At 42.4% G+C, this 43292-nt stretch carries 42 protein-coding genes; 35 read left to right on the forward strand and 7 right to left on the reverse strand.

Annotation, left to right across the window (positions count from 1 at the left end; genetic code table 11):
- Positions 1–497: 497 nt before the first annotated feature.
- From DW019_RS13070 to DW019_RS13095, 6 genes are all read left to right on the forward strand, one after another.
- The gene (locus DW019_RS13070) at positions 498–878 is read left to right on the forward strand and encodes a hypothetical protein (RefSeq protein ID WP_118443839.1); all 381 of its coding nucleotides are present in this window, start codon (positions 498–500) and stop codon (positions 876–878) included.
- 32 nt (positions 879–910) lie between these two features.
- The gene (locus tag DW019_RS13075; RefSeq protein WP_182431144.1) at positions 911–1594 is read left to right on the forward strand and encodes a tyrosine-protein phosphatase; all 684 of its coding nucleotides are present in this window, start codon (positions 911–913) and stop codon (positions 1592–1594) included.
- Positions 1595–1670: 76 nt separating this feature from the next.
- Positions 1671–2588, forward strand: coding sequence for an NYN domain-containing protein (locus DW019_RS13080; RefSeq protein ID WP_118443843.1), 918 nt, complete (start codon positions 1671–1673; stop codon positions 2586–2588).
- Between the two features lie 103 nt (positions 2589–2691).
- Positions 2692–4431 carry an indolepyruvate ferredoxin oxidoreductase subunit alpha gene (iorA, locus tag DW019_RS13085; protein ID WP_118443881.1) on the forward strand — a complete coding sequence of 580 codons (1740 nt, stop codon included), beginning with the start codon at positions 2692–2694 and terminating at the stop codon, positions 4429–4431.
- A gap of 21 nt (positions 4432–4452) precedes the next feature.
- Positions 4453–5022, forward strand: coding sequence for an indolepyruvate oxidoreductase subunit beta (locus DW019_RS13090; protein ID WP_022376140.1), 570 nt, complete (start codon positions 4453–4455; stop codon positions 5020–5022).
- Positions 5019–5846, forward strand: a complete 828-nt coding sequence (locus DW019_RS13095; RefSeq protein WP_022376139.1) for an amidohydrolase family protein — start codon at positions 5019–5021, stop codon at positions 5844–5846. The genes DW019_RS13090 and DW019_RS13095 overlap by 4 nt, the downstream gene beginning before the upstream one ends.
- 73 nt (positions 5847–5919) lie before the next feature.
- On the opposite strand, the gene DW019_RS13100 is transcribed toward DW019_RS13095, so the two are convergent.
- Both DW019_RS13100 and DW019_RS13105 read right to left on the reverse strand, forming a co-directional pair.
- Positions 5920–7275: an NCS2 family permease gene (locus tag DW019_RS13100; protein ID WP_118443845.1), complete on the reverse strand. Its 1356-nt coding sequence runs from the start codon at positions 7273–7275 to the stop codon at positions 5920–5922.
- A gap of 82 nt (positions 7276–7357) precedes the next feature.
- Positions 7358–7882: an adenine phosphoribosyltransferase gene (locus tag DW019_RS13105; protein WP_022376137.1), complete on the reverse strand. Its 525-nt coding sequence runs from the start codon at positions 7880–7882 to the stop codon at positions 7358–7360.
- A 676-nt stretch (positions 7883–8558) separates the two neighbouring features.
- Here DW019_RS13105 and DW019_RS13115 point away from each other — a divergent pair.
- The 23 genes from DW019_RS13115 (at position 8559) to DW019_RS13225 (ending at position 31815) form a co-directional block, all read left to right on the forward strand.
- Positions 8559–9968 carry an amidophosphoribosyltransferase gene (locus DW019_RS13115; RefSeq protein WP_118443847.1) on the forward strand — a complete coding sequence of 470 codons (1410 nt, stop codon included), beginning with the start codon at positions 8559–8561 and terminating at the stop codon, positions 9966–9968.
- Between the two features lie 24 nt (positions 9969–9992).
- Positions 9993–11696 carry a glycosyl hydrolase family 18 protein gene (locus DW019_RS13120; RefSeq protein WP_118443849.1) on the forward strand — a complete coding sequence of 568 codons (1704 nt, stop codon included), beginning with the start codon at positions 9993–9995 and terminating at the stop codon, positions 11694–11696.
- Between the two features lie 57 nt (positions 11697–11753).
- On the forward strand, positions 11754–12473 hold the full coding sequence (locus tag DW019_RS13125) for an N-acetylmuramoyl-L-alanine amidase (protein ID WP_182431145.1): 720 nt from the start codon (positions 11754–11756) through the stop codon (positions 12471–12473).
- A gap of 63 nt (positions 12474–12536) precedes the next feature.
- Positions 12537–13589 (forward strand): L-threonylcarbamoyladenylate synthase, encoded by a 1053-nt coding sequence (locus DW019_RS13130; protein ID WP_118443853.1) that lies wholly within the window; start codon positions 12537–12539, stop codon positions 13587–13589.
- 17 nt (positions 13590–13606) lie between these two features.
- Complete coding sequence (locus DW019_RS13135) at positions 13607–14071, forward strand: hypothetical protein (RefSeq protein ID WP_117478959.1); 465 nt, start codon at positions 13607–13609, stop codon at positions 14069–14071.
- Between the two features lie 22 nt (positions 14072–14093).
- The gene (gene rpiB, locus DW019_RS13140) at positions 14094–14522 is read left to right on the forward strand and encodes a ribose 5-phosphate isomerase B (RefSeq protein WP_117478960.1); all 429 of its coding nucleotides are present in this window, start codon (positions 14094–14096) and stop codon (positions 14520–14522) included.
- Positions 14523–14535: 13 nt separating this feature from the next.
- Positions 14536–15327, forward strand: coding sequence for a pyrroline-5-carboxylate reductase (gene proC / locus DW019_RS13145; RefSeq protein ID WP_279217664.1), 792 nt, complete (start codon positions 14536–14538; stop codon positions 15325–15327).
- A complete protein-coding gene (locus DW019_RS13150; RefSeq protein ID WP_117478961.1) occupies positions 15300–15605 on the forward strand; it encodes an AtpZ/AtpI family protein in 306 nt (101 codons plus the stop codon). The genes proC and DW019_RS13150 overlap by 28 nt, the downstream gene beginning before the upstream one ends.
- Positions 15586–15981, forward strand: coding sequence for a hypothetical protein (locus DW019_RS13155; protein WP_118443855.1), 396 nt, complete (start codon positions 15586–15588; stop codon positions 15979–15981). The genes DW019_RS13150 and DW019_RS13155 overlap by 20 nt, the downstream gene beginning before the upstream one ends.
- A gap of 17 nt (positions 15982–15998) precedes the next feature.
- Positions 15999–16703, forward strand: coding sequence for a F0F1 ATP synthase subunit A (atpB, locus tag DW019_RS13160; protein WP_243024165.1), 705 nt, complete (start codon positions 15999–16001; stop codon positions 16701–16703).
- A 37-nt stretch (positions 16704–16740) separates the two neighbouring features.
- Positions 16741–16998 (forward strand): ATP synthase F0 subunit C, encoded by a 258-nt coding sequence (gene atpE / locus DW019_RS13165; RefSeq protein WP_022376125.1) that lies wholly within the window; start codon positions 16741–16743, stop codon positions 16996–16998.
- 40 nt (positions 16999–17038) lie between these two features.
- Positions 17039–17557 (forward strand): F0F1 ATP synthase subunit B, encoded by a 519-nt coding sequence (atpF, locus tag DW019_RS13170; protein ID WP_117478964.1) that lies wholly within the window; start codon positions 17039–17041, stop codon positions 17555–17557.
- On the forward strand, positions 17545–18096 hold the full coding sequence (gene atpH / locus DW019_RS13175) for an ATP synthase F1 subunit delta (protein WP_022376123.1): 552 nt from the start codon (positions 17545–17547) through the stop codon (positions 18094–18096). Before atpF ends, atpH begins: the two co-directional genes overlap by 13 nt.
- Positions 18097–18131: 35 nt before the next feature.
- On the forward strand, positions 18132–19646 hold the full coding sequence (atpA, locus tag DW019_RS13180; RefSeq protein ID WP_022376122.1) for a F0F1 ATP synthase subunit alpha: 1515 nt from the start codon (positions 18132–18134) through the stop codon (positions 19644–19646).
- 17 nt (positions 19647–19663) lie between these two features.
- Positions 19664–20551 (forward strand): ATP synthase F1 subunit gamma, encoded by an 888-nt coding sequence (gene atpG / locus DW019_RS13185; RefSeq protein WP_022376121.1) that lies wholly within the window; start codon positions 19664–19666, stop codon positions 20549–20551.
- 10 nt (positions 20552–20561) lie between these two features.
- Positions 20562–21974: a F0F1 ATP synthase subunit beta gene (atpD, locus tag DW019_RS13190; protein ID WP_022376120.1), complete on the forward strand. Its 1413-nt coding sequence runs from the start codon at positions 20562–20564 to the stop codon at positions 21972–21974.
- A gap of 33 nt (positions 21975–22007) precedes the next feature.
- Positions 22008–22418, forward strand: coding sequence for an ATP synthase F1 subunit epsilon (gene atpC, locus DW019_RS13195; protein WP_117478967.1), 411 nt, complete (start codon positions 22008–22010; stop codon positions 22416–22418).
- 430 nt (positions 22419–22848) lie between these two features.
- The gene (locus tag DW019_RS13200) at positions 22849–24366 is read left to right on the forward strand and encodes a sodium/solute symporter (RefSeq protein WP_117478968.1); all 1518 of its coding nucleotides are present in this window, start codon (positions 22849–22851) and stop codon (positions 24364–24366) included.
- 32 nt (positions 24367–24398) lie between these two features.
- Positions 24399–25673 (forward strand): diguanylate cyclase, encoded by a 1275-nt coding sequence (locus DW019_RS13205; protein WP_117478969.1) that lies wholly within the window; start codon positions 24399–24401, stop codon positions 25671–25673.
- On the forward strand, positions 25673–26650 hold the full coding sequence (locus DW019_RS13210; RefSeq protein WP_117478970.1) for a WYL domain-containing protein: 978 nt from the start codon (positions 25673–25675) through the stop codon (positions 26648–26650). Before DW019_RS13205 ends, DW019_RS13210 begins: the two co-directional genes overlap by 1 nt.
- Positions 26651–26703: 53 nt before the next feature.
- The gene (locus DW019_RS13215; protein ID WP_118443859.1) at positions 26704–28203 is read left to right on the forward strand and encodes a 4Fe-4S dicluster domain-containing protein; all 1500 of its coding nucleotides are present in this window, start codon (positions 26704–26706) and stop codon (positions 28201–28203) included.
- A gap of 105 nt (positions 28204–28308) precedes the next feature.
- Positions 28309–29499: a glycosyltransferase gene (locus DW019_RS13220; protein ID WP_118443861.1), complete on the forward strand. Its 1191-nt coding sequence runs from the start codon at positions 28309–28311 to the stop codon at positions 29497–29499.
- Positions 29500–29565: 66 nt separating this feature from the next.
- Positions 29566–31815 carry a PBP1A family penicillin-binding protein gene (locus tag DW019_RS13225; RefSeq protein ID WP_182431146.1) on the forward strand — a complete coding sequence of 750 codons (2250 nt, stop codon included), beginning with the start codon at positions 29566–29568 and terminating at the stop codon, positions 31813–31815.
- 80 nt (positions 31816–31895) lie between these two features.
- Here the strand turns inward: DW019_RS13225 and DW019_RS13230 are convergent, their stop codons facing one another.
- The 4 genes from DW019_RS13230 to murC form a co-directional block, all read right to left on the reverse strand.
- A complete protein-coding gene (locus tag DW019_RS13230) occupies positions 31896–33065 on the reverse strand; it encodes a ribose-phosphate pyrophosphokinase (protein ID WP_118443865.1) in 1170 nt (389 codons plus the stop codon).
- Positions 33066–33131: 66 nt separating this feature from the next.
- The gene (locus DW019_RS13235) at positions 33132–34124 is read right to left on the reverse strand and encodes an ATP-binding protein (protein ID WP_118443867.1); all 993 of its coding nucleotides are present in this window, start codon (positions 34122–34124) and stop codon (positions 33132–33134) included.
- A gap of 24 nt (positions 34125–34148) precedes the next feature.
- A complete protein-coding gene (locus tag DW019_RS13240; protein WP_118443869.1) occupies positions 34149–35243 on the reverse strand; it encodes a DnaD domain protein in 1095 nt (364 codons plus the stop codon).
- A 309-nt stretch (positions 35244–35552) separates the two neighbouring features.
- On the reverse strand, positions 35553–36935 hold the full coding sequence (murC, locus tag DW019_RS13245) for a UDP-N-acetylmuramate--L-alanine ligase (protein WP_118443871.1): 1383 nt from the start codon (positions 36933–36935) through the stop codon (positions 35553–35555).
- Between the two features lie 236 nt (positions 36936–37171).
- Here murC and DW019_RS13250 point away from each other — a divergent pair, with 236 nt between their 5' ends.
- The 6 genes from DW019_RS13250 to DW019_RS13275 all read left to right on the forward strand — a co-directional run bounded on the left by DW019_RS13250 (position 37172) and on the right by DW019_RS13275 (position 42220).
- Complete coding sequence (locus DW019_RS13250; protein ID WP_118443873.1) at positions 37172–38446, forward strand: glucose-1-phosphate adenylyltransferase; 1275 nt, start codon at positions 37172–37174, stop codon at positions 38444–38446.
- Positions 38446–39567 carry a glucose-1-phosphate adenylyltransferase subunit GlgD gene (gene glgD, locus DW019_RS13255; RefSeq protein ID WP_118443875.1) on the forward strand — a complete coding sequence of 374 codons (1122 nt, stop codon included), beginning with the start codon at positions 38446–38448 and terminating at the stop codon, positions 39565–39567. Before DW019_RS13250 ends, glgD begins: the two co-directional genes overlap by 1 nt.
- A gap of 23 nt (positions 39568–39590) precedes the next feature.
- Positions 39591–39851: a septation regulator SpoVG gene (spoVG, locus tag DW019_RS13260; RefSeq protein WP_118443876.1), complete on the forward strand. Its 261-nt coding sequence runs from the start codon at positions 39591–39593 to the stop codon at positions 39849–39851.
- Between the two features lie 98 nt (positions 39852–39949).
- Positions 39950–41170 (forward strand): hypothetical protein, encoded by a 1221-nt coding sequence (locus tag DW019_RS13265; RefSeq protein ID WP_022376105.1) that lies wholly within the window; start codon positions 39950–39952, stop codon positions 41168–41170.
- Between the two features lie 10 nt (positions 41171–41180).
- A complete protein-coding gene (locus DW019_RS13270; protein WP_118443878.1) occupies positions 41181–41726 on the forward strand; it encodes a hypothetical protein in 546 nt (181 codons plus the stop codon).
- Positions 41727–41782: 56 nt separating this feature from the next.
- The gene (locus DW019_RS13275; protein WP_117478981.1) at positions 41783–42220 is read left to right on the forward strand and encodes a hypothetical protein; all 438 of its coding nucleotides are present in this window, start codon (positions 41783–41785) and stop codon (positions 42218–42220) included.
- A gap of 151 nt (positions 42221–42371) precedes the next feature.
- Here DW019_RS13275 and DW019_RS13280 read toward each other — a convergent pair.
- Positions 42372–43292, reverse strand: a 921-nt coding sequence (locus DW019_RS13280; protein ID WP_207663937.1) for a hypothetical protein, incomplete at its 5' end; no start/stop codon positions are given.

Consider the following 43292-nt stretch of genomic DNA (forward strand, 5'->3'; position numbering starts at 1 on the left):
ATTCTTCTGCTATTATCGACTGGCGAAAGGCATCCGTGGCATACTCTCATATGCAAAAGAAGGCGTCAGACTATGGTTCCGACCCAAACGTCCGAGATACCGTTAACTCTGCCTTAAACTGGTTGTCTGAATAGATAAAAAAATAATTCTTCCAAAGTCCGGTTTCGGCGGGGCTTATTAAAGTGCCTCTAATCCTGATACTGTCGCTTTTGAGTTCTCAAAATCCAGCAGATTAGTGTTTTAATTAAAGTCATCCACTTTTTTTATGCGCTTTGCGGAAACTCAAGGAATGATATCTATTGCATAATCGAAGGAAATGTGGCATAATATAATACAGAATTGCGGCGGACGTCTGCGGACTATGCCTAAGGGAGTCGGATGCGTTTGGCTTCCTCTTAAATTTGGTAACATCGATATTAGCAAAATGCTTGATCCACGCTTGTTAGGGAAAATTTATTTCCAACAGGCGTGTTTTTATTTTGAGGAAGGAGAAAAAAATGAGTTATAAGTATATGCGAATACAAGGTAGAGAAGATTCTTATATTACCAGGTATCCTAAAGGGATTTTTAGCCTTTGTTGGAATCTTGTAAATGCAGGGGTCATGGATGAAAGTGAAAAAGAGATGTTTGTGTGTATTGATGAGTGGTTTAAGAGTCACTTACCAGAGCCTGAACCATGTGTAAAAAGGGAAAAAGTTATTACTTTTTTTAAATGTGATACTACAAGGCAAATGTACGAAAAATTGAGGCCGGCAATACATTTGTTAGATAAATATAATAGGGCATACGATGTTGTCTATACAAATTTTGTAGGTGAAATTGTGTATGAAGATAAATGGCAGATTGCGGTCAAAGTGGAAGAGAGCAGGATGATTTAAAGTAATTTAACGCTGCAGAAATGGAGAAGAATATGGAGTATAAAAGTTTACTGGAAACAACTCAAAATACAAGAGATTTGGGAGGCTATGAAACCTGTTATGGAAGAAAAACAAAGAGTTTTTCGGTTCTTAGGAGTGACAGGCAGGGATATGCAAGCGATAGAGATAAAAAATTTCTTGTCAACCATGATATTACAACAGTGATAGATATGCGAACGGAAGAAGATGTAAAGAAAAAGCCAAGTAGTTTAACAAATGTTAAAGGAATGACATATTATAACTTCCCCGTTTATGAAGGAAGTAAGGTGCCAAATTCAGTAGAAGAGGTACCCTTTAGTTTTTTGAAAATTGCAGAAGAACCAAATATGAAAGCCATTTTTGAATGTATTGCGAATGCGCCGCAAGGAGTTATTTTTAATTGCTCTGCCGGAAAAGATAGAAGTGGTGTCGTTTCTGCTATTTTGCTCTTATTTGCCGGGGCGAAAGATGAGGATATTATTGAGAATTATGTAGTTACAAAATATTATATTAAACAAAGACTTGAGTATATTAAGCAGAATTCAGATATTGATATGGCGATTGTAACGCCAAACAAATATTTTATGGAAATGTTTTTGAAGATGTTTCGAGAAAAATATGGAGATGTATCCAATTATTTTCAGATTATTGGAATGGATAGAGAATGTATGGATAGGTTAAAAGAGAAATTTGTCTAATGTTGCATGGGGTATGGTGCTGTGATAGAATAAAAAAGAACATTTTCCTATAAATCAGTAGAAAGGAAAGAGGGATATGAGCGACAAACGATTTGCACTGCTGATTGATTCAGACAACATATCAGCAAAATATATTGACAGTATTCTGGACGAAATGACAAGGCATGGGGTGGCAACGTATCGGCGTATTTACGGCGATTTTACTGACTACCACATGAATAAATGGAAAAGTGAGCTGGCGGAGCGGTCGATTACGCCGATTCAGCAGTTTCGCAATACGACAGGGAAAAATGCGACGGATTCGGCACTGATTATTGATGCGATGGACATTTTGTATGCAGGAAATGTAGAAGGATTCTGCATTGTGTCATCGGACGGTGACTTTACAAGATTAGCGAGCCGCCTGCGGGAATCCGGCATGGAAGTGATTGGCATGGGCGAAAGTAAGACGCCGAAATCATTCCGTGGGGCATGCTCGGTATTTACGAATATTGAGCTTTTACTTGAGAGCGACAAAGAGGAAAATAAGAAAGAAAAGAAAAATGCCGTTTCCAAAAAGAAAATTTCGGATGCTGTTTTGGAAGTTATTACGACAAACGAAAACAATGGAAAAGATACGGGACTTGGTGAAATTGGAAGTGCTCTTGTGAAAAAATATTCCGATTTTGACGTGAGAAATTATGGTTATAGTTCGCTGTCGAGATTTATTGAGGATTTGGATAATTTTGAATTGAAGAGAAATCATACCAGTATTCAGGTAATTCTGAAAAATGATGCCAAAGAAGTGGAACAATTTATGGTTGATACGGTGAAAAAGGCGGGCGTCACAGGAATTGATATTGGACAGTTGGCGCAGAAGGTGTATGACCATTTCCCGAATTTTAAGGTAAAGAAATTGGGATATGCAACGTTTCAGAAGCTGGTGCACTCCATCCGCGCACTTCAGGTTGAAAACGTGGGTAATAATCAGAAGAACGTTTATCTGAAAAGATAATGAAATAATTTCCCATTTATGAGCAAATGTGATAGAATAGTATCATTAGGGTTTGGCAGAGTAGCTAAACCAAGGACAAACAACTAGGAGGATGAAAACAGACATGGCGAAACAGAAGATTATGTTAGGAAATGAAGCGATTGCCCGTGGTGCTTATGAAGCCGGGGTAAAAGTATCGGCTGCTTATCCGGGAACACCGAGTACGGAGATTAGCGAGAATCTGGTACAGTATGACGATATTTACTGCGAATGGTCGCCGAACGAGAAAGTTGCTACTGAGGTGGCAATTGGCGCATCCATCAGCGGTGTCCGCGCAATGGCATCGATGAAGCATGTAGGGTTAAATGTGGCGAGTGACCCATTGTATACCGCTTCTTATATTGGAGCAAATGGCGGTCTTATGGTGGTTGTAGCAGATGATCCGGGACTTTACAGTTCCCAGAACGAGCAGGATACCCGTTGTGTAGCACGTGCTGCACTGGTACCGGTATTGGAGCCGTCCGACAGCCAGGAAGCAAAAGATTTTGTCAAAGAAGCTTACCGAATCAGTGAGGAATATGACACACCGGTAATTCTTCGCACGACGACAAGACTGGCACATTCACAGGGTCCTGTTGTATTGGAAGACCGTGTGGAGCCGGAAGATAAACCATATGAGAGAAATCCGGGCAAAAATGTTATGATGCCGGGTAATGCGATTAAGCGTCATCTTCATGTGGAAGACCGCATGAACCGTTTAGAGAAAGATGGTTCTGACTTTGCAATTAACAAAGCAGAATACAACGATACATCCATTGGTTTCATTACCAGTGGTATTCCTTATCAGTATGTGAAGGAAGTATTTCCACAGGCATCTGTGTTAAAACTTGGTATGGTATATCCGCTTCCGAAAAAATTGATTGAAGAGTTTGCAAAAAAAGTAGACAAACTTTACATATTTGAAGAATTGGAGCCGGTAATTGAAGAGCAGGTAAAAGCATGGGGGATTGAGTGTATTGGCAAGGAAATCTTTACCCGTCAGGGTGAGTACAGTGCAAACCTCTTGCGTGAGAAAGTATTGGGACAGAATGTTGAGACAAAACCATATCCGAACCTTCCGGCGCGTCCGCCGATTTTGTGTCCGGGATGCCCGCACAGAAGTACATTCACCGTACTGAACAAATTGAAAATTCATGCAGCCGGTGACATCGGATGTTACACACTTGGTGCGGTAGCTCCATTAAATGTTATCGATACAACGGTCTGCATGGGTGCCAGCATTTCAACCCTTCATGGTATGGAAATGGCACACGGCAAAGATTACATTAAAAACTGGGTAGCTGTAATTGGTGATTCGACCTTTATGCACACCGGCGTTAATTCGCTGATTAACATGGTTTACAATCAGGGAACCGGAACGGTTATTATCATGGATAACTCCACAACCGGTATGACCGGACATCAGGACCATGCGGCAACCGGAAAAACACTGCAGGGCGATGTAGTACCGGCAATCAGCATTTACAACTTGTGTAAATCCATTGGCGTAAAAAATGTAACAGAAGTCAATGCGTTTGATTTGACAGCAATGGAGAAGACAATTAAAGAAGAAGTGGCAAAAGATGAAGTTTCCGTAATTATTGCCTGCGCACCATGCGCACTTCTTAAGGGCGTGAAGTTCCCGAATAAGTGTGTGCCGCTTTCGGATAAATGTAAGAAATGCGGTATGTGTTTGAAACCGGGATGTCCGGCACTTACGAAAAACGAAGATGGAACGATTGCAATTGATGAGACGATGTGTAATGGCTGTGGGCTTTGCAAACAGTTGTGTAAGTTTGACGCTATTGATTGTGTGGCACGCTAAGCAAAACGGAGGAATTGATTCATGGAAACAAAAAATATAATGATTGTAGGTGTAGGTGGTCAGGGAACACTCCTTACCAGCCGCATTTTAGGTGGAATTATTAAAGCGGGAGGCTTTGATGTAAAACTGAGCGAGGTTCATGGTATGGCACAGCGAGGCGGAAGCGTTGTTACGTTTGTCCGCTACGGTGACAAAGTATATGAGCCGATTGTAGAAGAAGGACAGGCAGATGTGCTCATTGCTTTTGAAAAATTAGAGGCAATGCGCTATGCACACTTTTTGAAAAAAGATGGTGTTATGATTGTCAATGACCAGCGCATGGACCCGATGACGGTTGTGACCGGCGTTGCTGAATATCCGGAGAATATTTTGGATACACTGAAAAAAGACCACAAAGTGGTTTCGATTGATGCGATGGATGAGGCGAAAAAACTTGGCAATTCCCGCGTATTTAACACCATTATTATTGGTGTAGCAGCGAAAAATATGGACTTTGACAAACAGCAGTGGTTAGATGTTATTGCAAACACTGTTCCGCCAAAAACCGTTGAAATCAACCAAAAAGCATTTGAGGTAGGTTTTGAAAAATGATAATTGATGCACATACGCACACGTATCCGGAGACGATTGCAAAACGGGCGATTGAAAAGCTTGAGAAAAATTCGGGTACGAAGGCTCACACCAATGGTGTGCAGTCCGGCTTAATGGCGTCGATGAAAGAGGCAGGGATTTCTTATTCCCTGCTTCTTCCTGTCGCTACGTCAAAAAAACAGGTAGATACGATTAATGAAGTGGCAGCAGAAACAAATGCAAAGGCTTTAGAGACCGGGCTTCTTTCGTTTGGCGGAATTCATCCGGAGACCGAGAATGTTTCGGAAGTATTAAATCGTATCAAAGCACTTGGGCTTAAAGGAATCAAAATTCATCCGGATTATCAGGGGACCTTTTTTAATGATATACGGTACAAGCGGATTGTAGAAAAAGCAACAGAATTAGGACTGTATATTACCGTCCATGCCGGCGTAGATATTGGAATGCCGGACCCCGTTCACTGTACGCCTAATCATGTGCTTGAGGTGTTAAAGGACACAGAGTCGGACCACTTGATTCTTGCCCATATGGGCGGATGGCGTTTGTGGAATGAAGTGAAAGAAAAACTGATGGAAAAGCCGCTTTACTTTGACACTTCTTTTTCGGGTGATTATCTGCAAAAAGAGGGTGTTTCGGGAATGCTTACAAAAGAAGCATTTGTCGATTTGATTCATGCGATGGGAAGTGACCGTGTCCTGTTCGGAACGGACAGTCCGTGGAGTGGGCAAAAAGATGCGGTGCAGTGGTTTATGGAAACCGATTTAACAGAGACAGAAAAAAAGAAGATTTTATCTGACAATTTCATTCGAATAATTGGAATTTAAGAGTGACAAAAGACCCACCAATTGTCGGGAGCAGACAAGTTTTGGTGGGTCTTTTTATATGCAGAAAATTTTCTTATAAGAAAATGTATTTCAAAACAAACAATACTGCTAAGATATACATCAAAGGTTTAATTTTCTTAGCTTTTCCACAGCATAAGTTAATTACAACATAAGAAATTACGCCGAGTGCGATACCTTCGGAGATGCTGTACATCAAAGGCATTGCAAGCATAGCAAGGTATGCAGGAACGGCTTCTGTAATATCTTCAAAGTCAATCGAGATGATAGAAGAAATCATCAAAAATCCAACGAAGATTAATGCCGGTGCAGTAGCAAAGGATGGAATTGCTGTGAAAATTGGCGCAAATACGATAGCCAATAAGAACAGCAGACCGGTTACCATTGCAGATAAACCGGTACGTCCACCGGCTGCAACACCAGCGGAGGACTCAACGTAAGTAGTAGTAGTTGATGTTCCGAAAATAGCACCAACCGAAGTTGCGATGGCATCTGCCAAAAGAGCCGGACGGATGCGAGGAAGTTTTCCTTCTTCATCAAGCATATTCGCTTTGGTGGAAACACCAATCAAAGTTCCGAGCGTATCGAAAATGTCAACAAACAAAAAGGCAAATAAAACAGCGATGAAGTTCAGGATATCAACACCTGAGAAATCAACGTTGAAGCACTGGCCAAATGTTGTTCCAAATGCACCAAAGTCAATCATGCGGAAAGTTGGATAAAGGGAGTAGAACTCTTTACCATCCGGTACATAAAGACCAATTGCTTCGCAAATCATACCAAGAATCCATGTGGCAAGAATACCAATCAAAATGGAACCTTTGATATTTTTGTGATGCAGAACAACGATGATGAACAAACCAATTAAAGCAAGCAGGGCACCAATACCGATGGTATGGAAATCGCCTACAAATTTTACATAAGTCAAAAGAGTAGAATCATCGTTGACAACAAGGTTTGCACCCTGAAGGCCGATGAAAGCGATAAACAAGCCGATGCCGGCGCTTACGCCTTTTTTCAGAGCCATTGGAATGGCATTAAAGATGGCTTCACGTACATTTGTCAAAGATAATACGATGAAAATCAAACCTTCAACAAATACGGCAAGCAAAGCAATCTGCCAGGAATATCCCATATTGCCGCAAACGGTGAATGCCATGTATGCATTCAGTCCCATACCCGGTGCAAGGGCAAATGGATAGTTGGCTAACAGAGCCATAGCCATACAGCCGACGAAAGATGCCAGTGCGGTTGCCAAAAGAATGGCATCGGAATTCATTCCGGTAGCACTTAAAATATTTGGATTGACAGCGAGGATGTAAGCCATAGCCATAAATGTTGTCAGACCGGCAACAACCTCAGTACGGAAAGAGGTATTATTCTCTTTCAGTTTGAACATTTTTTCTAACATGAAATGCTCCTCCTTGTAAGTGATAGATATATTGCGCTCACGTGCTCCCTTCGCGAGGCGGTAAAAGGCAGCAAATAGCCGCCTATTTCCCTTCGTAAATAATTAAAGAAGACACGTCGTACTGCGACAATTGTTCTCTTCCCTTTAAGCCGGCAAGTTCCATCAGAAATACAATTTTAGCAACTTCTCCGCCTAATTCCTCAACTAAGGAGGCACATGCTTTTACTGTACCGCCGGTTGCGATAAGGTCGTCCACGATAACAACTTTCTGACCTTTTTTAATGGAATCCTTGTGAAGCTCAATTGCTGCACTGCCATATTCCAAATCATATTCTGCAGTTACTGTTTCACAAGGCAGTTTTCCCTTCTTACGGCATGGCACAAATGGTTTGCCCATTGCATAGGCAATCGGTACACCAAAAATAAATCCACGGGATTCCGTTCCGACAATTACATCAAAATCCACATCTTTGAGTGTTTCAATCATGGAATCAATCGCAAGCTTCAATCCTTCTGCGTCCTGCAAAATCGTTGTAATGTCGCGAAAAATAATTCCCTTTTCCGGAAAGTCAGGAATACTCCGGATATATTCTTCTAATTTTTTCACAATGAGTACCTCGTTTCTTTTTGAATGTTTGGTGAAAAACTACGTTCTTTACCTTTCTATTATAATAAGAGATAAAAATATAATCAAGGTAAAATATTGGTTTTGCGGAAGTCCAGGTGTCTTGGAAAAGGGGCTCCGCTGAATGGCGCTCCCGCTCGACAAACACACAGGGGTATCGGCGTGCAAAATACGCACAGCCTGATACCCGTGCGTTTGTAACCATTCATCGAAACCCCTTCCCCAAGACACCAAAGACACCATCGCTCCTGCAAAAATAATATTTTGTGTAGAGAGTGAGAAAAATATGGAGTATAATCCGATAAATGCTTTAAAAATGAAAAGTTTTTCGGGTTATACTCCGAAAAAACCTTATCGTTGGGCTGTGACAAATGTTTGCTGCCAGTTCCTTTGTATTCCAGTAATTCCGGAGAAAAGCTTTGTGACTTGTGGGTACAAACACGTGGGTATGAGGCTTGCGTATTTTGCATGCCCATACCCTTACGTGTTTGTTAAACGGGAGTGCCCACGAGACGCAAAGCTTTTCTCCGGAATTACGGAAAACAAAAAACTTGACACAAACTGAAGGAGTATTAGGGTTGAGAACTGTCGAAAAACGTGGTATTCTATTAGAGGATTTAATCCATTACAACAATGAATAGAGAACGAGGAGGACATCATGGGCGGTTTTTTTGGAGTGGCATCGAAGGATGACTGCGTATTTGATTTGTTTTTTGGAACCGATTATCATTCCCATCTGGGAACAAGACGTGCCGGAATGGCGGTGTATGGAGAGGACGGGTTTGACCGTGCAATTCACAATATAGAAAATGCACCATTTCGGACGAAATTTGATAAAGACATGCAGAAAATGAAGGGATATTACGGGATTGGCTGCATTTCCGATTTTGAACCACAGCCATTGATTGTGCGTTCCCATCATGGCACATTTGCCATTACAACCGTGGGAAAAATTAACAATGCACAGGAAATTGTGGATGAAATTTTCAATGACAATAACACTCATTTTCTGGAAATGAGTGGTGGAGACATTAATCCGACAGAACTTGTGGCAGCGATTATTAACCAGAAAGAGAATTTGATTGAGGGCATCCATTATGCCTTAGAGCGGATTGATGGTTCTTTAACGTTAATGATTCTTACACCAAAGGGCATTTATGCAGCGCGTGATAAATATGGAAGAACACCGCTTGTGATTGGACATAAAGAAGATGCTTATTGTATGGCAATGGAATCTTTCTCGTTCCAAAATTTAGGATACCGTCCACTAAAGGAATTAGGACCGGGTGAGATTGTAATTGTAAATCAAGAGGGAATTAAAACGCTGATGGCACCGGGAAGCAAGATGCGGATTTGCACATTCTTGTGGGTGTACTATGGTTATCCATCCAGTTCCTACGAGGGAATCAGTGTTGAGCAGATGCGTTATAACTGCGGGAAAAATATGGCAAAACGTGACCATGTAAAACCGGATATTGTTGCCGGGGTTCCGGATTCCGGTACGGCACATGCGGTTGGTTATGCAAATGAGTCCGGTGTTCCATTTTCAAGACCATTTATCAAATATACACCGACGTGGCCGCGCTCCTTTATGCCGACAGTTCAGAGTAAGCGTGACATGATTGCAAAAATGAAAATGCTTGCTGTGCATGATTTGATTCAGGATAGAAGTATTCTTTTGATTGACGATTCCATTGTCCGCGGAACACAGCTTCGTGAAACGACGGAATTTCTGTATGACAGCGGGGCAAAGGAAGTACATATTCGTCCGGCGTGTCCACCGCTTGTATATGGATGTAAGTTTTTGAATTTCTCGCGTTCCTCATCGGAGATGGATTTGATTACCCGCCGTGTGATTGCACGACTGGAAGGAACGGAGGATGTATCAGAGGAAGTATTAGAGCAGTATACCGATCCGGAATCGGAAAAATATGATCAGATGGTTGAAGAAATCCGCAAGGAGTTAAACTTCACATCCCTTCGTTTTAACCGCTTAGATGATATGTTGGAGGCAGTTGGAATTCCGAAAGAAAAACTCTGCACGTATTGTTGGAATGGTAAAGACTGATAGCTTAAGGAAGGAGGAACTTCCATGACGAAAAAGAAAAAAAGACTGTTGGTTGTTGTGGTTTTAGCCGTTGTGCTTGTGGCACTGCTTGCAAGACCGGTTGTGAACTTGGTGATAGAATGGCTGGATCCGGGACAGGCACCGCTGAATGATTTATTTAAATTAAAGAAAAATGAAGTAGCACTTGTGATTAATGATGAACAAAGCAAAGAGAAGGGATATGAAGCAGAGGGCGAAATTTATGTACCGGCATCGGTTGCGTCTACTTATATGGACCAGAGAATTTATGTCGATACAGTGGAAAGCAGCCTTTCCTATGTGACAAGTGGCGGCGTGATTTTGGCGCAGGCAGGAGAAGTTTCTTATCAGGTTGGCAAGGAGACGCAGAACGCGAAGAAGCCAATTCTGCAGAAAAAAGATGATGCGTTTTATGTATCCCTTTCCTTTATCAAAGAACACACGAGCTGCTATTATAAAACATATCAAAATCCAAAACGCCTTGTGATTATGTCAGACCGGAGTGCGTCCTATACGATGGCGTCACTGACAGAGGATACCCGTGTGCGCAAGGGTCCGAATAAAAAATACAAATATTTTGTGGAGCTGGCAAAAGGCACCCGCGTATTTGTGGAAACGGATAAGAAAAAAGAAAATGATTATACGGCAGTTACCACACAGGATGGAATTGCCGGCTATGTACCGAGCGACCGCCTGCAGGGGCAGAAAGAGACGGCTTGGAAATTTGACAAAGAGCCGGAATCTTTTACCCAGTTAAAGACAAAAGGCCAGGTATGTTTGGGATGGCATCAGGTAACGAATGAGACGAGCAGCGGACAGCTTCCATCGCTCATTCAGAGTGCAAAGGCGATGAATGTCATCAGCCCGACGTGGTATGCGCTCAGCGATAATACAGGCAAGTTTGGTTCGCTGGCAAATTCTTCTTATGTTGCTCAGGCACACGCACAGGGAAAACAGGTGTGGGGACTGATTAATGATTTTGGTAAAGGAATTAAATTAAGTAAAGTGCTCGGCGTGACATCAAACCGGAATCGTTTGGTAAATGGTCTGGTGGCAACGGCGATTCAGCATGAATTGGATGGAATTAACATTGACTTTGAGCATGTAACAAAAGATACTGCACCGGCATATCTGGAATTTTTACGTGAACTTACTCTTAAGTGCCACGCAAATGATTTGATTGTTTCGGTGGACAACTATTCGCCGGCAAGTTACAATGCGTATTATGATCTGGAAGAGCAGGGACGCATTGTGGACTATGTGATTTTGATGGCGTATGATGAGCATTACAACGGCAGTGAAGAAAGCGGTTCGGTTTCGTCGCTTCCATTTGTAAAAGAAGGTGTCAAAAATGTGCTGGCAAAGGTACCGGCAGAACGTACGGTAGCTGCACTTCCGTTCTACACGAGATTGTGGAAAGAAGTAAAAGGCAAAAAGCCACATCCGGAAGCTTATGGCATGAGCGGTGCCGAGAGTGTTGTCCGGGCAAATGATGCATCACCAAAGTGGGATGAAGCAACCGGTCAGTATTATGCGGAATTTAAGTCCAGTGGTGCAACTTATAAAATCTGGCTGGAAGAAGAAACTTCGTTAAAGAAAAAACTGGAAGTTGTGAAGAAAAGTAAGACGGCAGGTGTGGCGTTCTGGAAACTTGGTTTTGAGCGTGCCGTTACCTGGACGACGATAGCGGATGCCGTTCGCGGATGGTAAGACTATTTGAAAGAAAAAAGACATACAATAGTACCAAAAAGGATGCGGGAGTCCGTTATGTCGAAGGAAAAAATAGAACAAACAAAGAAAGCAGCCATGGTATTCTTTTTTGCCGTGGCTGCTTTTTTGAGTGCGTGGTACAAGTTTGCGTCACCGTTAGAAAAACCATTTCACAAGACACTTAACCAGACTGCGAAAGGAACGAAGGCAACGATTGTAATTGACCCCGGACACGGTGGTTTTGACCCCGGAAAAGTGGGAGCAAATCAGACATTGGAAAAGGATGTAAACCTTGCCATCAGTGAGAAATTAAATCAAAAACTGGCGGCAAGCGGTTATACGGTTTATATGACAAGAGTGAGTGATGAGGCACTCTGCCGTGGCGATGAATCATCAAAAAAGCGAGCAGATATGCAGAATCGTGTGACGCTGATTGAAGAAAAGAAACCGGATTTGGTTGTGAGCATTCATCAGAACAGTTTTTCTGCATCCACAAAAGGGGCACAGGTTTTTTATCATAAAAGTTCCGAAAAAGGCAAGCGTCTTGCCGGTATTTTACAGCAGTCCATCAAAGAAAAAGCGGACAAAGAAAACCACCGTGTGGAAAAAGCGAATGCCAGTTATTATATGCTTCGGAAGGTGAGCTGTCCGATTGTTATCGTAGAGTGCGGATTTTTGTCAAATCCTGACGAAGAGAGGCTGTTAAATGACGAAAAATATCAAAAAAAGATGGTCGAAGGGATTGCAGAGGGCATTGAAAATTTCTTGTATAAATAGGCAGAATATGGTATGATAAATCATATGAGTATTTGAGAAAAAGCGAGATAGAAGGAATCGTATATGGATACAGAATGGATTTGCTTCGATGCGGTAACAGGGTATGACAAAGGAGAATTGAATCATGCCGCACAGATTTTACGGCAGGGCGGGCTGGTTGCCTTCCCGACGGAGACTGTGTATGGACTTGGCGGGGATGGATTTAACCCGCAGGCGGCTAAAAAAATATATGAGGCAAAAGGGCGTCCGAGTGATAATCCACTGATTCTTCATATCAGTAAGAGAGAAGAACTTGACGCAATTGCTGCACGGATACCGGAAACGGCAGAAAAACTTATGGATGCATTCTGGCCGGGACCGATGACACTTATTTTTGAAAAGACAAAAGCTGTGCCTTATGAGACAACCGGTGGACTTGATACGGTAGCTGTCCGGATGCCTTCACATGAGGGAGCCAGACAGTTGATTGAAAGTGCCGGCGTGCCGGTGGCGGCACCGAGTGCAAATACGTCAGGCAGACCAAGCCCGACGACGGCAGAACATGTAAAAGAAGATTTGTGGGGACGCATTGATATGATTATCGATGGCGGTCTGGTTGGAATCGGTGTGGAATCGACGATTATTGACGTCACAGAAGAGACGCCGACGATTCTGCGTCCGGGACATATTACAAAAGATATGATTGCTAAGGTGATTGGCACAGTACAGATGGATGCCGGTTTATCCGGATTAGACCCATCGGTAAAGCCGAAAGCACCAGGCATGAAGTACAGACATTATGCACCGAAGGCGTCGATGACGGTGATTCAGGGAGAAAAGGAAGCTGTTATCCGCCGGATTAAAGAACTTGCGGCAGAATATCCAAAAGAAAAAGTGGGGATTCTTGCTGCGGATGAAACGTTGTCCTGTTATACACATGGACAAGTTGTGTCAGCGGGATCGCGGAATGAACATACCATTGAGCAGGGGTTATACCGTGCATTACGCGAATTTGACCATATGGGGGTTTCGGTTATTTTTTCTGAGAGTTTTGCGGATGATGACCGGAGCGAGGCAATTATGAACCGTTTATTGAAGGCAGCAGGGCAAAAGATTGAGTATCTTTCGGATAAGTGATTGGAGGAGGCATACGGATGGATTACACAAAAATTATTTTTGTATCGAAGGAAAATGTCCTTCTTGGTCCAATGGCAGAGTGGATTATGAAAAGTATTTTGATGGATAAATCAAAGCAGATTATGTCACGTGGACTGGTTGTACTTTTTGCGGAACCGAGAGACCAGCGGGTGACGGAACTGCTTATGAATCATGGGGTTCCCTGCGAGGAGCAGGTATCGGAAGAATTTCATGCAGAGCAGGTTGATGAGACAACGCTTGTGCTCACGATGAATTTTACCGAAAAAGTCAAAGTTCTCGAAGATTATGGTGTGACGGAACATGTTTATACGCTTCGCGAATTTGTGCAGGAAGAAGATGGAAAAGAATTTGACCCGGATGTGCCGGACCCATATGGAAGCGGGGATGAGGCATATGAGGAATGTTACTTAGAACTCAAAGATTTATTGTACCGGGTGAAGAAAAAATTACAGTGGAACTAAAATATGAGGAGGGTGTTACAATATGATAGCATTAGGCAGCGACCAGGCAGGATATGAATTGAAACAGGTGGTGATGCGTCACTTGGAGGAGCGCGGACTTTCCTACAAAGATTACGGAAGTTACAGTCCTGACCCTGTGGATTATCCGGTGTATGGAAAAAAGGTAGCACATGCCATTGTTGATGGGGAATGTGACAAAGGAATTTTAATTTGCGGAACCGGCATTGGTATCTCAATTGCAGCGAATAAAGTACCGGGAATTCGTGCAGCCGTTTGCAGTGACTGCTTCAGCGCAGAAGCGACCAGACTGCATAACGATGCCAACATTTTAGCTTTCGGTGCGAGAGTTGTGGGACCGGGGCTTGCAGAAAAAATTGTAGATATCTTTTTAGACACAGAATTTTCCGGTGTGGAGAGACATAAACGCCGGGTTGATATGATTGAAGAATAAGGAGTGAAATAACGTGTTAGGTTTTGTCGGATGTGGAAATATGGCACAGGCGATGCTGAAAGGAATTTTGGCAAAAGGCTTGTACAAAGCAGATGAGATTATTGTATCGAGACGTACCAAAGAGGCGTTAGATGCATTGCATGAAGAACTTGGCGTGCAGACAACAACAGATAACAAAGAAGTGGCAGAAAAAGCAGATGTGCTGGTACTTGCGATAAAACCGTATCAGTTTGCAGATGTGATTCCGGAGATTGCACCGGTTTGTAAAGAAAATGCGTTAGTCATTTCGATTGCGGCAGGCCAGACGATAGCGAATATCGAGAAGTTATTTGGAAAGACTATGAAAATAGTACGCACGATGCCGAATACACCGGCACTTGTGTTAGCGGGAGCAACCGGGATGTGTTTTCATCCATCGGTTTCAAAAGAAGAAAGAAAAACGGCAATTACTATATTTGAAAGTTTTGGTGTGGTTGCAGAAGTTTCTGAAAATATGATTGATACCGTGATTGGTGTCAGTGGCAGTTCGCCGGCTTACGTATTTATGTTTATTGAGGCAATGGCGGATGCGGCTGTGGCGGATGGTATGCCGCGTGCCATGGCTTATGAACTGGCGGCACAGACGGTGTACGGAAGTGCTAAGATGGTGCTTGAGACCGGAAAACATCCGGGTGAATTAAAAGATATGGTCTGCTCACCAGCGGGAACGACGATTGAGGCAGTTCGTGTCTTAGAGGAAAAGGGACTGCGCAGTGCTGTCATAGAAGGACAGATGGCATGCGTGAAGAAGGCGAGAGAATTATGAGAAAACGTGACGAAGCGAAAAACCGGAGAGAAATCATACATGCCTTATCGATGATTATGCAGATTGGATTATCGATGATGGTCTGCATGAGTGTCAGCCTGTTGATTGGCTATGGCTTAGACAAGCTTTTTGGTACCAAATGCTTTATGGTAATCATGATGTTTATCGGGATTTTGGCATCGCTTCGCAGTATGCTTGTATTGACCGGACAGTATCACCCGGGCAGTACAAAAAAGGAAACACAGGAAGGAAAACAGGATGGAGACGGCGAAGATTAGTTTATGGGAAGTCATAATCGGCATATGGATTCTTGCCATTGTGGTAATTCTTGGCGGCATCTTTTTTGTGCCGGAGCCGTTACCGTATGCTTTGGGAGAAATCGCTGGCAGTGTTACAGCGAGTGGACTTATGGTTCATTTGTACCGGAGCATTGACATTGAGTTAGACCTTCCGGAAAAAAAGGCAGTAAGTCACTCCAGAGCGATGGGGCTTGTACGGAGCGCCATTGAAATCGGAGTGCTTGTAGGAAGTTTTTTTCTTTCAAAATGGGTTATGCCATATACCGTTTTGGCGGGACTGCTTGCAAGAAAGGCAGCAGCACTTATGGTTCCATGGATGGAAAAAATAAGACTTCGTAAAAAGAAATTATTATAGGAAAGGAGAGTGAGAGCGTGGATGGAGTAGATTTTTATGTATATGGGCATCTGCCGATTCATATTGGCGGCGTGACGGTGTACATCACGACGACCCATATATGTCTGGCTATCGTTATGGCGGCTCTGATTATTTTCGCGATTGTTGCAAATCATAAAATCAAAAAAGCAGACCCGACGAAGGCACCGACCGGATTTTTAAATGTCATCGAGCTTTTAGTGGAAACCCTTGACAATCTGGTTAAGAGCAACATGGGAAAGACGCTGGCACCAAAGTTCAAAAACTATATTGGTGTGATTTTCATGTTCCTTGTGACATGTAATTTGTCCGGGCTTTTTGGACTCAGACCACCGACTGCGGATTATGGTACGACACTTCCACTGGCGTTAATCACTTTTGTTATGATTCAGTATCAGGGAATCAAATGGCAGAAGTGGGGAAAACTCAAAGGTTTGTTTGAACCGATTTTCTTATTTTTCCCGATTAATGTAATTAGTGAATTTGCCACACCGGTATCTCTGTCACTTCGTCTGTTTGCCAATATTTTATCGGGAACCATGATGATGGCGTTGATCTACGGACTTCTTCCTAAGTTCCTTTTGTGGGTCTGGCCGGCTGCACTACACGCTTATTTGGATGTATTTGCCGGCGCATTGCAAGCGTATGTATTCGCTATGCTGACAATGGTATTCATTGCGAATGCCGCAGATTTGGATGATTAATTTTATCGCGCATAAGCGCAGAAAGTGAGGAAAAGATATGAATATTTCAGGAGCAGATTTAGTACATGCAGCATCAGCAATTGGTGCAGGATTAGCAGTTATCGCAGGTATCGGACCTGGTGTTGGACAGGGTATTGCAGCCGGATATGGTGCAAGTGCCGTAGGACGTAACCCGGGTGCCCGTGGTGAGATTATGTCAACCATGCTTCTTGGACAGGCAGTAGCCGAGACAACCGGTTTGTATGGTCTGGTTGTAGCCATGATTCTGCTGTTTGTAAATCCATTTGGAGTATAATGCAATCCATCCGAAAATTGTAAGAAAGGAGGGACTGTAATTGGATCCAAGAATATTTGGACTTGACCCGCAGACGTTATTTGATACATGCATTACGTTAGTTGCCATGCTGGCATTGTTTATCCTTTTATCGTATCTTTTGTTTAATCCGGCGCGCAAGCTGATTCAAAAGAGAAAGGATTATATTGAGAGCCAGCTTTCGGAGGCGGCATCCGCTAAAGATGAGGCACTTGCCATGAAGAAAGAGTATGATGACAAACTGGCAAAGGTGGATGATGAATCCACAGAATTGATTTCACAGGCTCGCCAAAAAGCAAAAGAGCGTGCGAGTGAAATTGTAAATGAGGCCGGCGATGAAGCACATCGTATTCTGGCACGTGCAGAGAAAGAAGTGGCACTTGAAAAGGATAAAGTCCGTGATGAAATGAAACAGGAAATGGTTCAGGTGGCTTCTATGATGGCTGGCAAACTGGTGTCAGAATCCATCAGTGAAGAGGCACAGGCCAAGTTGATTGAAGAGACATGCAATGAAATGGGGGATTCGACATGGCAAAGTTAGTTTCAAAAGTGTACGGCGATGCTTTGTTTTCTCTTGCGGTAGAAGAAAATCGTGTGGATGAACTCTGGGACGAAACGCGTGCGATGAAGCAGGTGCTTTCGGAAAATCCGGATTTCATGGCGATTTTGGAACATCCTGAAATGACGATGGAAAAAAAGATGGATGTGCTGCAGGAGGTTTTTCAAAAGGAACTGTCCCAGGACATGATGGGACTTTTGCATGTTCTTGTAAAAAAAGGAAGAATCGGAGAACTAATCCCTGTGTTAGCATATTTTAATGAATGTGCCATGGCATACAAAAAGATAGGAAAAGTTCAGATTCAGACGCCGATGCCACTATCGGAGAAACAAAAAAAGAAAATTGAACAAAAACTTCTTGAGGTGAGCGAGTACGAAACTTTGTCGGTGGACTACGAAATTGATAAAAGTCTGCTTGGCGGCATTGTGATTCGTATTGGCAACCAAGTTCTTGACAACAGTATCCGTGCAAAACTGGATGCGATGACAAGAGATTTGAGTAAAGTAAGGCTGTCAAATTAGACGGGCGGCTTTCAGAAAGAAGGTGTGTTGGAAACATGAATTTAAGACCGGAAGAAATTAGTTCAGTCATTAAAGAAGAAATAAAAAAATATAGTACGGAGTTTGAAGTTGCCAATGTAGGAACGGTAATTCAGGTTGCCGATGGAATTGCCCGTATTCATGGACTGGAGAAGGCAATGCAGGGTGAGCTGTTAGAGTTCCCGCATGAAGTGTACGGAATGGTCATGAACTTAGAGGAAGATAATGTTGGTGCGGTTTTACTTGGTGATTCGGCAAACATTAACGAAGGTGACATGGTTAAGACGACAGGACGTGTGGCAACGGTGCCGGTTGGCGACGCAATGTTAGGCCGCGTTGTGAATGCGCTCGGACAGCCAATTGATGGTAAAGGTCCGGTAAATACGGATAAGATTCGTCCGATTGAGCGTGTGGCATCAGGTGTTATTTCCCGTAAATCGGTAGATACACCGCTGCAGACAGGTATTAAGGCGATTGACTCCATGGTTCCAATCGGAAGAGGTCAGCGTGAGTTGATTATCGGTGACCGCCAGACCGGTAAAACGGCAATTGCGATTGATACCATCATTAACCAGAAAGACCAGGATGTACTTTGTATTTATGTAGCAATCGGACAGAAAGCATCAACGGTTGCCAATATTGTAAAGACACTCGAAGAGAGTGGTGCGATGGATTATACAACGGTTGTAGCAGCGACCGCAAGTGAGTTAGCACCACTTCAGTATATTGCGCCATATGCAGGATGTGCGATTGGTGAAGAGTGGATGGAGAGCGGCAAGGATGTTCTTATCGTTTATGATGATTTGACCAAACATGCGGCTGCTTATCGTACCCTTTCATTGCTTCTTCGCAGACCACCGGGACGTGAGGCGTTCCCTGGCGATGTCTTTTATCTGCATTCCCGTCTTTTGGAGCGTGCAGCAAAATTGTCAGATAAGTTAGGCGGCGGTTCTTTGACGGCACTGCCGATTATTGAGACACAGGCAGGTGACGTATCGGCATACATTCCGACTAATGTAATTTCGATTACAGATGGTCAGATTTATCTAGAGACCGAGATGTTTAACTCCGGTTTCCGTCCGGCGGTAAATCCGGGTCTGTCCGTATCCCGAGTTGGTGGTTCGGCACAGATTAAAGCGATGAAAAAGATTGCGGGACCGATTCGTATCGAGCTTGCACAGTACCGCGAGCTGGCCGCATTTTCCCAGTTTGGCTCCGATTTGGATGCCGACACAAAACGCCAGTTAGACCAGGGTGAAAGAATCCGTGAGATTTTAAAGCAGGATCAGTATGCGCCGCTGCCGGTATGGTATCAGGTTATTATCATTTATGCAGCGACAAAACAGTATCTTTTGGATATTGCGGTAGAAGATGTCCTTGCGTTTGAAAAAGGTTTGTTCCGTTTTGTGGATGAAAAGTATCCGGAAGTACCGGCTGCCATCCGCGATGAGAAACAAATCAGTGAAGAGACAGAGAAGAAATTGATTCAGGCGATTGAGGAATATAAACGCAATTTTATTCATGAGAAATAAAAGAGAGGTGTGATGCTATGGCCTCAATGAGGGACATCAAAAGAAGAAAAGAAAGTATACAAAGCACTTCTCAGATTACAAAGGCAATGAAACTGGTTTCGACTGTAAAACTTCAAAAAGCGAAGGGAAGAGCAGAAGAAACACAGCCTTATTTTAACAAAATGTATGAGACGGTTTCGGGTATGCTTGCCAAATCCGGCACCGTGAGATATCCCGGAAAACGAGAGAAAAATCCGGATGAACCATGCAAAAAAGGTGTGATTGTAATTTCGTCAAACCGTGGACTGGCGGGTGGTTACAATTCCAATCTTGTCAAGTTAGTTACCAAAGGTGATTTTGACCGAGAAAATACGATTATTTTTCCGGTTGGAAGAAAAGGCTTGGAAAGCCTTGTGAGACAGGGGTATACCTGTCAGGGGGATTTTTCCGAGGTGATTAACAATCCGTTGTTTGGAGATGCGGTAAGCATTGGAAAGACCGTGATTGGTGCGTTGGAAAATGGTGACATTGATGAAGTGTATTTAGCGTATACGGTATTTAAAAATACCGTGACACAAATCCCTACTTTGATTAAAATTCTTCCATTTGCAGAGGATGATATCAAGGAGAATGCACAGGAAGAGGATGAGAAGGATAAGGGTGCTGTGGCACAGATGAATTATGAGCCGGAGGAGGAAGAAACTCTGGGTTATATCATTCCTTTGTATGTAAACAGCCTAATCTTTGGTGCGCTCGTGGAAGCGGTGGCCAGTGAAAATGGTGCGCGTATGCAGGCGATGGATTCTGCAACAAGTAACGCAGAGGAGATGATTGATACCTTGGGATTGCAGTATAACCGTGCAAGACAGGCTGCAATTACTCAGGAATTGACAGAGATTGTTGCTGGTGCGTCAGCGATAAGTTAGGAGGTAGAAAATGGCAGAGAATAGTAAGACAAGTCTCGGCGTAATTACCCAGATTGTTGGAGCCGTACTGGATATTCGTTTTCAGGACGGAAACCTGCCTGAGATTAATGAAGCAATCCACATCAAACGACAGGATGGGGATAAGCTTGTAGTTGAGGTGGCACAGCATTTGGGTGATGATACCGTTCGCTGTATTGCCATGGGACCAACGGATGGTTTGGTCCGCGGCATGGAAGCAGTGGCAACGGGAGCTCCGATTTGTGTGCCGGTAGGTGAAGAAACATTAGGACGTATGTTTAATGTTCTAGGCGAGCCAATTGATGAAAAAGAGCCGCCAAAAGTAAAAGAGTATGATCCGATTCACAGAAAAGCACCTTCTTTTGAAGAGCAGTCTACCGAATCGGAGATTTTGGAAACCGGTATTAAAGTAATTGACCTTTTGTGCCCATATCAGAAGGGTGGTAAAATTGGTTTGTTTGGTGGTGCCGGTGTAGGTAAAACGGTACTCATTCAGGAGTTGATTACAAACATTGCTACAGAGCACGGTGGATATTCGGTATTTACCGGTGTTGGTGAGCGTACCCGTGAGGGAAATGATTTGTACTATGAAATGATTGAGTCCGGCGTAATTGATAAAACAACCATGGTGTTTGGACAGATGAATGAGCCGCCCGGAGCGAGAATGCGAGTAGGTCTTGCCGGACTTACGATGGCAGAATATTTCCGTGACAAAGGTGGAAAGGATGTGCTTTTGTTTATTGACAACATCTTCCGTTTTACACAGGCAGGTTCTGAGGTTTCAGCGCTTTTAGGACGTATGCCGAGTGCGGTAGGTTACCAGCCGACACTGCAGACAGAGATGGGTGCTTTGCAGGAGCGAATCACTTCGACAAAGAGCGGTTCGATTACATCCGTTCAGGCGGTTTATGTACCGGCCGATGATTTGACAGACCCGGCTCCGGCGACGACTTTTGCCCACTTGGATGCGACAACCGTATTGGAGCGTTCGATTGCAGAACTTGGTATTTACCCGGCAGTAGACCCGCTGGCTTCAACATCCCGTATGCTGGACCCTCGTGTGCTGGGTGAAGAACATTATCAGGTTGCCCGTGGTGTTCAGGAGATTTTGCAGCGTTACAAAGAGTTACAGGATATTATTGCCATTCTTGGTATGGACGAGTTGTCGGAAGACGAGAAAATGCTTGTCAACCGTGCGCGTAAAGTGCAGCGATTCCTGTCGCAGCCATTTAACGTCGCAGAACAGTTTACCGGTCTTCCCGGTAAATATGTTCAGTTGTCTGATACGATTCAGGGATTCAAAGAAATTCTGGATGGTAAACATGATGAGATTCCGGAAGGTTATTTCTTAAATGCCGGAAGTATTGATGATGTTGTAGCACGATACAAAGAGAGCCGCCAGTAATTTCAGGCGGATAGGAAAGGAAGTGGTTACAACATGGCAGAACGTAAAACATTTCGTCTTGAAGTGATTTCGCCGGAGCGCATTTTCTATACCGGAGATGCTGAGATGGTGGAACTTACGACGACGGAAGGTGACATCGGAATCTATGCGGATCACATTCCGCTTACGACGATTGTTGCACCTGGTGTAATGACGATTACCGAGCCGGGTGGCGTGCTCAAAGAGGCAGCAGTGCTGGAAGGCTTTATGGAAATTACACCGGATAAAGTTACAATTCTTGCTCAGTCCTGCGAGTGGCCGGAAGAAATTGACATTAATCGTGCGGCAGAGGCGAAGGCGAGAGCCGAGCGCCGCTTAAAAAGTGCAGATGAAAATATAAACATGGCACGAGCAGATTTGGCTTTGCGAAAATCGTTGATTCGGTTGCAGTTAGCTGAAAAATAAAAAGAATCCCCTAAAAAGCAGGATATTTGCGTTGCAAATATAGCTTTTCGGGGGATTTCTTTTTATTTTTTGCTTTTTGGGGAAGAGGAGGCTGGTGAGAAGGAGGGGGACAACTGTTTTTTGTCGATTTATTTGGATTCCAGTAATTGTGTAGGAAAGTTTTGTGACTCGTGGGTTTGAGTGCGTCAGCAGGAGGTGCTGGTAGTTTCAGCACCCCTGCTGCTACGCAACTCAATTAGTGAGAACGGCGCAAGAGGTTCGGGGAACCTCTGACCTGCGCGGACCGGAGTGGAACGTAGACCCACGAGTCACAAAACTTTTCTACACAATTACGGAACCAAAAAAAATCACTATGGAAACCCCTCCGAAATTATGGTAAAATAGTGAGTAATAGGGTAGTTGCAATAACATACGAAGGAGAGAGTTTATTATGGTTATTAAGGTGATTTTGTTACTGGTATTTTTTGCCGTGATGCTTGGGATTGGATTTTATTCCAGAAAGCATGCGACAGATGTGAATGGTTTTGTGTTGGGAGGACGTTCGGTTGGTCCGTGGCTGACCGCATTTGCATATGGAACGTCTTATTTTTCAGCGGTTGTATTTGTCGGATATGCAGGACAGTTCGGTTACAAATACGGACTTGCTTCCACTTGGATTGGAATTGGCAATGCAGTGCTTGGTTCTCTGCTTGCATGGGTTGTATTGGGACGACGTACAAGAATTATGACAAAGCATTTGAAATCCATGACCATGCCGGATTTCTTTGGAAAACGTTATGGCAGTAAATCGCTTCGCGTTGCAGCGTCGATGATTGCCTTTATTTTCCTCATTCCGTATACCGCATCGGTGTATAATGGTCTTTCCTATTTGTTTGGTATGGCATTTGATATTGACTTCCGCATCTGTGTAGTCGTGATGGCGGTGCTGACCGGTGTATATGTTATTGTGGGCGGTTATATGGCGACTGCACTGAATGACTTGATTCAGGGAATTATTATGTTATTTGGTATTGTGGCAGTCATTGCGGCAGTGCTTTCCGGTCATGGCGGATTTTTGGCTGCAGTGAAGGAACTTGCGCATGTGCCAAGTGACGTAATGCCGGGAGCTTATGCATCTTTCTTTGGACCAGACCCATTGAATCTGCTTGGGGTTGTGATTTTAACTTCATTGGGTACGTGGGGCCTTCCACAGATGATTCAGAAATTTTATGCCATTAAAGATGAAAAAGCAGTACATACAGGAACTATTATTTCGACGTTGTTTGCCGTAGTTGTTTCCGGCGGCTGCTATTTCCTTGGTGGATTCAGCCAGATTTCCGGTGTGACAAAAGCAGCCGATGGCAGTGTGGCATATGATACTATTATACCGACGATGCTTTCAAGCCTGCCTGACATTCTGATTGGAATTGTCATTGTGCTTGTTTTGTCTGCATCCATGTCGACTTTGTCGAGCCTTGTGCTGACGTCAAGTTCCACACTCACACTTGATTTTATCAAACCATTGTTTGTAAAAGATATGAGTGAGAAAAAGCAGTTAATCTGGATGAGAATACTGCTTGCGTTCTTTATCATCATTTCCGTTGTGATTGCACTTGATCCGCCGGCATTTATTGCACAGCTTATGGGAATCAGCTGGGGTGCTCTGGCAGGAGCGTTTTTAGCACCATTTTTGTATGGACTGTACTGGAAGCGCGTGACAAAAGCGGCTGTCTGGGCAAGTTTTATTGCCGGAGTTGGAATTACGGTTTCTAACATGTTTATCAATTATATTGCATCACCGATTAACGCCGGAGCATTAGCAATGCTTGCTGGTTTGATTGTTGTCCCGGTTGTTAGTGTAATAACGAAGAAACCGGACGAAGCAATTGTAGATGGAATTTTTAACTGCTTGGATGAAAAAGTTATGGTAGAGCAGAAAATGGCTTTGCCGGAAGAGGACGAAGAGTAAACGTATACAATGGAAATGAGGGGGTGTCGGATATGGCGCGAAAAAAAAGGAAAAGTCTAATTTTTACCATCATGCGAATGTCAGTAATTCCGATTGCAATTTTAGGAGTTGTCATGACATTTTACAGTCAGAATTCGGTTCATGAAGGTATGGTATTTGAGATTGAAAAGAGTTTGTCCGGTATCGCTCATAATCTGATTAGTATTTATAATGTGTTGGATGCGGGAGATTTTTCACAGAAAGACGATAGGGTTTATAAGGGGGAAACAGAAATTACATCGGATTACCGCGTTTTAGACGATATTAAAAATGATACCGGTGCGGATGTTACTGTATTTGTTGGTGATGAGAGATGTCTTACAACACTGGTTGATAAAAAAGGAAATCGTTTGGTTGGCTCTCACTTAGATAAAGAAGTTGCTTCACAAGTGATTGAAGACGGGGAAGAATATTTTTCCCAGAATGTTGACGTTATGGGAGTCAGATACTTTGGCTACTATGTGCCAATTCGCAATGATGAGAATGAAGTTGTAGGTGTTAGTTTTGCCGGAGAGTCGGCGGAGTCTGTGAATACTTCCATGAGATTTATGACGCATGGGAATGTGATTATCTGCCTGTTTATCATAATTCTTGCCGGATTTATCTGTAATCTGTCGGCACAGAAAATGGTGGAGGCGATTCAGGCAATTAAGAGATTTCTTGGCAGAGTGGCGCATGGAGAATTTCATCATGAAATGCCGGAAAATGTTTTAAAGAGAGGCGACGAACTGGCGCAAATGGGCGAATATGCAGTGGCGGTCAGTGATTCATTGGAAGAAATGGTGTCACGTGACCCATTGACAAAACTTCTGAACCGGCGTGCGGCGCAGATTCAGATGGATTACCGTAGAGAAAACGATTGTTTTTCACTTGCGATTGCAGATATCGATTTTTTTAAGAGCGTCAATGACAGTTATGGTCATGAAAAAGGTGATGAAGTTCTAAAATATGTTGCCGGAGCACTACAGAAAGCAGTTGGTGAAGATGGTTTTTCTGCACGCTGGGGCGGCGAAGAATTTTTGATTGGTTTTGATGGAACAGTAAATGAGACGGGAAAAGTTTTGCAGGGATTTTTGGACGATGTGAAATCGAAAAAGTTTTCACATAACGGTATGGAATTCTCAATTTCTCTGACGATTGGTATTGCAACTTACTGTGAAGAAGAGAAAATGGAAGAAGCGATTAACCGTGCGGACGAACTTCTTTATTATGGAAAAGAGCATGGGCGAGACCAGATCGTAATGGAATCAAGGGAGGAGGAATCCTGATGCCGAAAGCACCAAACCAGAAATACAAATTATTTTATATTTTGGAACTGCTGCGAAGTGAGAGTGACGAAAAACATCCGGTAACGATGCCGCAAATCATCTCGTATTTAAAGCAGAATGGTATTCATGCGGAAAGAAAAAGTGTTTATTCGGACATGGAAGCTTTGCAGATACTCGGGTACGATGTTGTATGTCAGAAAAACCCGGCGGGTTACTATCTGGGAAGCCGTGAGTTTGAATTGGCGGAGTTAAAACTTTTAGTTGATGCTGTGCAGGCGTCCAAATTTATTACGCAAAAACAAAGCAGAAATTTGATTGAGAAGTTGGAACATTTCACGAGCCGCCATGAGGCAAATCGGTTACAGCGTCAAGTTTGTGTCAATGACCGTGTGAAAACAGAAAATTTGTCTTCCCTTTATCTGATTGATGACATTCATCAGGCAATGCACGAAAATCAACCGGTTACTTTTGTTTACTGCGAATGGAATCAGAACAAGGAACTTGTGCCGCGGCACGGTGGCGAACGCTATCTTGTTTCTCCATGGATGCTTATGTGGGAAGACGAAAATTATTATCTGCTGGCGTATGACCACAAAGCAGAGATGATTAAATATTTCCGTGTAGATAAACTTCGACAGTTAAAGAGAGAAGAGGGAAAAAGAGAAGGGGAAACAGCATATCAAAAATTGGATGTCACGGATTTTTCAAAAAAAACGTTTGGAATGTTTGCCGGGGAGAAAAAAAGGCTTCAGCTTGTTTTTGATAATTCGCTGATTGGCGTTGCAATTGACCGTTTTGGAAAGGAAATTCCCGTTTTAAAAGAGTCCGAGACACAGTTTCGGACATTCGTAGAAATCAGTGTCAGCAAGCAGTTTTATGGTTGGCTTGCGGGGATTGGAAAGGGTGTTTCGATCGTGGAACCAAAAGAAGAACAAGAGAAGTATCGGAAGTATCTTGAAAATATTTGGAAACTATGATATTCTACCATTGATTATGAGAATTTGTATCAATTACGCCAAGGAGGACAAGAATGAGAGGAATAGAAACCCCGATTAAGACACTGAGACAGAAAGTGTTTACAGAAGTTGCAAAAGTCGCTTTTGATTCACAGAACATAAATGATGATATCGAGGCAATCCCATATAAAATTACGCCGGGAGATGCGCCTTTATACCGTGAGAGTATTTACCGTGAGCGTGCTATCTGCTCGGAGCGTGTGCGTCTTGCGATGGGACTTTCATTAAGACCGGATGACGAACCGGTTCACGTTACAAGTGGATTGGATGAGAGTAATGTGGCAGAAAAATATTATGAGCCGCCTTTGATGCAGGTAATTCCGTCGGCTTGTGATATGTGTGAGGATAACGTATATGAAGTATCCAATCAGTGCCGTGGCTGTGTGGCACATCCTTGTGTAGAGGTTTGCCCGAAAGGTGCTATCAGCATTGTAGACGGAAAATCTCATATTGATAAAGATAAATGTATTAAATGTGGAAAATGTAAGGCAATCTGTCCTTATGATGCAATTGCGAAGAAGGTTCGTCCATGTGCAGCTGCATGTGGTGTGAAAGCCATTTCCAGTGATGAGCGCGGACGTGCCCAGATTGATGATGAAAAATGCGTAAAATGCGGACAATGCATGGCTGCATGTCCATTTGGAGCGATTGCAGATAAATCCCAGATTTTCCAGTTGATTCAGGCAATGAAGCAGGGACCGGTTATTGCCGAATTGGCTCCGGCGGTTATCGGACAGTTTGGTGACGATGTCCGTCTTTGGAAAATCAAAGCAGCGTTGAAAGAGATTGGTTTTGCGGAAGTGTTCGAAGTTGCACTTGGTGCAGATATCGGAGCGATTACGGAAGCAAGACATTATGTAAATGAAGTAAAAACAGGAAAACTTCCATTTTTGCTGACTTCCTGTTGTCCGGCTTGGTCGATGTTGGCAAAGAAAACACTGCCGGATATGGTAGAGACTGTTTCAAGTGCTCTGACACCGATGGTGGCTACTGCACGTACAATTAAACAGCGTCATCCGGAAGCTAAGATTGTATTTGTCGGACCGTGTGCGGCAAAGAAACTGGAAGCTTCCCGCCGTTCGGTACGAAGTGATGTGGATTTTGTAATTACCTTTGAAGAATTGGATGCGATTTTCACTGCCAAAGGAATTGATATGGAAACCTATGATGCAGAGGAGCCAATTCATGATGCAACAGGAACCGGACGTGGTTACGCCGTTGCCGGTGGTGTTGCAAATGCCATTGAAAACTGCATTAACGAATATTATCCGGGAACGGAAGTTTATATTGAGCATGCGGAAGGATTATCCGACTGTCAGAAAATGCTTCTTATGGCGAAGGCCGGTAAAAAGGATGGCTGTCTGATTGAAGGTATGGGCTGTCCGGGTGGCTGTGTTGCCGGTGTTGGTACGAATATTGCGATACCGAAAGCGGCGCAGGCTGTGCGCAAGTTTGTTAAGGATTCAACAACTGCACTGCCACCGAAAGAATATTCAGAAATTCATTTGCCGTAAGGTAAAATAAACAAGATAAGAAAGAGGGTATTTTGATTGTAAAATCGGAATACCCTCTTTGTGACAGAAGGCATTTGATCATATTTAATCAATAGCGGAGGCAGTATGAAAATCGAACGAATTATTTTATTTACCAAGGGAATTGAAACATTAAGTTTTTTTAGTGAGCAGCTTGGGAAGACTTTTAGTAAATTGGGATATGAAGTGTTTTACTTTGACCAGTGTAAATCGTATGATAGTCTTGCCGAATTGCTTTTGTTTGCCAAACCGGAGGCAACAGCGGCAGTGACGTTTAATTTTGACGGCTGCTGTGGTGAGGGATATTTTATTGACTGCAAGGGAATTCATTTGTTTGATGACAGAAAAATACCGGTTATCAATATTGTGGTTGACCATCCGTTTTACTATCATAAATTTCTGCCATTTTTGCCAAAAGACTACTGCCAGATTTCGATTGACAGAGAGCATGAAGCTTATTTGCAGTATTATTTTCCGGAAATTAAGCGGGGTCCGTTTTTACCGCTGGCGGGAACGTCTTTGTGGGAAGAAGATACGCTGCCTAAGTGGGAAGAACGCCCATATGACGTTGTATTTACCGGAAATTACACGCCGCTTTCTAAATTTGAACCGACGATTGAGAGACATGGCAAAGAGTATGCCGATTTTTATTACGGAATTATTGAGGATTTTAAGAAACATCCGCATCTGGGGATGGATATCGGAATTCGTGAGCATCTGCTTTCCGAGGTTGAGGATATTACCGAAGACGGTGTAAAAGAAATGATGCCAAATATGATTATGATCGATTTGTATGTGCGCAATTATTTTCGTGGAAAAGTGGTGCAGACGCTTGTGGATGCCGGTGTTTCCGTGCATTGTTTTGGAGCTGGATGGGAATTTCTTCCCTGTGAACATCCGGAAAATCTGATAAAAGAGGGTGGCGTTGATTCACTGGCGTGTCTGCAGGCGTTAAGCAAGGCGAAAGTTTCTTTGAATGTAATGCCGTGGTTTAAGGATGGCGCACATGACCGCGTATTTAATTCGATGTTAAACGGCGCTGTATGTTTTACCGACTGGAGCCGGTATTTGACAGAAAATTTACGGGATGGAGAGGATATTTTCTTTTATGAACTGGATGCACTTGAATGCCTGCCGGATATGGTGCAGGGAATTTTAGAAAATCGAAAGAAATGGGAGCACATGCAGAAAGCGGCGTATGAGACGGCTGAGAAGTCGCATACATGGGAACACCGTGCAGGGGCTGTGCATAAAGAAATTCTTTCCAAGATACGCTAAATGTGGTATGATGATACATAAGTCAAAGCGTCCACGTAGTATAAAGCGGGAGAAATGGAGGTAAAGATGGCTAGAAAAAACAAAAAACAGCGGAAACATCCTAAGTTTTGGTTTGGGTTTAAAATTGTATTACTTTTGTTTCTGCTCACAATATTAGTCGGCGGAATTATCTTTTATTTCAAATATGGAAAAGATATCTTCGCAATGCAGGATGACGCGGTTGCGCTTGTGAAAGAGTCGTCCATAGATACATTCCGTTCATCCGAGACATCAATTGTGTATAACAATAAGGGCAAAGAGATAGCGAAATTAAAGGGAGAAAAAGACTCCTATTACCTTACCTTGGACAAAATACCAAAGGCGGTAAAGGATGCAGCAATTGTTACCGAAGACAAAAAGTTTTACTCACATAACGGAATTGATGCCAAAGGTATTATGCGTGCGGTTTTTGCATTGATTAAGAACAACGGTGAGAAAACACAGGGAGCATCGACAATTACCCAGCAGTTAGCGCGCGGTGTTTTCCTCTCGACGGAGAAGACGTATGAGCGAAAAATAAAGGAAATTTTTATTGCGCTTGAGCTGGAAAAGAAGTATACCAAAAGCCAGATTCTGGAATTTTACTTAAATACCATTTATTATGCAAATGGTTACTATGGAATTGAGGCGGCGGCACGCGGATATTTCGGAAAGGGTTGTCAGGAATTGTCACTTGGACAGTTATGCTTTTTGTGTTCTATTCCAAATAATCCAACCCTTTATAATCCATTGAAAAATTTCGATAACACGGTCAAACGTAAAAATCGTATTTTAGATCAGATGTTAGATGATGGCGTGATTACGAAGGTGGATTACGATGAGGCGTATCAGGAAGAAATTAAACTGAACATTCAGGAAGTGCAGAAACGAGATTACATCCAGACGTTTGTTTCTTACTGTGCGATTCGCGAGTTGATGAAAAAGAATGGATTTGAGTTTAAAAATTCATTTGCGGATAAGGAAGAAAGAGAGACCTATGAGACGGAGTATGATGATGCGTACTCGACGGCTCAGCAGATGCTTTTGAATAAAGGATATAAGATTTATACATCCTTTGATTTGAAGAAACAGAAAAAACTGCAAAAAGCAGTCAATCATAATTTGTCCGGATTTAAGGATAAAGAGACAAACGGAACCTACAAAATGCAGGGTTCAGCAGTATGTATCGATAATAAGACCGGACGTGTTGTTGCGCTGGTGGGCGGACGAAGCCAGGAGACAGAAGGACTTTCCTTAAACCGTGCGTACCAGTCTTACCGTCAGCCGGGTAGTTCAATTAAGCCGTTGATTGTTTATACACCGACTTTGGAGCGTGGTTCAACGGCAAGCACGACCGTACATGATTATAAGTTTAAGGGCGGTCCGTCAAACAGCAGTGGACGTTACTACGGTTATATTTCGCTTCGTTTTGCGGTGGAGCAGTCCTTGAATACGGTTGCATGGCAGCTGTTCCAGAAGTTAAAACCGGAAGTTGGCTTGCAGTATTTATTGGATATGAATTATTCCAAAATCGTGAAGTCGGATTACTACTTGTCGGCATCCCTTGGCGGATTGACATACGGTACCAGTACGTTAGAGATGGCATCCGGTTATGCAACACTGGAAAATGACGGAAAGTACCGGGAACCAACGTGTATTGTGAAAATTTTGGATTCCGATGGAAATGAAATTGTTTCCGATAAAGTCGAGCAAAAGAGTGTTTACAAGAAGGATTCAGCACGTGCGATGGTTGATATCCTGACCGGTGTAATCAAACGTGGTACGGCACGTGGTCTTGGCCTTGATAATGGACAGCCAAGTGCCGGCAAGACCGGAACAACCAATGATAAAAAAGACGGTTGGTTCTGTGGTTTTACACCATATTATACAACGGCAGTCTGGGTTGGCTATGATTCCCCGAAAACGGTTGCCGACTTGTATGGTTCCACCTATCCGGGACGAATCTGGCATGAGTACATGAATGAGATTCATAAAGACTTAGATGTAAAAGAATTTGATTTGGGTGAGTTATCATCGGGAAGTTCCGGTGGTGGCAGCAGTAGTGGTTATACGACTCCACAGGAAGATACCGGAAGTGGTGGAAGTGTAGATACGGACCCGGCAGATTCGAATGATAATGACGTTGATGTGGATCCGGATGATGGAACGGATACACAGGTTACGGAACCGCCGGCCACGCAGGTACCGGCGACACAAGTTCCGGCAACAGCGGAACCGGCTGCGACAGAGCCTCCGGCAGACCCGGCAGCAGACCCGGAAGCAGAGGGTGTAGAATAAAAAATAAGGGCTAAAAAAAGCCTGTCAGGCAAATGCTTGACAGGCTTTTTAATAGGTGCGCCTTGCGACACACGTTTCTATTAGTGTTCCTGATGATATTTCTTCAGGATGCGCTCGATACGCTCGGTTGGATTTAAGTATTCCGCAATTGAGGAATCATGATTTAAAGTATCGATAAGGAGAGCAATGTACTTGCTCATATCAACATTGATGTAATACTCACGCTGTAACAGTTCTTCCGGCTGATATACTAAGTTTGTCGTCATGACACGGTAAATCAAGCCGCTCTTATAAGCTTCATCAAACTTCTCCAGACCGTTTGTGAACAGACCAAAAGTAGAAGCAACGAAAATACGGTTTGCATTGCGGCGCTTCAATTCAGTTGCAACGTCAATCATACTTTCACCGGAGGAAATCATATCGTCAATCACAACAACGTCCTTGCCGGAAACATCAGCACCGAGGAATTCATGTGCAATAATCGGGTTACGTCCTTCAACAATTTTTGTGTAATCGCGGCGTTTGTAGAAGGTTCCTACATCAACACCGGCTACGTTACCAAAGTAAATCGCACGTCCCATAGCACCTTCATCCGGGCTGATAATCATCATGTTTTCCGGTTTCATATGAATGTCCGGTACATTTTTCAAAAGGGCTTTAATAAACTGATATGTTGGCTGTACAGTTTCAAAACTCTTCAATGGAATTGCATTCTGTACGCGAGGGTCATGTGCGTCAAAAGTGATAATATTGTCAACGCCTATAGCGGTCAGTTCCTGAAGTGCCAAAGCGCAGTCTAACGATTCGCGGGAACTGCGTTTATGTTGTCTGCTTTCATACAGGAAAGGCATAATAACAGTGATTCGTCTTGCTTTTCCGCTGATTGCGGCAATGATACGTTTCAAATCCTGAAAATGGTCATCCGGTGACATATGATTAACCTGTCCACATACTGTGTAAGCTAAACTGTGGTTACATACATCAACAAGAAGGTATACATCTTTTCCGCGGACGGATTCATTTAAGATACCCTTTGCTTCACCGGACCCAAAACGTGGGCATACGGCATCGATGATGTAAGAATCCCTTTTGTAATTGGTAAAATGAATGGAAGAATCTACATCGGCTTCATTTCTCCAGCCAACAATGTAATCATTCACTTTTTTTCCGATTGCTTTGCTGCTCTCCAATGGAATAATACCAAGGTCTCCATAAGGGATTGTTTTCGACAAATCTTTTTGACTCATGATTAAAGTCCTCCGTGTAAATATTGTGTTGTAGGTTTATAGTTTGCAGCAACAGAAAGAAAAACATACTTAATGTTGCATAATTGCCTTTTTCAAGCGAATGTCATCGCCGGTGATTTTTAATAATGTATAATTACTTGTAATCCGGGAGAAAATCCGCTCGCTGTAGCGTTCCCGTAAATCATCAAACGACAAGTTTGTTGAAATAATCGTGGAACGGTGGTTTGTTAATCGTGTATCGATGCAGTGGTAAAGCTGAGAGGAAGTAAAACTATTGTTTAATTCTGTTCCCAAATCATCGATAATCAGTAAATCGCTGCTTAATAAATAAGAAAGCGAAGCATTTTTCCGGGTCTGTGATAAGTCCCGGTCAAATTTGCACGATTCTAAAATATCAAATAGTTTTAGAGAAGTCAAGTACACAACGGTATGAGACTTGTCTAAAAGCTCTTTTGCAATACAGTTTGTTAAAAAAGTTTTACCGACACCGGTGTTGCCGTATAACAGAAGATTTCCCGGTGTGTCCGAAAAACCGGATAAATAGGATTTCACGGTTTCTAAGACATGTCGCATATTGTCACGCGGTGTTTCGCCGGTTGCCTCTTCGGTGTAGTCATCCGGGTAAAAATCCAAATTAAAATGAGAAAAATTCTCATGTTCCAAAACATCTTTCAAATTTGACTGTGAGTACAAATACTGAACAATCAGTTTTTCAAAACAGTGGCATTTCCTGCCATCAATATAGCCGGTATCCTTACAGTCAGCGCACTCGTAGACCGGTTTCAGGTAGTCCGCCGGGTAACCGTGCTGCAAAAGCAGGGCTTCTTTTTGTTTTGTGATTTTATCAATCTCGGCATCTAGGTCAATCGAATCGGTTTGTCCTTTCAAACGAGAGGCAGCGTGCTGCACCGAAAGTGTACGAATCCGGTTTTCCAATTCGTTCATTTGGGGAATCGCATCATAGACTTCCTTCATGCGCTTTTTCAGGATGAAATTGTCCTTGAGCTGCTGATGATAGTAATGGGACATCAGATGCTCGTACTGACTGTTGGTCAAAAGCATAATAAATGGATCCTTTCGTTTGTTTTATGCCTGCACATTGCGCAGTAACTGTTTTTCCAGTGAACTGTAATCCTCTTTGGAATACTCTCTTTGAGGAAAACTCTGGAATTGGTTCCTTTTTTGCTGTGTGGCAGAGTTTTTCTGCTCTCCGGTTTTTTTCTTCTGCTGAAATGACTTGTCGCATTTTTCTATGTCCGCAAGGGTGAGGACACCTTTCTTGTGCCAGTCCTTTAATATACTTGTTATGTAATTTAAGTTTGTGCCACCGGTCTGCAAAACCGTACGCTTACATGCCTGCTCAATAATTTTATCCGAGAAGCCGTAATTACTCCATGTATCAATGATTTCACGTTCTGCCGGAGCAAGGGAGCGATTTAAGCCAAGTGCTTTGCTTACGACATGATAAAGACCTGAAAAAGCAGAAGACTCATCCTTTGCTTCCTCCGGCGTTGTAATCCCCTTTTTCGCCCATGTAAGACCAATTGCCTCCATATACTTTGGTGAAGTCTTTCCGCGGCTGTGTGCCGTGCGGTACAGGGTAGCAATCATCTCCTGTGAAAATCCGATGTCACACATAAAATATAAAATCATTTGCAGATGTGTGGTGGAAAGGGTCGTGCCAAGTATCTTTTCTGCCTGCGAAATCGCCTCGCTGATTTCAATATCTTTCATCAGTGCTTCCGCCTGTAAAGGAGTATACTCCTGGCGGTTCGGAATGGAGATGCCGTCGGGTACAACGGTTTCTTCCGCTACCGGTGAAGCATCGATATCCGGTTCTCTTTCTGCCGTAACTGCTGACGCAGTGTCTGTGGCGTCAGTAGAAAGAACAATCGAAGTAATCTCGCCATTTTGCTCTGTGAAAGAAAGAAGTCCTTCTTTCTGCCAGTAACGCAGTGCACGCAAAATGTCACTTTCTGTGCATTCGAAACAATCGGCAAGAGCATCAATGGATGAATTACCTGCAGTGTCGGCATGCTGGCAGAGCATAACCAGATACAAATATATTTTCACGAAATTGCCATTTGCAGATGGCATATGATTTTGAATAAATGAATTGGAAATCAAAGTGAGTCCGCAATTCGATGTTGTGGAAATTGTAAATCCCATAATAAAACTCATTCCCTTTCTCCATCAGGTATTTTTTACCTGTCAGCAAGGATGAGTATATCACAAAGAAAAAACAGTTGCAAATTGCAAATGTGCATACATTTCATGTAGAATTTATCTGTTGATAATGTGCATAATGTTCATAACAAAACAACAAACAGACTATTCTGGTAGAAAGAGTGGGTGAATATGCCGAAATTACGTTGGTTGAGCTTGTCAAGTAAAAAATGCAATTTATTCACATTTTTTTTTGAACAAAAAAATATCCACAACCGTATCTTTCGACTGAATGTTGATAAGGTTGTGGATAACGTTCATAACTTAGTTGTTCAGAAGATTTTCACCAATTTCTACTATGTTTCCGGCACCCATAGTTATCAACAGGTCGCCGTTGACTAAATTTTTTAAAATAAATTTTTCGATTTCGTCAAAACTGCGTAAATAGTGAACTTCCTTTCCGAGTTTTTCCAATTCTCTTGCAAGGTCAGCAGAAGAAATATCTCCTGGGTCTTTTTCACGCGCCGCATAAATGTCTGCTAAGATTACTTTATCTGCCAGAGAAAGGGCAGAGGCAAAATCCTTTAAAAAGGCGCGGGTACGTGTGTAGGTGTGCGGTTGGAAGGCACACCACAACGTTTTGTGCGGATAATTTTTCGCTGCTGTGAGTGTTGCTCGGATTTCCGTCGGGTGATGAGCATAGTCATCAATAATGGTAAATCCGTTTTTCTCACCTTTGTATTCAAAGCGGCGGTCTGCGCCGTGGAATGTAGTCAATGCTTTCTGGACGGTGCCGTCATTAATACCGTAGAGAGAGGCTAACGCTAAGCAGGCAAGGGTATTGGAAATGTTGTGTCTGCCGACTACGGACAGATGGAAATGCCCTTTTGTTTCTCCCTGTACGACTGCGTCAAAGGTGCCGCATCCAAGGTCATTATAAGTGATGTTTTCAGCTGTAAAATCAGCGTCTTTATTTTCTAATCCGTATGTGATAACACGGCAGGAAAGTCCCTCTGTAATTTCTTCATAATTTTCAATATCCGCATTGATAATTAATGTACCATGCTCCGGAATCCGTTTCGCAAATAAATGGAAAGAGTGACGGATATCTGCCAGGTCATGGAAAAAGTCCATATGGTCTTCTTCTATATTAAGTATCATTCCCACAGTAGGGAAAAAGTGAAGAAAACTATTCGTGTATTCACAAGCTTCCGTAATGAAATGCTTGGAGTGGCCGATGCGGATGTTGCCGCCGATTGCTTCTAAAATACCGCCGACGGAAATTGTCGGGTCAAGGTTTGCTGCCAAAAAGATGTGGGAAGCAATCGAAGTGGTCGTTGTTTTTCCGTGTGTTCCTGCAATGGCAATGGCGGAAGAATAATTTTTCATTACCTGCCCAACCATAACTGCGCGCTCCATCAGCGGAAGATTTAATTTTTCAGCCGCCTGATATTCCGGATTGGTCTTTTTAACTGCTGCGGTATAGACAACCAAATCGATATCTTTTGTAATATTCTCTTCTTTTTGTCCATATACTACTTGTATGCCGAGAGATTCCAAATGTTTTGTGATTTTGCTTTCATGCCAGTCGGAACCGGTAATGGTAAAGCCCATGGAATGAAGCAGCTCGGCGAACCCGCTCATACTAATGCCGCCAATTCCAATAAAATGAATCTTTCCCGGATGTGTAAAGTCGATTTCGTACATAAATGACACCCTTCCTTCTATTATTTGGAAACAAAATTATGTTTCCTCAGATTCATTATATATAGACAGGGGAGAAAATACAAGGAAAAAGGTGAATATGCTTAAGATTTTCATACGATATTTGTGCAAAATGTACAAAATCAAAGAATCATAAGAAAAAAAATTGTGAAAAATATTCACAAAACTTAAACAATGTGGTATACTTATTTTACAATATTAACAACAGGGGTGATAACATGATCAAAAAAGAAATGATAGCCATGTTACTTGCTGGGGGGCAAGGGTCAAGACTGGGGGTCTTGACTGCAAATGTAGCAAAACCTGCTGTTGCTTTTGGGGGAAAGTATCGAATCATTGATTTTCCGTTGAGTAATTGTATCAACTCGGAAGTCGATACCGTTGGAGTGCTGACACAGTATCAGCCGTTGAAGCTGAATACTCATATCGGCATTGGAATTCCATGGGACCTTGACCGCAATATTGGGGGCGTGTCAATCCTGCCGCCGTATGAGAGAAGCACAAGCAGCGAGTGGTACACCGGAACCGCAAATGCGATTTACCAGAACTTGAATTATATGGAGTATTACAACCCGGATTATGTATTAATTCTTGGTGGTGACCATATTTACAAGATGGATTATCAGGTAATGCTTGATTTCCATAAGGCAAATCACGCGGACATTACGATGGCGACGATACCGGTGCCGATTGAAGAGGCAAGCCGGTTTGGTGTCTGTATTACAGATGATACCCATCGTATTTTGGAATTTGAGGAAAAACCGGAGCATCCACGCAGTAATCTGGCATCTATGGGAATTTACATATTCTCATGGCCGGTGTTAAAAGAAGCCCTGATTCAGTTGAAAGACCAGAAGGGCTGTGACTTTGGTAAACATATTTTACCTTACTGCCACGAAAGGGGCGACCGCATTTTTGCCTTTGAGTACAATGGATACTGGAAGGATGTTGGTACGCTTGGTTCGTACTGGGAATCAAATATGGAATTGATTGACTTGATTCCGGTATTTAACCTGTACGAAGAGTTTTGGAAGATTTACACAAGTAACGAATGGATTCGTCCACAGTATATTGCAGGAGATGCTGTGATTGACAAAGCCATTGTGGGTGACGGCTGTGAGATTTATGGAGAAGTCCATAGTTCTGTGATTGGTTCGGATGTTGTCATTGAGGAAGGCGCTGTAGTGCGTGATTCGATTATTATAAATTCTGCGAGAATTGGTAAAAATACCGTTCTTGACCGTGCAATTATTGCAGAGGGTTCGATAATTGGAGAAAATTGTGTGCTCGGTGCGGGCGAAGACGACATTCCAAACAAACTAAAGCCGGATGTCTATGCCTTTAACCTGGTTACGGTTGGCGAAAAAACCGTGATTCCGGATGGCGTTACCATCGGTAAAAACACTGCCATAGCGGGTAAGACAACCATTGAAGATTACCGGGATAACACCTTAGCAGGTGGCGAAACTTTGATAAAGGCAGGTGACATGTAATGAGAGCAATAGGATTGATTTTAGCAGGTGGGTCCAGTACCCGCATGAAAGAACTGACAAAAAATCGTGCGACAGCAGCACTGCCGATTGCCGGTGGATACCGCAGCATCGATTTTGTACTTAGCAGCATGTCCAGTTCCCGGATTAACAAAGTTGGTGTCATTACGCAGTACAATTCAAAGTCGTTGACACAGCATTTGAACTCATCAAAATGGTGGGACTTTGGACGTAAAAAAGGCGGTTTGTTTGTATTCACACCGACACAGACACATGACAATAGTTATTGGTACCGCGGAACCGCAGATGCCATTGCGCAAAACATTGATTTCTTGAAATCAAGTCATGAGCCATATGTAATTATTGCATCCGGTGACTGTGTATACAAGATGGATATGAATAAACTTTTGGAATATCACATTGAGAAAAATGCTGATGTTACCATCGTGACGAAGGACTTGGGAACGGTAGATGACCCGAGCCGGTTTGGTGTCGTATCGGTTGACATCGAAGGCAGGGTGACCGAGTTTGAAGAGAAGCCGCTTGTGACTTCGAAAACGCTGGTTTCTACCGGAATCTATGTAATCCGCCGCAGACAGTTGATTGAGATGATTGAGCGTGCAGGGGCGGAAGATGGATTCGATTTGGTAAAGGATATTTTTATCCGTTACAAAGGAGTCAAGAAATTTTATGCCTATCCGTTGGACTCCTATTGGAGCAATGTAACAACGGTTGATTCCTATTTTAAGACAAATATGGATTTCTTAGACCGCAAAACAAGAGAGTATTTCTTTAATGAATACCCACAGATTGCATCAAGAATTGAGGATTTACCTCCGGCTAAATACAATGTTGGCGCAAAAGTTAAGAACAGCCTTGTGTCAAGTGGTTGTATCATCAATGGTGAGGTTGAAGATTCCGTTTTGTTTAAGGAAGTTTATATAGGCAACAATTGTACAATACGAAACTCGATAATTTTAAATGAAGTCTACATTGGGGATAACACTTATATTGAAAATTGTATCGTAGAGAGTCATGGAACCATTCGGGCAAATTCCAACTATGTCGGAAGTCCGGATGACGTTAAAATCATTCAGGAGAAGAATGAGCGTTATGTAATGTAGCGTACAGATGAAGGGAGGATACGATGCAGATAACAGATGTTCGCGTCCGGATTGTGGACGGGAATGCGAAAATGAAAGCGGTTGCTTCAATTACTTTGGATGAGGCATTTGCCATTCATGATATTAAGGTAATTGAAGGAGAGCGGGGCTTATTTGTCGCAATGCCGAACAAGAAAATGCCAAATGGTGAATACCGTGATGTTGCACATCCGATTCATAGTGGTATGAGGACGGTGTTAGAGAAAGCAATTCTTGGCGAATATTATAATGTGTTAAAAGCGTAAAACCAGAAAGGCAGGTTGGCTTTGGTCAGCTTGCCTTTTTGTAGTGTAAGTTCGGCAGGTGTTTGCGGATGAAAGTATTTAGAGCAGGAGGTTAATTTGTGAAGAACATTTTCAAGGAACGAAAGATACATATTGCATGTGTGTGTTTGCTTTTGGTGATGCTGCTTGCCGGCTGTTCAAATTCGGACACAAATAATCAAGAGACAGATTTATTTGACGTGTTAAATAGAGCTGATTCGGTTAAAATTGGAAATCATATTGTTGTTTATAATTCAGAGAGTGGAAATATTTGTTATGGGGAAATGGTAAATGATAAGCCAAAGATAATCAAAAATATTGCGCTGCCATACAAGAATGCAAATGTAAATCAAATAATTGCTAGTGACAATTGGATTTATGTTGTAGTAGAAGTAATGGCTAGTGAAAAAACAGCGGACGTAAGAATTATTTGCCGGTATGATTTGCAAATGAATTTAAAAGAAGTCAATCACACAATGTACCATAATATATATTATAAAGACGGGTACTTGTTTGGGTATGATGATGGCAATGAAGATTATGACCGTGTATTTTTTTATCTCACGCCACGTTATATTGAGGCAACACATTATGTTAAGGAAGAGAATTGGAAAAATCAATGGAATAAAATTTCTACGAAAAAAAAGAAGGAGAAAGTCGGTTCTGTTGTTTTATATAGGCATGAAGATGATTTACGTCATGATGTGCCATATTTTTCTAATAATAAAACAATTCCTTTATTTTGTGGGAGAGAAATTTGTTCTTCCGGAATAGAGCAGGATGGATACACAGCAGAACCATATACTTTTAGCAGAAAAAAACAGAACAAAATTTTGAAAGAGTTGAATTTGACGAATGAAAAATTCGACATGAGTATGTTACAGGATGGTGATAACATATATGGCTATTGCAATGTTTTTAAGGATGGCTGGGTTTATAACATGTATAAAGGAATTGATTTGAAAGATATAAAAAAGGCATTCACTTTTTGCTATTATTTTAAAAGTAAGAAGTTTAAAATTTTGCAAACATTTACGAATGGAGAATTGCTTGGTTTGGCAAATTCAGAAGAAGTGATTTACCGAAAGGGAAATGCAATTTATACACAGGCTCTTTTGGATGCAAAAAAGACACAGAAAATATTTAACTGCTCCCATTATGGAGAGATCTATGCATGGGGAGACATAAAAAAAGGAAGCGGCATAAGCCCGGTAAAAAATAGCTCTGGAAAATATTTTGAAGTGACGGAAAAAAATACTATATTATCGGATGAAGAAAAATTCGTAGTAAGTATAGAGTAAGGGGGGGATTATGAAGAAAATTTTTAAAGGACAAAAGATACATATTGCATGTGTGTGTTTGCTTTTGGTGATGCTGCTTGCCGGCTGTGATTTATTAAAGCCACCAATAGAATACGGAATTGAGTATGGGAGAAACTACATTAAGACACCTCATGGGACTGCATGGATTGGTGATACTTATGATGGGGTTAAACTCGTTGTGGGAAATGAAAAAAATGAACCGCTTCGAGAAACAGGGCTTTCTGAAGACCCATGGATGATAACAGCCAGCGAAAAGTATCTTTATGTACTTATTGAAAGAAGAGCATTAAAGTATTATTTGCTGAAATACGATTATTCGCTCAAAAAGAAGGCAGAATATGAAGTGCCTTACTCACAAGTTACTTACCGAAATGGATACCTGTTTGGCTATCTGGAGGAAAGGGTGCCGGATACAGTTGATTTGCTGGCATCGGAAATGCCGGATTATCTGGTTGCTACACATTATGTTAAAGAAAAAGACATGGAAAAGAAGTGGAAAAAAATTAAGGATAAAGAGGTTCTACGCAGGATTTAATTTGTGAGGATGGTGACTGGCAGACGCTGGGACGAGAAAAACAAAGTGCATTTTTTGTGAAGCACAAAAAGGAATTGGATAAAATTATAGGAAACTGCAAATATGGTAGGTTGGTATTTAATAAGTGTGGAAATGATATTTATGGAATTTTTAATGAATATGATGATACAGATTCGGCTAATGGGTTCGCATATAGTGATTTGAAGAGAGGAGTGATTATACGATACTCTGGTGAAACAAATAAAATCACAAAGGTTCGCGAAATGAAAGATGGGCAGCAGCTCATGAGTGCAACCGCACAGTATGTAATTTACCGCCAGGATAAGCAGGTTCGTATTTCAATGCTATCGGGGGAAAAGGACCGCTGTTTACATGATGGGGAAAATGAGGGTTCTGTCTTATGCACAGAAGATGCATATTTTTGGCGGGATATTAAAATGACTGCTGCTGAAACGGATAAGGCAAATACAAAGTGGGAGAATTATTTTGACTAAATAGCTGAGCCGGAAATTCCAACACCGATTGAAACAGGATATTTGCTATGCAAATATAGTTTCAATTGTGTTGGAATTTCTTGCTTTCATTTTAGTTCAAGAGGACACTTCCTGTGTTCTCTCTAGATGATAACTTCTCCTGCTGTGCTAATTAGTTATTTTCCTTTGATGCAAGTAAGGCTTTTAATCGAGCGATTTCACTATCTCTTTGTGATAATGCCTCATCCTTTTCCTGAACTACCTTTTTTAGCCGCTCAATTTCCTGTTCCTTGACTTCGTTCATGCTATCTACGTATTCTTCCACCGTACCCTCTGATAACAACATAGGCTCTACCTCCGCTCGGTTTCGAATCAGAAACGAGCGCAAATGGTCTGCGTCAATACAATAGTCAACTGCTTTGTGTATTGCCTTTGCCAAGTCTCCGATTTCGTTATAATTTTCCCGTATTTTTGAGATTAGTATAACATAATCTTTTAGCGTTTTGCAACCATTTAATACATTTTCGTTCATACCATTGTTGATGTTCAATACTTTTACAAAAAGTTCAAGACACGGCTCAACTTCTTGATTTTCAAAAGCGTCAGAGAGTTTTAAAATTTCAACTTCCGGACGTTTTTCCATACCATTGTATAAAACGATACAGGCAGGTGTTGGGATTTTTACCAATCCATATTTTAAGATGTTTTCATTTCGCTGTTCGAGAATTACTTCATATTCTCTGGCTAGGTACAAAAGGCTCCGTAGTGGATAATTCAAGCAGACGGTGCTGCTGTGTTCAATTAAACACATTTCGTTGGTGTTAATAAGAAAAGCTACGTCATTTTTCATCTGAAGAAATAAAGCATTGTCTAAAGTAATAATTTCTAAATCATCTGGATTCTCGTAATGAGACATGTTCAGAGCATTGTATAAACTCAATAATTCTTTTTTCTCGTTAAATATTCGGCAAAATACGCTGTCTTTGTAAGTGCGTACGCCGGGGCTATGTAAATTGTAAGAATGCTTTTTGGATGACTGTAAATTTTTCTCAATGTTCTTTTGCGTGTTCTCCATCCTATCGTCTCCCTCCAC

Origin of the sequence: Clostridium sp. AF37-5, assembly GCF_003477605.1 — a bacterium.
Lineage (GTDB): Bacteria > Bacillota > Clostridia > Lachnospirales > Lachnospiraceae > Eubacterium_F.

Bases quoted from the DNA above. Each gene is read 5' to 3' on its own strand.
- DW019_RS13080 (WP_118443843.1), top strand. From the start codon at position 1,671: ATGAGCGACAAACGATTTGCACTGCTGATTGATTCAGACAACATATCA.
- DW019_RS13120 (WP_118443849.1), top strand. From the start codon at position 9,993: ATGACGAAAAAGAAAAAAAGACTGTTGGTTGTTGTGGTTTTAGCCGTT.
- atpA (WP_022376122.1), top strand. From the start codon at position 18,132: ATGAATTTAAGACCGGAAGAAATTAGTTCAGTCATTAAAGAAGAAATA.
- DW019_RS13220 (WP_118443861.1), top strand. From the start codon at position 28,309: ATGAAAATCGAACGAATTATTTTATTTACCAAGGGAATTGAAACATTA.
- DW019_RS13210 (WP_117478970.1), top strand. From the start codon at position 25,673: ATGCCGAAAGCACCAAACCAGAAATACAAATTATTTTATATTTTGGAA.
- DW019_RS13235 (WP_118443867.1), bottom strand. From the start codon at position 34,124: ATGCTTTTGACCAACAGTCAGTACGAGCATCTGATGTCCCATTACTAT.
- atpC (WP_117478967.1), top strand. From the start codon at position 22,008: ATGGCAGAACGTAAAACATTTCGTCTTGAAGTGATTTCGCCGGAGCGC.
- DW019_RS13100 (WP_118443845.1), bottom strand. From the start codon at position 7,275: ATGTTAGAAAAAATGTTCAAACTGAAAGAGAATAATACCTCTTTCCGT.
- DW019_RS13250 (WP_118443873.1), top strand. From the start codon at position 37,172: ATGATCAAAAAAGAAATGATAGCCATGTTACTTGCTGGGGGGCAAGGG.
- rpiB (WP_117478960.1), top strand. From the start codon at position 14,094: ATGATAGCATTAGGCAGCGACCAGGCAGGATATGAATTGAAACAGGTG.
- DW019_RS13115 (WP_118443847.1), top strand. From the start codon at position 8,559: ATGGGCGGTTTTTTTGGAGTGGCATCGAAGGATGACTGCGTATTTGAT.
- DW019_RS13135 (WP_117478959.1), top strand. From the start codon at position 13,607: ATGGATTACACAAAAATTATTTTTGTATCGAAGGAAAATGTCCTTCTT.
- DW019_RS13205 (WP_117478969.1), top strand. From the start codon at position 24,399: ATGGCGCGAAAAAAAAGGAAAAGTCTAATTTTTACCATCATGCGAATG.
- DW019_RS13240 (WP_118443869.1), bottom strand. From the start codon at position 35,243: ATGAGTTTTATTATGGGATTTACAATTTCCACAACATCGAATTGCGGA.
- DW019_RS13095 (WP_022376139.1), top strand. From the start codon at position 5,019: ATGATAATTGATGCACATACGCACACGTATCCGGAGACGATTGCAAAA.
- atpG (WP_022376121.1), top strand. From the start codon at position 19,664: ATGGCCTCAATGAGGGACATCAAAAGAAGAAAAGAAAGTATACAAAGC.
- DW019_RS13155 (WP_118443855.1), top strand. From the start codon at position 15,586: ATGGAGACGGCGAAGATTAGTTTATGGGAAGTCATAATCGGCATATGG.
- murC (WP_118443871.1), bottom strand. From the start codon at position 36,935: ATGTACGAAATCGACTTTACACATCCGGGAAAGATTCATTTTATTGGA.
- atpD (WP_022376120.1), top strand. From the start codon at position 20,562: ATGGCAGAGAATAGTAAGACAAGTCTCGGCGTAATTACCCAGATTGTT.
- spoVG (WP_118443876.1), top strand. From the start codon at position 39,591: ATGCAGATAACAGATGTTCGCGTCCGGATTGTGGACGGGAATGCGAAA.
- DW019_RS13270 (WP_118443878.1), top strand. From the start codon at position 41,181: ATGAAGAAAATTTTTAAAGGACAAAAGATACATATTGCATGTGTGTGT.
- glgD (WP_118443875.1), top strand. From the start codon at position 38,446: ATGAGAGCAATAGGATTGATTTTAGCAGGTGGGTCCAGTACCCGCATG.
- DW019_RS13090 (WP_022376140.1), top strand. From the start codon at position 4,453: ATGGAAACAAAAAATATAATGATTGTAGGTGTAGGTGGTCAGGGAACA.
- atpE (WP_022376125.1), top strand. From the start codon at position 16,741: ATGAATATTTCAGGAGCAGATTTAGTACATGCAGCATCAGCAATTGGT.
- DW019_RS13225 (WP_182431146.1), top strand. From the start codon at position 29,566: ATGGCTAGAAAAAACAAAAAACAGCGGAAACATCCTAAGTTTTGGTTT.
- DW019_RS13070 (WP_118443839.1), top strand. From the start codon at position 498: ATGAGTTATAAGTATATGCGAATACAAGGTAGAGAAGATTCTTATATT.
- DW019_RS13150 (WP_117478961.1), top strand. From the start codon at position 15,300: ATGCGTGAAGAAGGCGAGAGAATTATGAGAAAACGTGACGAAGCGAAA.
- DW019_RS13200 (WP_117478968.1), top strand. From the start codon at position 22,849: ATGGTTATTAAGGTGATTTTGTTACTGGTATTTTTTGCCGTGATGCTT.
- DW019_RS13075 (WP_182431144.1), top strand. From the start codon at position 911: ATGGAGTATAAAAGTTTACTGGAAACAACTCAAAATACAAGAGATTTG.
- DW019_RS13130 (WP_118443853.1), top strand. From the start codon at position 12,537: ATGGATACAGAATGGATTTGCTTCGATGCGGTAACAGGGTATGACAAA.
- DW019_RS13125 (WP_182431145.1), top strand. From the start codon at position 11,754: ATGTCGAAGGAAAAAATAGAACAAACAAAGAAAGCAGCCATGGTATTC.
- DW019_RS13215 (WP_118443859.1), top strand. From the start codon at position 26,704: ATGAGAGGAATAGAAACCCCGATTAAGACACTGAGACAGAAAGTGTTT.
- iorA (WP_118443881.1), top strand. From the start codon at position 2,692: ATGGCGAAACAGAAGATTATGTTAGGAAATGAAGCGATTGCCCGTGGT.
- atpH (WP_022376123.1), top strand. From the start codon at position 17,545: ATGGCAAAGTTAGTTTCAAAAGTGTACGGCGATGCTTTGTTTTCTCTT.